Source organism: Peptoanaerobacter stomatis, from assembly GCF_000238115.1.
In the GTDB taxonomy this organism is placed as follows: Bacteria; Bacillota; Clostridia; order Peptostreptococcales; family Filifactoraceae; genus Peptoanaerobacter; species Peptoanaerobacter stomatis.
In genome coordinates this window covers 57,672-114,773 of sequence record NZ_JH414552.1, presented here as the reverse complement: position 1 = coordinate 114,773, position 57,102 = coordinate 57,672, and the positions used below count along the sequence as shown (strand labels likewise).

Annotated in this window: 43 protein-coding genes, 1 tRNA gene and 2 pseudogenes (1 of these 46 cut by a window edge); 34 read left to right on the top strand and 12 right to left on the bottom strand. The window is 31.6% G+C overall.

Features of this window, described 5'->3' with window-relative positions; all coding sequences use genetic code 11:
• Together HMPREF9629_RS06290 and HMPREF9629_RS06285 are read left to right on the top strand one after the other, a co-directional pair.
• Positions 1-4,420: helicase-related protein (locus tag HMPREF9629_RS06290; protein WP_009525536.1), on the top strand; the 4,420-nt coding region annotated here is incomplete at its 5' end.
• A 42-nt stretch (positions 4,421-4,462) separates the two neighbouring features.
• Positions 4,463-5,017, top strand: a pseudogene (locus HMPREF9629_RS06285) (single-stranded DNA-binding protein); the annotation flags it as partial.
• A 331-nt stretch (positions 5,018-5,348) separates the two neighbouring features.
• On the opposite strand, the gene HMPREF9629_RS06280 reads toward HMPREF9629_RS06285, so the two are convergent.
• Both HMPREF9629_RS06280 and HMPREF9629_RS06275 read right to left on the bottom strand, forming a co-directional pair.
• Entirely contained in the window at positions 5,349-6,680 is a 1,332-nt protein-coding gene (locus HMPREF9629_RS06280; protein ID WP_040012690.1) for a relaxase/mobilization nuclease domain-containing protein, read from the bottom strand.
• 2 nt (positions 6,681-6,682) lie between these two features.
• On the bottom strand, positions 6,683-7,039 hold the full coding sequence (locus tag HMPREF9629_RS06275; protein WP_009525533.1) for a plasmid mobilization protein: 357 nt from the start codon (positions 7,037-7,039) through the stop codon (positions 6,683-6,685).
• Positions 7,040-7,394: 355 nt separating this feature from the next.
• On the opposite strand from HMPREF9629_RS06275, the gene HMPREF9629_RS06270 reads away from it, so the two are divergent.
• The 20 genes from HMPREF9629_RS06270 to HMPREF9629_RS06170 all read left to right on the top strand — a co-directional run bounded on the left by HMPREF9629_RS06270 (position 7,395) and on the right by HMPREF9629_RS06170 (position 31,760).
• Entirely contained in the window at positions 7,395-7,991 is a 597-nt protein-coding gene (locus HMPREF9629_RS06270) for an MptD family putative ECF transporter S component (RefSeq protein ID WP_009082840.1), read from the top strand.
• Positions 7,991-8,710: an energy-coupling factor transporter transmembrane component T gene (locus tag HMPREF9629_RS06265; protein ID WP_009525532.1), complete on the top strand. Its 720-nt coding sequence runs from the start codon at positions 7,991-7,993 to the stop codon at positions 8,708-8,710. Before HMPREF9629_RS06270 ends, HMPREF9629_RS06265 begins: the two co-directional genes overlap by 1 nt.
• A gap of 18 nt (positions 8,711-8,728) precedes the next feature.
• Complete coding sequence (locus tag HMPREF9629_RS06260) at positions 8,729-10,177, top strand: ABC transporter ATP-binding protein (RefSeq protein WP_009525531.1); 1,449 nt, start codon at positions 8,729-8,731, stop codon at positions 10,175-10,177.
• Between the two features lie 10 nt (positions 10,178-10,187).
• Entirely contained in the window at positions 10,188-11,153 is a 966-nt protein-coding gene (locus tag HMPREF9629_RS06255) for a helix-turn-helix domain-containing protein (RefSeq protein ID WP_009525530.1), read from the top strand.
• A 100-nt stretch (positions 11,154-11,253) separates the two neighbouring features.
• Positions 11,254-13,023 carry an ABC transporter ATP-binding protein gene (locus tag HMPREF9629_RS06250; RefSeq protein WP_009525529.1) on the top strand — a complete coding sequence of 590 codons (1,770 nt, stop codon included), beginning with the start codon at positions 11,254-11,256 and terminating at the stop codon, positions 13,021-13,023.
• The gene (locus HMPREF9629_RS06245) at positions 13,023-14,771 is read left to right on the top strand and encodes an ABC transporter ATP-binding protein (protein WP_009525528.1); all 1,749 of its coding nucleotides are present in this window, start codon (positions 13,023-13,025) and stop codon (positions 14,769-14,771) included. Before HMPREF9629_RS06250 ends, HMPREF9629_RS06245 begins: the two co-directional genes overlap by 1 nt.
• Before the next feature lie 256 nt (positions 14,772-15,027).
• Positions 15,028-15,438: a sigma-70 RNA polymerase sigma factor region 4 domain-containing protein gene (locus HMPREF9629_RS06240; protein ID WP_009525527.1), complete on the top strand. Its 411-nt coding sequence runs from the start codon at positions 15,028-15,030 to the stop codon at positions 15,436-15,438.
• Positions 15,439-15,830: 392 nt separating this feature from the next.
• Positions 15,831-16,133 carry a hypothetical protein gene (locus HMPREF9629_RS06235; protein ID WP_009525526.1) on the top strand — a complete coding sequence of 101 codons (303 nt, stop codon included), beginning with the start codon at positions 15,831-15,833 and terminating at the stop codon, positions 16,131-16,133.
• Positions 16,134-16,274: 141 nt separating this feature from the next.
• Positions 16,275-17,945: a recombinase family protein gene (locus HMPREF9629_RS06230; RefSeq protein ID WP_009525525.1), complete on the top strand. Its 1,671-nt coding sequence runs from the start codon at positions 16,275-16,277 to the stop codon at positions 17,943-17,945.
• The gene (locus HMPREF9629_RS06225; RefSeq protein ID WP_009525524.1) at positions 17,946-19,628 is read left to right on the top strand and encodes a recombinase family protein; all 1,683 of its coding nucleotides are present in this window, start codon (positions 17,946-17,948) and stop codon (positions 19,626-19,628) included.
• 1 nt (position 19,629) lies between these two features.
• Positions 19,630-21,174 carry a recombinase family protein gene (locus tag HMPREF9629_RS06220; protein WP_009525523.1) on the top strand — a complete coding sequence of 515 codons (1,545 nt, stop codon included), beginning with the start codon at positions 19,630-19,632 and terminating at the stop codon, positions 21,172-21,174.
• The gene (locus HMPREF9629_RS06215) at positions 21,167-22,204 is read left to right on the top strand and encodes an ORF6N domain-containing protein (protein ID WP_195890999.1); all 1,038 of its coding nucleotides are present in this window, start codon (positions 21,167-21,169) and stop codon (positions 22,202-22,204) included. The genes HMPREF9629_RS06220 and HMPREF9629_RS06215 overlap by 8 nt, the downstream gene beginning before the upstream one ends.
• Positions 22,205-23,160: 956 nt before the next feature.
• Complete coding sequence (locus tag HMPREF9629_RS06210; protein ID WP_009525522.1) at positions 23,161-24,087, top strand: DUF6602 domain-containing protein; 927 nt, start codon at positions 23,161-23,163, stop codon at positions 24,085-24,087.
• Entirely contained in the window at positions 24,084-25,991 is a 1,908-nt protein-coding gene (locus HMPREF9629_RS06205; RefSeq protein ID WP_009525521.1) for a Cas10/Cmr2 second palm domain-containing protein, read from the top strand. Before HMPREF9629_RS06210 ends, HMPREF9629_RS06205 begins: the two co-directional genes overlap by 4 nt.
• Before the next feature lie 298 nt (positions 25,992-26,289).
• Positions 26,290-27,000 carry an RAMP superfamily CRISPR-associated protein gene (locus tag HMPREF9629_RS06200; RefSeq protein WP_009525520.1) on the top strand — a complete coding sequence of 237 codons (711 nt, stop codon included), beginning with the start codon at positions 26,290-26,292 and terminating at the stop codon, positions 26,998-27,000.
• Entirely contained in the window at positions 26,987-28,165 is a 1,179-nt protein-coding gene (locus HMPREF9629_RS12200) for a hypothetical protein (RefSeq protein ID WP_009525519.1), read from the top strand. The genes HMPREF9629_RS06200 and HMPREF9629_RS12200 overlap by 14 nt, the downstream gene beginning before the upstream one ends.
• Positions 28,155-29,042 carry an RAMP superfamily CRISPR-associated protein gene (locus HMPREF9629_RS06190; RefSeq protein WP_009525518.1) on the top strand — a complete coding sequence of 296 codons (888 nt, stop codon included), beginning with the start codon at positions 28,155-28,157 and terminating at the stop codon, positions 29,040-29,042. The genes HMPREF9629_RS12200 and HMPREF9629_RS06190 overlap by 11 nt, the downstream gene beginning before the upstream one ends.
• A 242-nt stretch (positions 29,043-29,284) precedes the next feature.
• Positions 29,285-29,361 (top strand) — tRNA-Arg (locus HMPREF9629_RS06185).
• Positions 29,362-30,065: 704 nt separating this feature from the next.
• Positions 30,066-30,464: a hypothetical protein gene (locus HMPREF9629_RS06175; protein WP_242822018.1), complete on the top strand. Its 399-nt coding sequence runs from the start codon at positions 30,066-30,068 to the stop codon at positions 30,462-30,464.
• A gap of 387 nt (positions 30,465-30,851) precedes the next feature.
• Positions 30,852-31,760 carry a LysR family transcriptional regulator gene (locus HMPREF9629_RS06170; RefSeq protein WP_009525515.1) on the top strand — a complete coding sequence of 303 codons (909 nt, stop codon included), beginning with the start codon at positions 30,852-30,854 and terminating at the stop codon, positions 31,758-31,760.
• Positions 31,761-31,828: 68 nt separating this feature from the next.
• On the opposite strand, the gene serS is transcribed toward HMPREF9629_RS06170, so the two are convergent.
• The 7 genes from serS to HMPREF9629_RS06130 form a co-directional block, all read right to left on the bottom strand.
• Positions 31,829-33,100, bottom strand: a complete 1,272-nt coding sequence (gene serS / locus HMPREF9629_RS06165) for a serine--tRNA ligase (RefSeq protein WP_009525514.1) — start codon at positions 33,098-33,100, stop codon at positions 31,829-31,831.
• A gap of 396 nt (positions 33,101-33,496) precedes the next feature.
• Entirely contained in the window at positions 33,497-35,533 is a 2,037-nt protein-coding gene (locus tag HMPREF9629_RS06160; protein WP_009525513.1) for a sodium-translocating pyrophosphatase, read from the bottom strand.
• 153 nt (positions 35,534-35,686) lie between these two features.
• Complete coding sequence (secG, locus tag HMPREF9629_RS06155; protein WP_009525512.1) at positions 35,687-35,914, bottom strand: preprotein translocase subunit SecG; 228 nt, start codon at positions 35,912-35,914, stop codon at positions 35,687-35,689.
• 232 nt (positions 35,915-36,146) lie between these two features.
• Positions 36,147-36,917 (bottom strand): hypothetical protein, encoded by a 771-nt coding sequence (locus HMPREF9629_RS06150; protein ID WP_009525511.1) that lies wholly within the window; start codon positions 36,915-36,917, stop codon positions 36,147-36,149.
• Positions 36,898-38,229, bottom strand: a complete 1,332-nt coding sequence (locus HMPREF9629_RS06145) for a hypothetical protein (protein WP_009525510.1) — start codon at positions 38,227-38,229, stop codon at positions 36,898-36,900. Before HMPREF9629_RS06145 ends, HMPREF9629_RS06150 begins: the two co-directional genes overlap by 20 nt.
• Before the next feature lie 10 nt (positions 38,230-38,239).
• Positions 38,240-38,713 (bottom strand): hypothetical protein, encoded by a 474-nt coding sequence (locus HMPREF9629_RS06140; RefSeq protein WP_009525509.1) that lies wholly within the window; start codon positions 38,711-38,713, stop codon positions 38,240-38,242.
• Positions 38,714-38,903: 190 nt separating this feature from the next.
• Complete coding sequence (locus tag HMPREF9629_RS06130) at positions 38,904-40,712, bottom strand: ATP-binding protein (protein ID WP_040012688.1); 1,809 nt, start codon at positions 40,710-40,712, stop codon at positions 38,904-38,906.
• 364 nt (positions 40,713-41,076) lie between these two features.
• Between HMPREF9629_RS06130 and HMPREF9629_RS06125 the strand changes: the two genes are divergently transcribed.
• From HMPREF9629_RS06125 to HMPREF9629_RS12665, 5 genes and pseudogenes are all read left to right on the top strand, one after another.
• Entirely contained in the window at positions 41,077-42,405 is a 1,329-nt protein-coding gene (locus HMPREF9629_RS06125) for a sensor domain-containing diguanylate cyclase (protein WP_081466041.1), read from the top strand.
• A 449-nt stretch (positions 42,406-42,854) separates the two neighbouring features.
• Positions 42,855-43,634 carry an enhanced serine sensitivity protein SseB C-terminal domain-containing protein gene (locus HMPREF9629_RS06120; RefSeq protein ID WP_040012687.1) on the top strand — a complete coding sequence of 260 codons (780 nt, stop codon included), beginning with the start codon at positions 42,855-42,857 and terminating at the stop codon, positions 43,632-43,634.
• Positions 43,634-44,347: a 16S rRNA (guanine(527)-N(7))-methyltransferase RsmG gene (rsmG, locus tag HMPREF9629_RS06115; protein ID WP_009525505.1), complete on the top strand. Its 714-nt coding sequence runs from the start codon at positions 43,634-43,636 to the stop codon at positions 44,345-44,347. The genes HMPREF9629_RS06120 and rsmG overlap by 1 nt, the downstream gene beginning before the upstream one ends.
• Positions 44,348-44,698: 351 nt before the next feature.
• Entirely contained in the window at positions 44,699-45,214 is a 516-nt protein-coding gene (locus tag HMPREF9629_RS06110) for a GNAT family N-acetyltransferase (protein ID WP_009525504.1), read from the top strand.
• Positions 45,215-45,412: 198 nt separating this feature from the next.
• A pseudogene (locus HMPREF9629_RS12665) lies at positions 45,413-46,967 on the top strand (ABC-F family ATP-binding cassette domain-containing protein).
• 319 nt (positions 46,968-47,286) lie between these two features.
• Here the strand turns inward: HMPREF9629_RS12665 and HMPREF9629_RS06100 are convergent.
• The 3 genes from HMPREF9629_RS06100 to HMPREF9629_RS06090 are packed head-to-tail and all read right to left on the bottom strand — an operon-like array spanning position 47,287 to position 48,913.
• On the bottom strand, positions 47,287-47,751 hold the full coding sequence (locus tag HMPREF9629_RS06100; RefSeq protein WP_009525501.1) for a hypothetical protein: 465 nt from the start codon (positions 47,749-47,751) through the stop codon (positions 47,287-47,289).
• Positions 47,735-48,385 carry a HEAT repeat domain-containing protein gene (locus tag HMPREF9629_RS06095; protein WP_009525500.1) on the bottom strand — a complete coding sequence of 217 codons (651 nt, stop codon included), beginning with the start codon at positions 48,383-48,385 and terminating at the stop codon, positions 47,735-47,737. Before HMPREF9629_RS06095 ends, HMPREF9629_RS06100 begins: the two co-directional genes overlap by 17 nt.
• A 3-nt stretch (positions 48,386-48,388) precedes the next feature.
• Complete coding sequence (locus tag HMPREF9629_RS06090; RefSeq protein WP_009525499.1) at positions 48,389-48,913, bottom strand: PadR family transcriptional regulator; 525 nt, start codon at positions 48,911-48,913, stop codon at positions 48,389-48,391.
• A gap of 828 nt (positions 48,914-49,741) precedes the next feature.
• Here HMPREF9629_RS06090 and HMPREF9629_RS06085 point away from each other — a divergent pair.
• The 7 genes from HMPREF9629_RS06085 to HMPREF9629_RS06055 all read left to right on the top strand — a co-directional run.
• Complete coding sequence (locus HMPREF9629_RS06085) at positions 49,742-50,476, top strand: SDR family oxidoreductase (RefSeq protein WP_009525498.1); 735 nt, start codon at positions 49,742-49,744, stop codon at positions 50,474-50,476.
• Positions 50,477-50,905: 429 nt separating this feature from the next.
• On the top strand, positions 50,906-52,306 hold the full coding sequence (cysS, locus tag HMPREF9629_RS06080) for a cysteine--tRNA ligase (protein WP_009525497.1): 1,401 nt from the start codon (positions 50,906-50,908) through the stop codon (positions 52,304-52,306).
• Positions 52,291-52,698, top strand: coding sequence for a Mini-ribonuclease 3 (locus HMPREF9629_RS06075; RefSeq protein WP_009525496.1), 408 nt, complete (start codon positions 52,291-52,293; stop codon positions 52,696-52,698). The genes cysS and HMPREF9629_RS06075 overlap by 16 nt, the downstream gene beginning before the upstream one ends.
• 29 nt (positions 52,699-52,727) lie before the next feature.
• On the top strand, positions 52,728-53,987 hold the full coding sequence (gene yfmF / locus HMPREF9629_RS06070) for an EF-P 5-aminopentanol modification-associated protein YfmF (protein ID WP_009525495.1): 1,260 nt from the start codon (positions 52,728-52,730) through the stop codon (positions 53,985-53,987).
• 147 nt (positions 53,988-54,134) lie between these two features.
• A complete protein-coding gene (yfmH, locus tag HMPREF9629_RS06065; RefSeq protein ID WP_009525494.1) occupies positions 54,135-55,424 on the top strand; it encodes an EF-P 5-aminopentanol modification-associated protein YfmH in 1,290 nt (429 codons plus the stop codon).
• A gap of 52 nt (positions 55,425-55,476) precedes the next feature.
• The gene (locus HMPREF9629_RS06060) at positions 55,477-56,382 is read left to right on the top strand and encodes a chemotaxis protein (protein WP_009525493.1); all 906 of its coding nucleotides are present in this window, start codon (positions 55,477-55,479) and stop codon (positions 56,380-56,382) included.
• A 319-nt stretch (positions 56,383-56,701) separates the two neighbouring features.
• Positions 56,702-57,102, top strand: partial view of a D-2-hydroxyacid dehydrogenase gene (locus HMPREF9629_RS06055; protein ID WP_009525492.1) — the beginning only. 517 nt of this gene lie beyond the right edge of the window; only the first 401 of its 918 coding nucleotides appear in the window; its start codon is at positions 56,702-56,704; its stop codon lies beyond the right edge, outside the window.

The following is a 57,102-nucleotide window of genomic DNA, read 5'->3' as shown; positions in this document are numbered from 1 at the left end:
TGAAGAAATAGAGCTGCTTGATGATGAAATAACATCTATCCCTGCCACAGACGATGTCAAGAACTTCTCCTACACCCTTATTGACGATGAGGTGTATTACAGAGAAAACTCTCTATTTGTAAAGAAAGAAGTAACAGATAAAAACAAGGAAAAGATTAAGGATTATCTTGAACTGAACGAAGCCTTAAAAGATGTAATATACAAGCAAAAAGAGGATTTTTCAGATGATGAAGTAAAGAAAGCTCAGGAGAAGTTAAATGAAGTCTATGACAGTTTTTCTAAAAAACATGGGTATGTCAATAATCTTTCTAATACCAGAGCCTTAAAAGAAGATAGCAACTTTCCGCTTGTTTCCTCAATAGAAATTCTTGATGAAGAAGAAAACTTTAAGGCTAAGGGAGATATTTTTTCAAAAAGAACAATAACAAAGGCAAAGACAATCGACCATGTAGATACTTCCCTTGAAGCTCTTGTGTTATCTATGTCTGAAAAAGGTTATGTGGACTTTGACTATATGGAAAGCCTGACAGGAAAAGAGCGACCTACTTTGATTGAGGAGCTTAGAGGAGAGATTTATCTAAGTATCAGAGAAGAACAAAACTTTTACAAACCTCTATCCTTTAACTTGGAAGATGGAGATTTACCTTTCGCCTGTGCAAACGGCAGCAATTCATATAAATATGGCTATGTAACAAAGGACGAATACCTATCAGGAAATATCAGGGATAAAATCGCCATTGTTGACAGCTATCTTTCAAAGCTAAGACAGACTGAAAGAGAGTTACCTCATCTTGGCTATGCGGAAGATGGCAAAGAAAAAGAGCTGATAAGCTATGAGATGAACCGTTTGGAATATCAAAAAGCTGAACTTACCAAAGTATTACCAAAAGAGCTTGAAGCAAGTGAGATTAGTGTTCGTCTTGGTGCAACTTGGATACCGATTAAGGATATAGAGAAATTCATCTTTGAAACACTTAAAACTCCGGGTTATGCCAAATGGGATATTAAGGTTAAATTTTCAAATCTTACAAGTGAATGGAATATTGAAGGAAAGAGCAGAGATAAGGGTAACGATCTTGCAGAAATGACCTATGGAACATCAAGGGTAAACGGATATAAGCTGATTGAAGATGCCTTAAACCTTAAAGAAACGAAAGTATTTGACCAGATTGAAAATCCGGATGGCTCGAAAAGTTCTGTACTAAATAAAAAGGAAACTCTCCTTGCGGGACAAAAGCAGGAGCTTCTAAAAGAAGAATTTAAGAACTGGATATTTAGCGATCAGGAAAGAAGAAACAGGCTTGTAAAACTGTATAATGAGCGTTTTAACTCTATCAGGAATCGTGAATATGACGGAAGTAACCTCTCTTTTGAGGGAATGAATACGGAAATAGAGCTTAGACCTCACCAAAGAAATGCCATTGCACGAAGTTTGTATGGAGGAAATACCTTGCTTGCCCATGTGGTGGGAAGCGGAAAGACCTTTGAGATGGTCGCTTCCGCAATGGAAAGTAAAAGGCTTGGAATGTGCAGTAAATCTCTCTTTGTTGTGCCGAATCACTTAACAGGACAGATAGGCAGAGAATTTATGCAGCTTTATCCGTCAGCTAACATTATGGTGGCTGATAAAAAAGACTTTGAGCCAAGAAACAGAAAGAGGTTTATCGGTAAGATTGCTACCGGAGAATATGATGCGGTTGTAATCGGTCATACGCAGTTTGAAAAAATCCCAATGAGTAAGGAATATCAGGAGAAACATATTCAGGATCAGATTGATGAAATCTTGAATTATATTGAGGAATACAAGCACGACAGAAACCAAAATTTTACGGTTAAGCAACTTGAAAAGACCAAGAAAAAACTGGAAGCAAGGCTTGAGAAACTAAACGATGATTTTAAGAAAGACGATGTCATTACTTTCGAGGAACTGGGTGTAGATAAGCTTTTTGTGGACGAAGCACATGGATTTAAGAATTTGTATCTTCATACAAAAATGCGTAATGTTGCAGGGATTGGGCAGTCGGAAGCCTTTAAGTCCTCCGATATGTTTATGAAATGCAGATATATGGATGAGATGACAAACGGGAAAGGAATAGTCTTTGCAACAGGAACACCTGTAAGTAACTCTATGACCGAGCTTTATACCATGCAGCGTTATCTTCAGTATGAAAACCTAAAGAAGAATCACTTGGAGCATTTTGATGCTTGGGCAAGCACCTTTGGAGAAACACAATCCGCCTTTGAACTTGCTCCTGAAGGAACAGGATACAGAGTGAAAACAAGATTTTCAAAGTTTTACAATCTGCCTGAGCTTATGAGTATGTTTAAGGAAGTCGCTGACATTCAGACCGCAGATATGCTTAATCTTCCAACACCTGAAGCACACTATGAAGTGATTAAAACCTTGCCGAGTGAGGAACAAAAAGAAATCCTAAAAGGATTATCTGAAAGAGCGGATAAGGTTAGAAATAAAGCGGTTGAGCCTGATGAGGATAATATGTTAAAAATCACCAATGACGGCAAGAAACTTGCTCTTGACCAAAGGCTTATCAATCCTCTGCTCCCTGACAATCCTGACAGCAAGGTTAATATATGTGTGAAAAATGTATTTGCCATTTGGGATAAAACCAAAGAAAACAAATCTACACAACTCCTTTTCTCCGATATGTCCACACCGAAAGGTGATGGAGAGTTTAATATCTATGATGATATTCGGGAAAAACTTGTAAATTTAGGTGTTCCAAAAGAAGAAATTGCATTTATCCACGAAGCGAACTCCGATAAACAAAAGGACGAACTCTTTGCAAAGGTGCGTAAGGGAGAGGTGAGGATATTACTTGGTTCAACTCAGAAAATGGGAGCAGGCACGAATGTGCAGAATAAACTGATTGCACTGCATGATTTGGATGTGCCTTGGCGTCCTGCGGATTTAGAGCAGCGTGCGGGTAGAATTGTTCGTCAGGGAAATGAAAATAAAGAGGTAAATATCTATCGCTATGTTACGGAGAACACCTTTGATGCATATTTGTGGCAGACGATTGAAAATAAGCAGAAGTTCATTTCTCAGATAATGACCAGTAAAACACCTGTCAGAGTGGCGGAAGATGTGGACGAAAGTTCCCTTAATTATGCAGAAATTAAAGCGTTGGCTACTGGCGATCCGAAGATTAAAGAGAAGATGGACTTGGACAATGAGGTTACAAAACTTAAAATGCTGGAAGCAAACTACAAGTCCAACCGTTATAGATTAGAGGATAAGGTTGCTAAAAATTATCCGGAAGAAATCACAAGAACGGAAAAGCTGATTGAAGCTGTAAAGAAAGATATAGCTGATGTAGAGCCGCAAGGAGAAGGCGAAAATAAATTTACTTCCATTACCATTTTGGGAGAAAAGATTACTGATAAGAAATTAGCAGGAGAAAAACTTCTTGAAGCTATCAAGACTATAAAAATCAACGAAAGTAAGATAATAGGAAAGTATAGAAATATGGATTTAGAGGTCAGCTATAACTTCTTTACCAACGATCATAACTTCAGCTTAAACGGTGCTGCAAAGCATTCCGGAGAGCTTGGAACAAGTGCGGACGGAAATATCATAAGACTGGATAACGCTCTTGAGAAAATGCCCGAAAAACTGAAAAGATTAGAGGAAAAGCTCATCAGCACCAAAGATCAGCTTGAAAATGCCAAAGAAGAACTTAAAAAGCCGTTTGAAAAGGCAGATGAACTGAAAACTAAAGTATTAAGGCTTGCCGAACTGAATAAGCTGCTCGATATGGGAGAGGTAGAAGAAAAGAGAAATGACAATCCCCTTGTGGAAGATGTAAAACGAGCGATTATTGACTTCTGTAACAGAGAGTATGAAGAAAACCACAGCTATGATGAGTTTGACACACTATACCCTGACTTAAAGCACATAGGAATTGCTTATACTGATACACCGGATGAAAGGCATGGGATTCAGTACGAACTGAATTTAGAAGCCAAAACATGGACACAGTATATTGATGATACTCCTATCAAAACGGAGAGCTTTGATTACGAGAATAAAGGAGAAAATGAAGCTCTAAGGAATATGAAAAATGAGATAGAGCTATCCTCTTTTGAAGATTTGGTCTATGTTGATTCCGAAGATTTAAGAACAGCAACGGGACTTGAGATTGATGATGAAGGGAACTTCTATGATCCGCTTGCAAAGGACTTAGATAATGACGGTATCATCGACAGATATGACAATGATTTCAGGGACAGTGATTACTTTGAATCAACCTATGATGTGGAAGATAATCTTCATACAAAAGAGGAAGCTTCTCAAAGAACGGAAGATAAACCGTCTATTTTAGGACAGATCAGAGCTTATCAAAGTGAAAGCAAAACGGAAGAGAAACAAACTACAAAAGAACAGGAATATGCAAGATAAGGGAGCGAACAGCTCCCTTTTACCATGAAAGGAGATAAAAACATGGATTACAAAACAATAAGGGATAGAATTGAAGATATGGCAAAGGATAACCACAAAGATTTTGTGAAGGCGGTTATCAGCATGGAAAAAGGCATTAACGATGAAAGTGCATTAGATAAGCTATATGATGCCTATATGGCAAATGACACCATCAATCTGCTTCATGAAGATTTCGATTACATGATTGAAGATTTAAGAGAACAGGGACAGATAAAAGACCTGCCCTATGTTCAGCAGGAGAAAGATAATCTTATAAATATTGTCGGAAATGTTGTAAGCAAGGTCGAACTTATTGAAAGGGAAAACAAGAACGGAGAAGCCTTTAAGGTGGTAAATTTCTCCGTAGTTTCCAAAGATGATGAGGGTAATAAGGTATATCATAATTGCTCCGCATATGGAGAAAAGAGTGATATTCCAAAGGACTTTAAACAGGGAGATTTCGTAAAGTTATTCGGACAGCTTAGAACCTCTATTGATGATAATGGCAAGGAACACAGCGATGTAAGAATATTATCCTCAAAGCTCTTAAAGGCAAAAGAACAGATGAAAGGACAGGATAAGAGTCAAGAGATTGCTAAACTAAAAAGCGAGATAGAAGAAAGAGAAAAAGACTTATTTTATGCAGATTCTTGGGAGCAATCAGAACAGATTAGAGCAGATATTGAAAAAATGAAAGCTAAGTTAAATACCTTAACCGGCTCTGAAAAAGGGAAAGAAAACGATAAAAAATCCATACTTGGTGCTATCAAAGAATATCAGGCAGAAGATAAGCAAAAGCCGAAAGAGAGTAAAGAAAAACCAAAAGAAACGGAGAGATAAATGTTTGTCGGTGTGGTCTTAGGGCTGCACCATCTCTTTTTTGTTGCTCAAAAAAAGGAGATAAAGATTATCTCTCCATCTCCTTACCCATGTAGATTCTGTAATTTTTTCGTATCTTGTAAAGCTCGTCCATAGCAGATTTTGAGGAAGAATACTCTTTCATCAGGGTATTCTTTTTTTCTTGCAATTTATCAAGTTCAGCTAAAATATCCTTTGAATTTGGAAGCTTGGAATAAGACTTTTTAAGTTCAGAAAGAGCATTTTCATAGAGGGTAATCTGAGTTTTGTATTCCTCAAAAAATGCCCTATCAGACGGATTCGCCTTATATTCCTTGTAATAGGCACGATATTTTTTTACAGTATGAACTTGCTCCATAGTAGCGGATAACTGTTCCATTTCCTTATCAATCGCTTTGATTTTATCCTGTAAATTTTGTCTTTCATCAGCACTTTTTTGAATAAATTCATCAAGTTGCTTAACAGATTTTATGCCATGTTCTCTGATAAAGATAACGGATTCCGCCATCGTATTAAGATTATGTTTCGTTGCCCAGTATTCATAGCCTTTACTCTCTTTGACTTTAGCATTGGTATTCATATCAATGATATTTCCGATGCGTTTTTTAACAGGAGGAGTCTTAATCATTTCCCTTTCTGCTATGCGTTCTTTTAATCGTTCTTCAGTATAATCTTCACCAATCGTCTTAGCTCTTGTAAATCTCGGTTTATCTTTCGGCTTAAAAGCGATGTGCTTGCCATGCTTTATTTCATAGCCAAGCTCAGCCATTTTCTTTAGAAATTCATCCCAATCCTGTGATTGCTTTATTATGCGGTCAATGTCAAATTGAAGCCTACTTTTCCAAGAAGTACCTTTCTTTGCCTGCTCATTTTCATACCAAGACTTACCGTTTACTTTATACTTTTTCTTAAAACTTTCGTAGTGTTCATCAATGACGGAAAGGTTGTTTTCTTTGCATAGCTTATCACTCTGGTAACGGATCTTATGATAGCTTTTCTTATTGGATTGATAGCATTTACCGGTAACCATATTTACATTATTAAAGATGATGTGATTATGGATATGCCCTTTATCTATGTGCGTCGATAACACAAACTCATACTCATCTTTGAGTATCTTTTTACATAATTCAAGACCGATCTGATGTGCCATTTCAGGCGTTGTTTCTCCCGGTAGAAAAGATTGAATCAGATGTCTTGCAAGGACAGTTCCCTTAGTTCCCGCCTCCTCTCTTGTTCGTAAAAACTGAGTATGAGCAGAAGATTCGTGGCATTTATGCGTGCTGACCAAAAGCTGTTCATCGGTCTTTTCTTCATTGACAATATAGTTTATGGCGAGATGAAGCGTTGATTTAATAGGGTGTATTTTAGTAATAGCCATTGTCATTCCCCTTCCGTTTCAGCAGTTCTTTTCAGAAGTAGAGAGTGAATTTGCCACAACTCTTTGGAAAAATGTTCAATCTCTTTTTTCATATCGCCTATGTCCTCTTTGTAGATAACACCGGTCGAATTTACTCGCTTTGCAATCTGATTGATATTATTTGTAGCACCTCTAAGTAAGCCTTGTAGCTCTCGAAACGGCTCTAAATCTACCTGATAAATTTCCTTTTCTAAAACGCATTTGCGGATAAAGTGGCTCATATTTCTGCACTTTGCAAGTTTCCTTTTCTCCTCAAAAAGAGTTTTTTCTTCCTTAGTCAACTTAATTTCAAGTCGTTCATTTCGTAATCTGTTTACCATAGATATTTCCTCCTTTGTATGATTTTCGGGGTCTTAGGGTCTCCCTAACAAGCTAAAAATTGATAAAAAAAGAAGCAAATCCCGAAGGACTGCTTCATCAATTTTTCCGTAAGTGTCCGTACACTTACTGTGCTTGCTACAAAAGAATGATTTATAGAAAGCTTTAAGCATATTTGGACTTTATTATAACATATAAAACCAGATATTGATATGATTTTATGAACAAAATAAAACCATTTGGAGTATAATATAACTATTTAGAGTAGCGACACAAAGAATATTCCTGTAAAATGAGAACAATTATAAGTTAGCAATATCTAACTTAATTATTTGTAAATTTTATGGAGGTATTATTATGAATCAAGAATCTCAAAACAACAAATTAAACGCTAAAGATTTAATAAATGTGGGAATTTTTACTGCAATTTATTTTGTTTTATATTTTGTAACTATGATGTTGGGATACATTCCTATTTTTACGATTTTGCTGGGAATCCTTACACCAATTGTATGTGGAATACCGTTTATGCTTTATGTTACTAAAATAAACAAATTTGGAATGGTTAGTTTAACAGGAATAATCATAGGAATATTATTTATGGTTATGGGTAGTGGCATTTTAGTTTTGGTTTGCTGTGTTATCTGTGGAATACTTGCTGATGTTGTTATGAGAGCAGGTAAGTATAAAGATATAAAATTTATTATATTAGGATATTCTTTTTTTTCATTATTAAGCAGTGGATTTTTTGCAAGAATATATTTTATGAGAAGTGAGTTTTTGAAAACTGTATCAGAAGGATATGGAGCGGAGTATGCAAAAACTTTAGCGGAACTTACTCCAAATTGGGTTCTTCCGGTTTTTGTACTTTCTTGTTTTGTTGGTGGAATTTTAGGCGGAATATTAGGCAGAGCTGTTTTAAACAAACATTTCAAAAAAGCAGGAATAGTATAATGAAAATGGAGATAGATTATATATTTGAAAGCAAAAAATCCATATCTCTTGATCCAAGAACCAAAATTTTTTTAATGATAATAGTTACCACAATAATGACAGCCGGTAGTTCAGTAGGAATAATGTATTATATACGCTTTGCAACGCTTATCTTACCTTTATTGTTGTTAAGCATTGATAAAAAGTGGAATATAGTTTGCAGACTTTTAATAACATATAGTATCCTTTTCATATTGGAACTAAAAATATTTCCGATATTGTCAGGATTAGGCTTTTTTATTTTGGGAGCATTAATAGGTATATATATAAGAATTCTACCGGGATTCATTATGGGGTATTATTTTATCAGTACAACAACAGTAAGTGAGTTTATAGCAGCAATGGAGAGAATGCATTTGTCTAATAAAATTATTATCCCACTTTCCGTTGTATTCAGATTTTTTCCTACAATAAAAGAAGAATACTCATATATAAAAGATGCAATGAGAATGCGAGGCATTAATTTATGTGGCGATCCTGTTAAAATGCTGGAATACAGGTTAGTGCCACTTATGATTTCGATTACAAAAATAGGAGAAGAATTATCAGCTTCAGCATTAATTAGAGGATTAGATTCATCAGGAAAGAGAACCAATATATGTAAAATTGGATTTAAACTTTTAGATGTGTTATTAATAATATATTCATCATTGCTTTTCTTAGGATTTATCTTTCTATAATGAGGATGGTGAGAATAAATGATCGAATTTAGAAATGTAAGCTTTAGTTACGGTAATGTAAGTGAGAAGAAAGACAGCATATCAGAAATTAGTTTTTTTATCAAAAAAGGAGAAACGGTATTATTTTGTGGCGATTCAGGATGTGGAAAATCTACTGTAGGAAGGCTTATCAATGGATTAATACCCAATTATTATGAAGGAAATATAGTAGGGGAAATATACATTAATGGTGTTAATTCGGATAAATGCAGTTTGGAAGATATATCTAATATTAGCGGAAGTGTTTTTCAAAATCCTAAAACGCAATTTTTCACTGTAGATACGACAAGTGAATTAGCTTTTGCAAGTGAGAACAAGGGAGTTTCTGAGACTGAAATTATTTCTAAGATAAAGAAAACGGTCAGACTTTTTAATATAGATAATTTGTTAGGGGAAAATATCTTTTCCTTATCGGGAGGAGAAAAACAAAAAATTGCTTGTGCTTCAGTTTCTGTTACAGATCCTGATATTATAATTTTGGATGAGCCGTCCTCAAATCTTGACAAACAGTCTACTAAAGATTTAAGGAATATAATAGAGCTATGGAAAAAGCAAGGAAAAACTATTATTATTGCAGAGCATAGATTATATTATCTGCAGGGTTTACTGGATCACATATTTTATATGGAATCAGGTAGAATAGTTGATTGCTATGATGATGAAAGCAAGTTTTATGAGCAACATAAATCTAAAATAAGACCGTTTACTTTAAGTAAGTATCCGATAGAGGTAAGAAAACTGACCGGAACGGAAACTTTTATTCTATCAAATTTGAAATTTGCTTATAAGAAAAACAAAATGATACTTGATATAGAAAATTTACAATTTCCATTAAATAATGTTGTGGCAATTATTGGAGACAATGGTGCAGGGAAATCTACATTTGCACGCTGTATATGTGGCTTGGAAAGTAAAGATAGAAGTAAAATTAAATATAATAATAAAGTATTAAAGAAAAAGGACAGATTGCGTAATTGCTATATGGTGATGCAAGACACAAATCATCAGCTATTTACAGAAAGTGTAGAAGATGAACTGTTATTAGGGGCAGATAAAACTATAAAGAATGATATAATAAGTATAATGGAAGAACTTAATTTACTGGAATTAAGAGAAAGACACCCGATGTCTTTATCAGGCGGTCAAAAACAGAGAGTTGCAATTGCAAGTGCTTTGACATCAAATCGTGATATTTTGATTTTTGATGAGCCTACGAGCGGTTTAGATTTAAGCCATATGATACAGGTCGCTAATGAAATCAAGAAGTTAGCGGATAAAAGGAAAACCGTTATAATAATTACTCATGACTATGAATTTATAGCTACCTGTTGTAACTATGTGATTCAAATGGATAAAGGACGAATAAAAGAACAGTATCTTTTAGACGATAAGGGATTTGTAAAATTAAAAGAATATTTTTTGAACTGAGGTGATATGTTTGCTTGAAATAAATCAATTCATGTTAAAGCAAGGTATGAATAAAATTTGCGAAGATAGAGTTTGTGCAGTATATGAAATGCAACAAGATAGAGGAAATGGGACAATAATCTGTTATCAGGTTTTTCCGGGAATTTCGGTGATGTATAATAATTTTCATGCCATCGTAAACTCAAAACGCATAGAATCAGAAAATAATTGTCTTAGCATACATCACTGTAAGGAAGGAAGAATTGAATCAGAAACTATAAATGGAGAATATTTATATTTAGAACCGGGAGATGTTCTAATTGAAAAATTGGATTCAGAATATAGTACCTGTAATTTTCCATTATCACATTTCCATGGAATAACTATTAATATTTCCTTGTCAGAGAATGTAGAGGGAAGATTGAATGAGCTTTTAGGTTATTTTAATATTAATACTATGGAGATTAAGAAGCTGTTTTTATCAGACAATACTCCATTTGTATTACACGAGGAGGCAATGATAAATCATATTTTTGGAGAGTTATATATGCTTCCGGACAAAGTAAAGAAGGAATATTTACAAATAAAAATAATAGAGCTGTTTATTTTGTTAAAATCTATTGATCTAACGCAAGTAAACAAAACACAACAGTATTTCTACAAATCACAAGTGGAAAAAATTAAAGAGATAAAAAGTTTGATTACAGATAATTTAGATAAGCACTATACAATGACAGAATTAGCAAAAATGTATGATCTATCATTATCAGCTTTGAAAAAGTGCTTTAAAGGTGTATATGGGGAGGCGATATACTCATATTTAAGTAGTTACAAGATGAATGTAGCAGCCAGCTTATTGTTAAAAACGGATGAAAGTGTAACAGCAATAGCAGGGAAAGTTGGCTATACTAATGTGAGCAAGTTCTCAGAGGTTTTTAAAAAGAACTATGGCAAAAGCCCGATGGAATATAGAAAAATAAATATCCAAACAGAGTAATATATAGCTATTCAGGGGAGCAAAATATATTAGAAATCTATAAAATAGAACTATGAACAAAATCATGGTTCTATTTTATTTTTTAGGAGGGGTAGCTGTAATGAAGAAGAAAAGTTGGATAAAAATAGCTCTTTCATTTGCAGTTCAATGCAAATGGAAAATTTTATTATCAGTAATTTGTGCTATTATTGGTGTTTTTGCGGGAATTGTACCATATTGGTGTGCATATAAAATAATTGAATTGTTTGTTAATGGGAGTATTTCTTTAAATCAGATTGCATATTATTGTTTGGCGGCGGTTTCAGGATATGCTGTCAGATACTTATTCCATGGAATTTCAACTACATTATCACACTTGTCTGCATATAACATATTGGAAAATATCAGGCTTAGTTTGGCAAGGACATTTGTTAAAGCACCACTTGGCTATGTAATGGGAGAATCTGTTGGAAAGCTTAAAAGTGTAATAGTTGATAGAGTAGAAACAATCGAACTTCCTTTAGCACATGTAATACCGGAATGTATATCTAATATTACTCTTTCAATAAGTGTATTTGCATATTTAACATTTATTGATTGGAGAATGGCGTTAGCAATGCTGATTACAGTACCGATTGCCGGAACTTCTTATATGATAATGATGAAGAACTTTAACTCGGAGTATGCCAAATATATGGAAACGAGTAATTATGTAAATAGTGTAATTGTTGAGTATGTAGAAGGAATTGAAGTGATTAAGGCATTTAACCAATCAACAACTTCATATAATAAATTTGTTAATGCAATAAAAACTTTTAGAAATTCGACTTTGGCATGGTACAAAAGTGTTTGGAAATACATGAATTTTGGTAATTCTGTTCTTCCATCCACTTTTTTAGGAGTGTTACCAATAGGATTAATCCTTTATGTAAATGGGCAAATTTCTCCACAAAATCTGGTCATATGTTTGATCTTATCATTAGGTGTTGTCGGACCTATGATGAACTTTACAAATTACATTAATGAAGCTAAAGCAATAGAGTATGCTTTGCATGATGTAAGCAGTGAACTTGAAACACCGGTATTAAGCGACTCAGAAAAAGATATTGAGATAAAAGACAATACAATTGAACTGAAAAATATTTCATTTTCATATGATGGAAATTTAGACAATAAAGTTCTATCAGATATAAATTGTATTTTTAAAAAGAATGAGTTTACAGCTTTAGTTGGTCCTTCCGGAAGCGGAAAAAGTACAATAGCAAGATTAATAGCAAGATTTTGGGACACAAATGAGGGGAGTATATTAATAGGTGGAGTGGATATAAGAGATATATCCATTTCAAAATTGAATGAATTAATTAGTTTTGTTACACAAGACACCTATTTATTTAATTGCTCTGTTAAAGAAAATATTCGCCTTGGTAATCCGGATGCTTCAGATACAGAAGTTTTTAATGCTGCAAAGCTAGCTTGCTGCGATGAATTTATAAAAGAATTGGAAAGTGGATATGATACAGTTGTTGGAAATGCCGGGAATAAGCTATCAGGAGGGGAAAAACAGAGAATTTCTATTGCAAGAATGATATTAAAAAACTCTCCAATAGTAATACTTGATGAAGCTACTGCATTTACTGATCCGGAAAACGAGAGTAAATTACAACAATCCTTGTCGGCATTATCTAAAGGGAAGCTATTGCTGGTAATTGCTCATAGATTATCAACAATAAAAAATGCAGATAAAATAATAGTTTTGAATAATGGAAAAATTGATAATATGGGAACTCATGAAGAACTGTTGCAAAATTGTGAACTGTATCATGATATGTGGCTATCTCATATTGGAGCGAAAAACTGGTCAGCAAATTCAAAAAGGAAGGAGGTATTGTAATGTTTGGAATGATAAAGAGGCTCATAGGCTGGACTGGAAAATATAAAAAAAGAGTTTACATCGGATTTATTTATGCCTTTATAAACAGTATTTTTACTTCCCTGCCGATCATGCTTGCGACATATGGGCTGGGATTGGTTTTTGACGATTACAAAGGAATTAGAACTTTTGACAATGATCAAATTATTTATATTTTTCTATTGATGATTCTTGTAATTGGAGGAAGATTCTTATTTTCATATTTAAGAGCTGTTACTCAGGAAAGTGTTGGTTGTGAAGCCACAGCAGAACAACGAATTCGTTTGGGAAATATATTTAAAAGAGTTTCGCTTGGCTTTTTTAACAGTAACAATATGGGAGAAATATCTTCTGCTGTAACCACAGATTTATCATTTATAGAAATGTTGTCTATGAATATGATTAATACAGTTGTAAATGGATATATTACGGTTTTGGTAATGATATTGTTTTTGCTGTTTTATTGTCCATTAGCGGGAATTATCTCATTAAGCGGTATAGTTTTATCTGCTTTATTTTTATACATTGAGGCTAAAATTAGTGATAAAAATGCTTCCATTCATCAAAAGGCTCAAGACAGCATAGTAGAAAATACAATTGAATTTTTAAGAGGGATGCAGACTATAAAAGCATTTAAACAAGAAGGCGTATCTGTGCAAGGTATTAGGAAAGCATATAAAAATCATAAAGATGTAAATATTAAAATTGAATTGGAATATTGCCCATATAATTGTTTGCACCAATTTGTATTAAAAGCCGCCTCAGTTGGAATTATAGCTGTTAGTGCATATTTAACATATACCCGAAAAATGGATGTAAACATTATGCTTATGATGGATATGTTCTCGTTTGTTATGTTTAGCCAAATAGAGCCGTTAAGTAATGCAATTCATGTAATAGAGGTTGTTAATAAAACATTAGATAAATTAGAAAAAATAGAAAAGGCGGATATTATAGATAAAGGCGGGCAGAATATAGAGTTAAAAAGACATGACATAAAGTTTTCTGATGTATGTTTTTCCTATGACAAAAAGCAAATATTAAATAATATTTCTTTTTATATTCCGGAAGGCAGTACCACAGCCATTGTAGGTCCTTCAGGAAGTGGAAAAACAACAATTTGTAATTTGATTGCAAGATTTTATGATGTGAATAGTGGAGTTATAACTGTTGGGGATAAAAATATCAAAGATATAACCTGTGATAGTCTTTTGAAGAATATTTCAATGGTATTTCAAAAAGTGTACTTATTTAATGACACAATAAAAAATAATATTTTATTTGGTAATCCAAATGCTTCTGATAATGAAGTAATAAATGCAGCCATAAAAGCACATTGCCATGAATTTATTTCAAAATTACCAAATGGATATGACACTATCATAGGCGATGGCGGGGCTACCTTGTCGGGAGGAGAAAAACAACGAATTTCAATAGCAAGGGCTATCTTAAAAGATTCTCCAATAATAATACTTGATGAAGCTACAGCAAGTGTTGATCCGGAAAATGAGCATTTAATTCAAAATGCAATAAGCTCACTAACAAAAGGAAAAACAGTAATTGTTATTGCTCATAGATTAGCAACAATTCAAGATGCAGATCAGATATTGGTTATTGATAATGGTGATGTAGTTCAGAAAGGTAATCATCTTGAGCTGATTAATCAAGATGGTATTTATAAAAATTTTATAAACATAAAAGAATCAGCGGAAGGATGGTGTATTTCATAATTTAGCTGTAAGGAATGGAGGGTTGAAAATGAAAAAAAATTTATATTTAATAGATGAAAGTCAGAATATTTTGCATAATCTTTTTTTCAATAGGCTTCATAATTGTTCAGCTTTCCAAACACTATTCAGTACAATTTAATACATTTAAAGGAAGAACAAGTTCCTTTCATTTTAGAGGACTTCTTGTGCTTAAGTGCAGGAGTCCTCCTTTTTTTGCCTGAAAACAAGCAGACAGAAAAAGAATGGAGGACTTGAAATGAAAAAAGAATACTACCTTTATGTCAATGGACAAAAGGTGAAAGTCAGTGAGGAGATATATAAGGTCTACTGGCGTGAGAAAGAGCATGAAAAATATTTGGAGCAGGTGGACAGGAAAAACCACTTGCTCCTTTTTTCTTCACTGGATCATGACGGACACTTTGAGGAAAATATTGTTGATGAAGGCATTGATGTGGAAAAAATTGTGGAAACACAGATGATGATAGAAGCAGTCAGAAATGCTATATCAAGGTTAAATGCAGAAGAAAAGGACATCATAGAGCGTTTGTACTTTCATGATGAACCAGTCCGTTCGGTAGCAAAGTTAAAGAGTATCACACACCCGGCTTTGATTAAGAAAAGAAACAAAATCTTAGAGAAGCTGAAAAAATTTATCGAAGAAATTTAGAATTTCGGTAACCAAAGGGGTCAAATTTTCCTTATATAAAGTGAAGGGGAGTTTGACCTCTTTTACTTTCTTTTATAAGAGATAGGTTGCTATGGCAAATTGGAAAATAGAAAGAAAAATCCCTTTCAAATATTTTGTTCTTTGACAACTGAATAGACCAAGGTAGGACTTTATCTGCTTGTGGAGAATTATGACTTACGCCAAGACCTTTCTGCTAAAAAATATTTTGGTTCAATGAATACTGAGAAAATCAAGGAAACAAGGAAGCGAGCGACAAATAAGATTACATAAAAAACAGATGTGGCAGTCTGTTCGTTGATACAGGCAGTGATAATGATACTTCAACAGTTTATGCCGGCTCGTCTTGAATAAGGGGCGGAGGTGAGATTCCTATGTTGTCAGCCAAGACACCTACCAATGTCATAAAACTTAAAAAAGAAAACAACAGGGAAAGGAGTTTTTTTATGAATGCAGAAGAATTAGCAAGATATAAAAACATGTCAGCGGAAGAGATAGACAGGAAAATTGTCCCTGATATTGAAAATATAAAAGATAAGAAAAATGCAGAGCCGCTTTCCATGTACTTTATGAAAGTCGTAAATGTCATTGTTAAATGTAGCTATGCAGAGAATGGAAGAAGTTTGGAGGATTGCTTTTTGTCTTACCTAAAAAAGAAAGCAATGCTTCTTGATTAAAATATGATAAAAGGGGCAGACTTTTTTACAAATCTATGGTATAATACGAATCAAATAGGGATACAACTTCATAAGAGCTGAAAGACTCCAAGTTATCATATTTCTCCTTAAAAAAGAATATGAAAGTTTGGAGGTTTTGTTATGTCTAAAAACAATTTAGATACAGATGTTCTCAAAGTTGCCATGTATCTTAGATTATCACAAGATGATGAAAAATATGATAAAGGCTTTAAGGTGGAAAGCAACAGCATTTCCAACCAAAGACTTCAGATTAATGACTTCATTGATAAAAATGAGGATATGGAGCTGATAGAAGAATATGTCGATGACGGATATTCAGGGATAAACTTTGAAAGACCGGCATTTAAGAAAATGATGGAAGATGTCATCACAGGGAGAATTAACTGCATTGTTGTAAAAGACTTATCCAGATTTGGCAGAGATTATATTGATAGCGGAAGATACCTGCAAAGAGTGTTTCCCTCTCTTGATATAAGATTTATTGCCCTAAATGATAATTATGACAGCTATACAGCCAGTGAAACGGAAAAGAACTTGGTCATTCCGTTTAAAAGCTTCATCAATGACAATTATTGTAGGGATACTTCCGCAAAGGTCAGAAGTGTCTGCAAGGTAAAGAGAAAACAGGGACAGTTTATATCAAACTATGCTCCTTACGGCTATGAAAAAGATAAGGAAGATAAGCACAAAATAGTAATTGATAAAGAAGCGGAATATGTGGTGCGTAAAATCTTCTCAATGAAGCTTGAGGGGTACAGCTCCTACTCTATTGCCAAACACTTAAACGATAATGGAATCCCATCACCGATGGAGCATAAAAAGGCAAAGGGAATAAGGTATAAGACAGGCTTTAGCACAAAGGCGGTTGCCAAATGGGATACGCCGGCAGTTAATCGTATTTTAACCAATGAAATCTATATCGGAACACTGCAACAGGGAAAACGGGAAAAGATAAACTATAAGCTGGATAAGGTGGTTTCCAAGGATAGAAGCGATTGGATTGAAATCGAGGACAATCATGAAGCTATTATTGATATTTATGACTTTGAAATTGCCCAAAAACTTTTGAAATGTGATATAAAGGCAAAAAATGTTGGGGAGAAAGCGGATTTGTTTTCAGGGCTTTTATTTTGCAAGGACTGTAATGCTCAGATGACGAAGAAAGTTGATAAGAGAGGGAAAACTCCCACTGTCTACTATATCTGCTCCCAATACAACAAAGGAAAACAGTGCAGCAGGCACTCAATCAAACAGGAGGATTTAAAAGTAAGCGTACTTGAGATGATTCGCCATTACATCAACTCTCTTGGAAAGTATGAAAGCATTTCGGAAAAAGTAAGGGACATGGAAGTATCCTATGAGCTTTTTAAGAAAATAGATAAAAGACAGGAATATACCAAGAAAAGCAAGGCAAAGTTTGAACTTTTAAAATCGGCTCTGTATCAGGACTTAAAAGAAGGAATCATTTCTGAAGAAGAATTTTACGATATGAGAGAGTTTTATACAAACCGTATCGTAGAAAGCGAACTGATTTTAGAAAAGCAGAATAAAGAAATTTCAAGACTCTATCAAAAGAGTTTGGGAAACAAAAACTTCCTGTCAGATATTAAAAAGTACAGGAATATAAGCACCTTAGAAAGAGGGCTTCTTGTAAGACTTGTCGATAAAATCTATGTTTTGGAAGAAAAAAGGATAGAAATCCATTTTAACTATGATGAAACTACAGATATACTGGATATGTTAAGCGACTACACAAAGCAATCCTCCGAGCTGATGAAGGAGGTGGTGTAGATGGCAAGGACAGCGAACAGGCGGGCAAAAGCGGAAGAAGCTCTGTTAAGCAAAGAAAGCGGAAACAGTTTTCAAACAGCGATTTACACAAGAATATCAAGAGATAAAAAAGAAAAGCCGAGTGATTCCATTGAAAATCAAATTGCTCTTTGTGAAAGTTATATAAAGAAAAATGATGGTCATAATTTGGTTGGAATATATAAAGACATCGCAAAGACAGGGACAGAATTTGAAAGACCTGACTTTGAAAAACTTATGAGAGAAGTAAGGACGGGAAAAGTCAACTGCATTATTGTAAAAGACCTATCCCGCTTTGGAAGAAATTATACGGAGCTTGGAAACTTCATTGAAAAGATATTTCCGTTTCTTGGAGTAAGATTTATTGCGGTTAATGACAATCTGGATACCTTTCACATGGAAGATCCCAATAAATCTCTTGAGGTAATCTTGAAGAATATTGTAAATGAAACTTATGCAAAAGACATTTCAAAGAAAATATCAACTTCCCATCAGATTAGAATTAAGCAGGGTGGATTTATTTGTGGTGCAGCTCCTTATGGCTATACAGCAAGAAAAGATGAAGATGGAGTAAGACGGTTATATGTTGACGAAAATACAGCTTCCATCGTAAAAGAAATCTTTGATGCGTATTTGAAGGGATTTAGTACACTTGATATTTCAAAGTTACTGCTTGAAAAGAAAGTATATATAGCAACTGATTATAGGAAGTTTGGAAAAGCTAAAGCTGATGAAAATGAACTTATAAGAGCTTGGATTCCAACAACAATATTACAAGTGCTTAAAAATCGTGTATATACAGGAACACTCATTCAAGGCAGAAATCAAAAGCATTTATTTGAAGGCAAAAAGAGAGAAAGGCTTGACGAAGAACATTGGACAATAACAGAAGATGCCCATGAAGCAATTATCTCGCTTGATACATTTGAAAAGGTACAGGAGAAAATTTCCTCAAAATCTAATTCCATTAAAAATAGCAGAAAAGAAAATAAGAATGCTAAGGATGATACAGTATTTAGAGGAAAACTCTATTGTGGGATTTGTAAGAGAAAAATGAGCGTACACAGGCAAAAAAGCGGTAAGAAAACTGTATTTTATTTTAGCTGTAATCGGTTCAGAGAATTTACAACAGAAAAATGCGGAACATCTATTACAGAGGCTACTCTTGAAAAAACTGTTAAAGCAGCCTTTGAAGCTATTCTTTTTAATAACAGTAAAAGTTATAAGGCTTATCTGAATGCTTATGACAATCTTAGAATAGAGATGGATAAGAAAAAGGAAAAAGAAATAACTGAAATTGAAAGAAAAATTTTAGGCTTTAGCAGACTTCAAAGTGAGTATTATGAAAAATATGTTTTGGGCAAGTGGAGTAAAGAAGATTTTGAAAGGGAAAAAGGACTTCTGGGTAAAAAGAAAGCAGAACTCGAAAGTCTAAAAGAAAGACAAGTTGCTATCTTTGAAAAAGAAGTATTTGAACTTGAAGAAAGGCATAAGTACCTTACAGCACTTTTTAAAGGTAAAACAAAGAAATGGGATAAAGACTTTGTAGATAGCATCATTGATAAGATCTTTATAGGGAAAGATAACACAATAGAAATCAAATTTAATTTTGAAGAAACTCCTGTGATTACTGAAAAACTCGGTAGAAAGACAAGGAGGAGCTGATATGAATACAGTAGATTTTTATTTAAGACTTTCCTTAGAAGATGACGATTTAAAAGACGAAAGTAACAGCATTACTTCCCAAAGAGAAATCTTAAAGGACTATATCAGTTCAAGAGAAGAATTTACCGGAGTGAAGATAAGAGAACATATTGATGATGGCTATACCGGAACAAATTTTAATCGTCCTGCATTTCAAAAGATGATAGGTCTTGTGAAGAAAAATGAGATAAGAACTATTCTTGTAAAGGATTTATCACGATTTGCAAGAGATTATATTGAATCCGGAGCATATATTGAGCAGATATTCCCTTTTATGCAGGTTCGTTTCATCTCTGTGAATGACAATTATGACAGTAATAACAATGAGAATGGAATCAGCAGTTTAGAAATTCCTTTTAAGAATCTTGTCTACGACTACTATTCCAAGGACATTTCACAAAAAATCAGTTCATCAGTAAGAGTAAGACAGGATAGAGGGTATTATTTCGGTTCAAAAGCACCGTATGGGTATGTAAAAGATGAAAAAGACCATCATCAGCTACTTGTCGATGATAGAGTGAGAAACATCATTGAAGAAGTCTTTGAAAGATACCTTAGTGGTGAAAGTATGCTTTCCATTTCTAAAGATTTTAATCATAGAGGTGTTCTGACGCCGGCAAAACATATAGGGCTTAAAAGAGGAAGTGGAGTATGGACAGGACAGATTATCAGATATGTTTTAACACAAAGAGTTTATACAGGAGCGGTTGTTGGTGGAAAGACAAGGGTACAGGAAGTTGGTTCTGATAATAGAAAATGGGTTGATAGCAAAGACTGGATAATTAGAGAAGATATGCACGAAGCTATTATCTCTAAAGAAGATTTTGGTAAGGTTCAGGATATGCTAAACAGCAATGCAAAACTAATCAGTAGAGAGCGGAAGCATTTTCATATTCTTCAAGACAAAGTCTATTGTGGTAAGTGCTATCATAAAATGACTTATACAGTTAATTATGGAAAAACAGATGGATATTGCTGTCCCTATCGGTACAAAGCAAAAGACTGTGGCTGCATGAAAGGAAAGATAAAAGCAGAAATACTGGAAGATATTGTTTCAGAAGAGATTAAACTTTATACAGAGAGCTTTCTTGAAAAAGAACAGACAAGAAAGATTGAGCATAAAGTTATGGAAAGCATTTGTGAAAGTCTGCTTGACAGGAAGAAAAGACTGGAAGCGGAAAAGCAAAAGATTCAGGTTTCCAAAATGCAGCTTTATGAAAAGCATAAACAGGACGAAATAGATAAGGAAGCATATTTATCAAAGAAAGAAGATTTAAGCAGAAAACTTAAAAATACAGAACAGGAAATAGCCATCATTACGGACAAGATAAAAGAAAATACATCTTCAGGACATAACCTTAATGTTGATAGACTAAGAGAAGCGGTTGCAAAAGGAGAGCTTGTTTTAGACTGGATCAACGAAGTCATAGACAGGATTTATGTTTATGATAAAGACAAGATGGAGATTATTTGGAAATTTGAGAAAGGGAATGGAAAAGATGGATAAAAAAGACGAAATTATGCTTGTAAATCAGGAATCCCTTGCAGAAAAAATTTATATTATCAGGGGGCAGAAAGTCATGCTTGACTTTGAACTGGCAGAAATTTATGGGTATGAAACAAAAAGATTTAATGAACAGGTCAAAAATAACATTGAGAAATTTGACGATGATTTCAGGTTTCAACTCACAAAAGAGGAATGGGAAAATTTGAGGTCGAAAATTTCGACCTCAAAATCGGAAACAGGTTCAGGAGGCAGAAGATACTTACCTTATGTTTTTAGTGAAGCCGGAATCTATATGCTGATGACGGTTCTTAAAGGGGAGCTTGCTGTCAAGCAGAGTAAAGCCTTAATACGCACTTTCAAGCAGATGAAAGACTACATTGTAGAAAACCAAGGCTTGATTGGACAAAGAGAATTTTTACAGCTTTCCATGCAGATAACAAGCAATGTTGTGGAAATGCAGGGTTTAAGACGAGATTTAATGAATGTGGAAGATAAGGTGGCAGGGTTGGTGGACAATTTAGGTAATGTTGTGCATAAATCTGAACTGTCCGAGTTAATTCTTGATCTTAGCAATCCTCAGCTAAAATATGGATTTTTGCTTTTAAACGGAGAGCCGATAGAAGCGAATCTTGCGTATAAGGATATTTACAGCATAGCAAAAAAGAGCATTTATATCGTTGATAACTATATCGGAGTTAAGACACTTGTACTGTTAAAGGATATACCCTCATCGGTAGAAATAACTATATTCAGCGACAATGTTGGTAAAGGACTTCATACCCTTGAATACCAAGATTTTTGCAAAGAATATCCGTTTAGAAAGATAAAGTTTCAAAAATCCGGTGGAGAGTTCCATGACAGGTATATTATCATAGATTGGAATACAGATAAGCAGAGGATATACCACTGTGGAGCATCTTCCAAAGATGCAGGGCAAAGAATCACAACTATATCGGAAGTAGTTGACCAAGTAGTATATGCAGACCTGATAAACAAGCTCTTGAAAAATCCAATTTTAAAGTTAAAATAGAGTAAAAAAAGTTGATTGGAAATTTGAAAAAATATGTATCCAATACTTGACACAAGGGTGGAATGTAAATTGAATACAGATTAAAGTCAAAAGAAAGTCTGACAAGACTATAAAATAACCATATTGGAATGTAAATGGAACTCAACCAGGTACACAGCCTGGCACTTCTTCTTACTATAAAATAACCATACTGGAATGTAAATAAACTAAGATAAAACAAATAATAAGCGAGAGCCGCCAGACTATAAAATAACCATATTGGAATGTAAATAAGTTTTCTTCTTTTGTAAATTTAAGTTCTTTTCCGACTATAAAATAACCATACTGGAATGTAAATCGATTTATCTCTACTGAGCAAAGAAAAAAGATATATACTATAAAATAAGCATATTGGAATGGTCAAAGTATTTAAATTCTATAAAAAATTCAGAATATGAATTATAATAAATTCTTAAATATTCCAAAATATAATAAAATTATTTTGTATAGATTTGTAAAACTATAATAATGTACTGATACAGGCAAAAATTTTGAAGAACAGAAAATTTAAATTATTGAATTCACTTTTATATATTTATTTGTTATAATACTTTCAAAATAAAATTTGTTTAATACTAAGTTTCACTTATTATATAGAATTGATAAAGATGTTATTTTAATTAATTTTAAAAATCAGCAAATTCTTAATAAATTTAAACTATGTCTTTGAGATTATACTAACACCTAATTAAAAGAACATATATTTATATTTTGATAAGCTAATGAACTTTATTGTTAACTATTATTTTATATGTCTTTTTAAACAGATTTTGTAATTTAAAGAGAATTATAAAATATTAATTTTACCTTTTTATCACTTTTATTTTATTGATAATATACTTTAATATTTATAAAACGAATCATACTCAATATAATGTTTTGACTTTATGGTTTTATAAAAGGAGTTGTTTGATTATATGTGTAATTTTATTGATGATATTAAAGAGAACTATTTAAAAATGGAAAGAGAGTTGGTAACTCAACTAAATTATAATGTCAATAACCATGATTTAACAGCCGGCTCTTATCGCGAAGAGATTTGGGCAGGTTTTTTCAGACGTATTGTTCCGAAAAAGTTTAATATAACACGTTCTGTCTTTATAATTGATTCTAAAAGAAAGGTTTCAAAGGAAGTAGATATTGCAATATATGACGAACAATATACGCCGTATATATTTAATTATGGTTTAATAAAATTTATACCTGTTGAGGCGGTAGCGGCTGTAATACAGTGTAAGAGTAGAAAATTAGATCCAAACGTTTTAAATGAGTGGACAAAGTCAATTGATGATTTACAAACTTCAAATGATTCCATTGTTCGTTTGGCTACGTATGTTCACATAGGAAAAGAAGAAGGGAGAGCTATACAGACAGCAACCAAGCCTATTAAGATACTATGCTACATACCTAAAAAAATATCAAATAAAAGTCAAAACAAATCTAAAACAAAGCAAGAAAATGGAAAGAATGGATTTGATATACTAATTGAAGCATACCAAAATAATGACAATAAAGAATCAAAAGATAACAACAATAAATATTTATATGATGGGAATCTAAAAATTACTTTTACAGATAATAATTTACTTGAAGTACTACTAAAATACAATCAAGCTGATAAGAATTATAATAGAGAAAATAATGATAATGAAGAAAAGACCTCAGAAAGATTAAAAGAAAGAGAAATAATGAAGTATAAAATAGTTGATGAAACAAAGGAATATACATTACTTTCATTTATTTTTCAATTCAACCAAATGCTTATGATGATAAACAATCCTATGTTTTTCCCACACATGGCATATGTTAAAATGTTTAATAAAAATGGAGGGGATGGTAAATGAGCAATATAGTGGTAATTGCAGTTGAAAAGGTTCAAAGATATATTTTTCAGACAATCGATCAAAATCAAGCTGACGAAAAAACACTTAAAAATATTATTTCCGCATCAAACGATGTAGCAAGAAGTATTTTAGCAAAAATTGAGAAAACATTTAATCTTGATACTACACAAATGGGAAACGGAGATATAATCCTTTGGATTTCCGGAAAGGTAATCTTTCAAAGTGCATTGCCAAAAGATGAAGTTCAAATCAGACTAAAAAAACTTTATAAAACTATTTATGAAAAATATCAGGGAAATATCTTTTTAAGCTATACAGTTTTCCCTTCAAGAAATATGGACAATATGGATATACTAAAAGAGGCGGAACGTCAGATTAAAAGCAGTCAAACTAAGGCAAAGGTGATAAAAGATAATTATGAATTACTGTTTAACTTTAAAGAAACGGAAAGTAAAAAACAAACTATAAAAACTGAAAGCGAAGAAGATGAAGAACAAGTTTTTTTGACAAATATGGATGATTTAGTCGTATTGGATGAAAAACATGAGACAGACAGCAGTGACGGTAAGATAGCTATTGTCAAAGCGGATATTAATAATCTTGGAATGATTATGAAAGGGATAAATGATTACGATAATTATTTAAAAATAAGCAAGTTATTATCAGACAAAATTTCTGTACAACACTTTAGAGAATTGATTGGAAGAAATGATAGTTTAAAAGGTAAAATTCTACCATTTTATGTAGCCGGTGATGATATTTTCTATGCAGTGCGTATCGACTCTTTATTTGACTCAATCAGAGTTTTAAATATATTGATTAAAGAAATTAATCAAGAGATGAAAGAGGAAGGTATTGGCAATACTATGGAGTTATCCGTCGCAGTCGGTGTTGTTTTTGTCAATAATCATCAGCCTGTTCGTTACTATAGGCAAATGGTCGAAAAAGAGTTGTCAAAGGCTAAGAAAGACATGAAGACTAAAAAGTCATTCAATTCAACTGTCGGCATATGTATGGCGGATAATCGTTTTTATATCTATAAAGAAGGATTCGGCTCCGGAGAAAGTGACGGGTTTAGTCGCTTTTGCATTGAACTTAAAGAAATGCAAAAATTAATGGAAGAGAAAATATTTACAAGAACATCATTGCATAATCTGCTGATAAATTTAGAAATAGAAAAAGATAAGGATAAGCAGATATTATATGCCTTATATTTCTTAATGCCAAATCTTCGGACCAGGGATATTGGCAATATAGAAGAAAATAAAGAACTGTATTTTAAGTATTATTTCTTATCTAATTTGGTAGAAGAAAAAAGAGACAATCAAGATAAAACTGAAAGATACTTTGTACCTGAGAATATTGATAGTATCTTAATTCCAAAGTTAAAACTGATATTGTTATTGTTAAAAAAACAGTATTATAATAAATCAGAGGAATTTAACTATAGATATATTATCTCGACAGATAATAAATCTTTTACAGATCAAAAAAGAAGAATACGCTCAGTTATGTTTCATAAACCTATAAACTACTTGTTAAATAGAATGCAAAAATACGATTCTATAGAAAATTTATTCATAAAGAAAAGTTTTAAAAATAATAAACAACTATATATATCAGCTCGATTTGAACCTGCTATATTTTACAGGGCAAAGAGATTGATGGAACTTGGAAAAGAAGACCAAGTTTTAAATATGTTTATAAATTACAATAACAGTTTTAATAATATAGACACCGAGCAAAAAGAAAATGTCCATACGATGTCTTTTGATGAAGTAAAGTTCAGGAAAAAATTTTTGAAAGAAAAAGACACAATGTGGCTTGACAGACTCATTCTCCTATATAAATACAATGAACAGAGAATTATGTTAAAAACAGGAGAAAAGAAGATTAACAGTTAAGAAAATAAAAAATAATTTATGGAGTTGCTTGTATTAGAATTTCGGATAAATTTAATATTTAATTTTACTTTAGTTACATTTGCTTTAGTCCAAAGAATTAATATCGAAAAAAAGGATATTAACAATTTTAATTAAATTTTAGTATTATACTAAAAACCTTTTAAATTATCAAATAAATATTTTGATTATGAAAGTTATACAGTTTAAAAGCAAATCACAATATCAAATATTTTACGTGGCTTTTTAAACGGAGATTAGTATTAACACCAAAAATAATATTGAACAATGGAGAGATATTATGCTTATAATAAATATCAGATTTACAACCGTATCAAGTTGTTTGGTAGGAAACCAAACAGAAAGTTTTTCTGTAGGTGGAGTTGACCAGTCTACAACGATAGATGAAAACGGAAGACCTATTATACACGGCTCTACTTTTAAAGGTGCTTTGCGTAATATTTTAAGAGAAGAAAGCCTAATGAAGAACACTGAAAATTATGTAAAGTCGCTGATAGAGAAAGTATTGGAAAAATATGAAGGCATTGGAAAAACAGATAAAATTAATAAAATGATTAAAAGTCTTAAAGAAAAAGCTTATAATCCTAAAGCCGAATATATATTCGGAATGGAAGGTGTTAACAATATGCCCAGACTTTTCTGTTCTGATTTTAGAGTGTTGGAATGTGAAGATAAGAGAAATGATGATTATTTTTTGATAGAAACAAAAAATAATTTGGAAGAAAAAAATGGAGATTTAATAAGTAACCCGAGAACTTACAAGGTCATCAAACCCGGGGTGGTATTTGAAGGAGTGCTTAGATTTTATAATCCGTTTTTTGAAGATAGTGATGAAGAATTGAAAAAAGTAAAATGTGAGTTGGAAAATGCCATTAGAAAATTTGACACAGGATTATACAGGATAGGAAACTCCAAGTCAAGAGGATATGGACAGATAAGAGTAGATTTTGGCGATGGCATAGGAGCAGGTGAATGTGATGATAAGATATGAAATAAAACTCAAAAAAATAGGCGAAATGACTACTCTGCCTGATTCTCAAAGACTCTTCGGTTTTCTTATTAATAATTCCAAGAAGTATTGCTCCGAGGATGAGATTAGCGATTTTGTAAAAGGAGTAAGAGATTATAAAGAAAAATGTATGATTTCAAGCATACTTCCTACAGGATATTATCCAACACCTAAAGAGTTTATTATACAAAATTTACAAAAAAGATTGGTTAAAAATAACGAAGAAATAAAATTATTGGAAGAAAAACAAAAACAAATAAAAAAAGAAAGTGACTCCTTAATTCGAGACACAATCAACAAAAAAAAGAAAGAAAAAAGCAAAAAAAATTTGAAATCAGAAATAGAAGACTTAAAAACAGACTATAACAATATTAGTTACGCAATAAATAACTTATCTACCAAACGCATTTATGAAACTATTAAATCTATGGATTTTATTGATCAAAATCAGCTAAAGAATATGTTACAACTTGGTGAAGTGGATGAAAAACTTGAAGTCGAAGATTTTAAAGATTTCGAATATATAAATAAAAATCAAAATTTCATACAAAAGTTTCGCTTGGAAAATCAGATTAAACAACTTCCCGGAATGCCGAATGTAGCGTATTCACTCCCTATTCTTTCCTTTAAAAATAAGGCAGGTGATATTCAAAAAGATTTCAGTTTTTTTGTAAGGGTATCAAAAGATAGTTGTATTTCAAAAGCTTTGGAAGGCATAAAAAAAATTCTTAAAGAAAATAAAATAATTCCATGTTTTTTAGGCGGAAAAGGGAGCTCAGGGTATAACGAGTATAATATCTTCGCGATTGAAAACTTAGATGACAGTGAAGAAGAGAAGTCAACGATTGGTAAAAGATACTTAAACTTAGGTGTGCTATTGCCGAATCTTGATAATGTTGATATGGAAAATTCAGTTGTTGATATATATACATCTGACAGGAAACCTTTTGAAATAGAAAATGAAGTATCTAAGGTAATCAGCTTTGTAACTGCCGGCAGTGTTATTAAAGTAAATAATTGTGAAATAGAGGCATATACAGTTGGAAAAAGTATAGATAACAGTAAATACAATCCCATGTATAAGAAAAATGCCATTATTTTTGGCAATTCTTATCTTTTGAAATTGGAGGTAGATGATGAAGCTTAAATTTAAGACTATTTCTCCCATAATTTTATCTTCAAGAACAGAGAAAGCCTTGTATAAAGATGTAGACTTTAAAGAAGTTACATTAGATAAGATGAGTTTTGAAGATATAGATGTGCAAAATATTAAAATCATCTATCCTTTTTATGGTTATGAAAGTAGAGATTTATTGCCTGAGAAAAATTTTTCGACTGCAAAAGAATACTATATTCCAGCATCTTCATTAAAGGGAGCATTATTAGGAAATAAAAAAAGTGATGAAGAGAATAGTCTAAGAAGAAAAATATTATTCCAAGATGTCAAAATTAACTATTCTCATATAAAATTAAGAAATATATATAAATTTCAATATCTATATCAAGAAGACAAAGAAGAAATTCAAAATCAAGGAAATCAAGCTAAAAATGCGAATCAAGCAAATAAATATAAAACTCCAAAATATGATGTATTTTTTCCGAGTGTAGCAATAGAGATGATGAAAATCGGAAATGAATTTGAATGTGAAATATTACTAAAAGAACCGATAACATCAGAAGAATTCTTTAAAAAAAAGTTGGATGAAAATTTTAATATTACTCAAAATAAACTGAAAAATTATGTTAAAGAAATAGAAAATAGAATGCAAGAAATTAAGTCATGGATAAAGAAAAAAGAATTAGAAAAACCCGAAGATAATGATGAAAATTATATAGAAAAGCTACAGACAATTGAAAATAATATTAACGAACTGCTTAATAGTAATAAGAAAATGATTTTTTTAGGCGGATATAAGGGAATTTTGGCTAGTTTATCTAAATTTGATGAAAATACTAAAGTTCAAAACAGTTTTTATATAGATAACGAAACATTGTTGCCATATGGATTAATAGAAATAAATTAATACTAAAACTTATTTCAATAACAGTCTAAAACTAAAATATATAAAATGTATCTGAATGTATTTGATTAAAAAGTACTTATCTAATCAAATACATTCAATTCATCATTTTTATTATATACCTATTTAATTAGATAATAGTATTGGTATAAATTTTTATTAATATTTTTTGAAATTTATTGTAATTATTTTGATTTTATGGTATTGTAAAGGGTGTATTTTTATAATATTTATATCTATTATGTGCATCCATAGCTCAGTTGGATAGAGCTGCAGTTTCCTAAACTGTGAGTCGGAGGTTCGAGTCCTCTTGGGTGCACCATTTTTATTTTATACTTAAACTATTCGATGGAGTTTGCGTCCTCTTGGGTGCACCATTTTTATTTTATACTTATATCTGTCTAATTAACGGATACATTTATATAAGTTATTTATTTTAAATCTAATAAATTCATAGAGACAGAAACATCTATTATCCCTATTAACTTTTAGGATTAAAACTATTTGATGAAATTTACATCCTCATGGATGCACTAAAATAAAAAAGGGGGTGTTGCAAAAATGATAAAACTATAGCAACAGCCCTTTTTTTGTATACTTTTTCTCACTAATACTAAAAACCAATAAAAACATTGAATTATTTAGTAAATAGATTATGCGACACCATAAATTTATTAACAAAAAATATTGTAAAAAGGAGAATAAATTATCTCTACTATTAAATTGGCTATTAGTATAAGATTTTGCTTACAACATTATTACTTTTTAAATACTACATATTAAAATTTCATAGAACAAAGGTAGTACATATGTATAAAGTCTATAAACAAGTAAAAACATTTTTAGAAAACCCGGAGAGATTAGAGGAGTTTTGGTACTCTAATGAGACAATTTGGATTGATTGGAGAGAATATGACGAGGACATCATCAGCTATTTTAATGAAATGATGGAAGAAAAGTTGGAAATTCAACTAATTAACAATAATCAAACCTTATGGCAATGATATTTTTCTTATAAAAGGACAGGTGCAATCTAAAATTCAGTACGAAGAAGAAATGGATAGAGATACTACGATAAAATATCTGAACGATTTTATTAAACCCCAATATGAAATCAGGTGGTTTATAGAGAGTCTCGGCAATGATACTCTATGCTTTGTATCGCTGAAATCTGATGAATGGGAAATGCTCGAAGAAGAATTCGGAAAAGCGAAACTAAACCGCTATTTTACTCCGATTGACTTTGAAAGCAAAATGTTCGACCTAAATATAGACGAAGTATATTCTTTATTGGAGCTTAGGAGTAAAAATGAAAATCTTGACTTCTCCATACTTGCTGACTGGATTAAAATACTAACAAAAGAAAAAGAATTGAAAGTTCAAAAAAATAATGATAAGATTGATTTGAAAAATTACTTATACTAAAATCTTATATAATAATGGAAAAACATAATAATTAATTTTTAAAATAAACTGTTTATATTAATGGTATATAATTATATAAGTTATCCATAATTTTATTAGAAAATAGTATTAGAATCAATAAATATGATAAAAAAACTAAAATCTGAGTTCATAAGAGCTTAGATTTTTAATTTGATAGTTGAAAACCTATATCAGTGTTTAAATATTTTTTAAGTTTTTACTTTCAATAATATGAAAAATATCATGCTTTTGTTTATATTTTAGTATTTTGGGCAATATTTTAATAAAGTTCTAATTTTTTTAATAAATTATCTGTTTTCAATAAAGTCAAATTAATTCGAGATTATGTTTTTTCAAATCTCCAATATGATAAATCAGGAGGATTGCATGACTCTACAACAATTGAAATATGTGATTACCATAGCTAAATATAACTCTATGAATAAAGCTGCAAAGGAACTGTTCGTTTCCCAGCCTAATATGTCCGAAACTGTGAAAGCTCTTGAAGAAGAGCTTGGCATAAAGATATTCAATAGAAGCAACAGGGGTATAATCGTTACTCCTGAAGGGGAAGAGTTTTTGTCATATGCAAGACAGGTTATAGATCAGTATTCTTTGCTTGAGCTTAGATATGTTGACAAAAAATTCAAAAAAAAATTCAGTGTATCAATGCAACACTATACTTTTGCTGTGAAGGCATTTGTAGAGCTTGTAAAACACTATGATATGGAAGACTATGAATTTGCAGTGAGAGAGACAAAAACGTATGAAGTTATAGAGGATGTAAGCATAGGTAGAAGCGAGATAGGCGTTATATTTATGAATGACTTCAACAAGGATATATTAAGTAAAATACTCGTTCAAAACAAACTTGTTTTCAACAGATTATTTGATTGCAAAATATACGCTTATGTATGGAATAAACATCCATTAGCAAGTAAAAGTATTATAAAAATGGAAGATTTACAGGATTTTCCTTGCCTTGTATTCGATCAGGGAAAAAACAGCTCATTTTACTTATCAGAAGAAGTTCTCAGCACATACAATTATAAAAGAAAAGTAATGGCAAATGACAGAGCAACTCTTTTAAATTTGATGATAGGTATATACGGTTTTACTCTATGTAGCGGTATAATTTGTGAAGATTTCAATGGCAACCAATATACAGCCGTACCTATAGATGTAGATGATAATATGAGTATAGGCTATATTTCAAGAAAAGGCATGCCTTTGTCAGATTTAGGCAAGAAATATGTTCAAGAATTGGCAAAATTTAAAAAAGATGTTATAAAATAATACTAATAAAAATATACTTACTTAAAATTATTTTAAGAAGTATATTTTTTTATTTAATTCGTTAAAAACTATTGAATTTTATTGACTCCCATATATCTAACCAACATTTGTGGCACTGTTACACTACCATCAGCATTTTGATAATTTTCCAATATAGCTGCAACTGTTCTTCCTACAGCCAAGCCTGAGCCGTTTAAAGTATGAACATATTCAGGTTTTGAGCTCTTATCTCTTTTGAATTTTATATTTGCTCTTCTTGCTTGGAAATCTTCAAAGTTTGAGCAAGATGATATTTCAACATATTTGTTGTAGCTCGGCATCCACACTTCTATATCGTATTTAAACGCTGCTGTAAATCCTAAATCTCCTGAGCATATTTTCACTACTCTATATGGAATTTGAAGTAATCTTAATATTTCTTCTGCATCGCTTGTAAGCTTTTCCAACTCTTGATAGGAGTCTTCCGGTTTTGTGAATTTTACAAGCTCAACTTTGTTGAACTGATGTTGTCTTATAAGACCTCTCGTATCTCTACCTGCTGAACCAGCTTCAGCTCTGAAACAAGGAGTGTATGCACAGTATTTGATTGTAAGATCGTCTGCTGACAGTATTTCATCTCTGTGAATGTTAGTTACAGGCACTTCTGCTGTAGGTACCAAGAAATATTCTAAACCTTGTAACTTGAACATATCTTCTTCAAATTTAGGTAACTGTCCCGTTCCTGTAAAGCTGTTTCTGTTTGCCATAAATGGCGGCATAACTTCTGTATATCCATGTTTTTCTGTATGTGTATCCAAGAAAAATGCTATTAAAGCTCTCTCTAATCTTGCCCCTAAACCTTTATATAATGTAAATCTCGCTCCTGTTATCTTTCCTGCTCTTTCGAAGTCCAATATATCAAGGTTTGTACCTATATCCCAGTGAGCTTTAGGTTCAAATGCAAAGCTTGGCGGTGCCATAAATTTCCTCACTTCTACATTATCCTCATCTGTATCGCCTACAGGCACGTCTTTATTCGGAACATTAGGTATGTTGAGCATTTTTACATATAATTCATCTTCTACAGATTTAACTTGCTCATCTAATTGTTTTATCTTCTCTGATAAGGTTTTAAGCTCATTCATAAGCTCATCTACATTTTTACCTTCTTTTTTATACTGAGGTATTTGTTTTGATTTTGTGTTTTGCTCATTTTTCAATTGCTCTACTTCTTGGATAAGCTCTATTCTTCTATCGTCTAATCCTATTACTTCATCTAATGAAAAATCTCTTTCTCCTCTTTTTTCCATCAGCTTTAATATTTCTTCTTTGTCTTTTTTTATTCTTTTTATATCTAACATTTCACAGTTTGTATGATGAGCTCATACTCTCCTTTCTTTATATAAATGATTGTATTCATCAATGCTCATTATAAAAATATGTAAACTCTATCTGTATTAGAAACATATTTGCATTTAAACTTTTTGTGCATATGTTTTTATTCGGTAATTATAAGGAAAATTGCTTATGCTATAATTATTACCGCTGATTTCTATATAATACACCTTTAACCGTTAAATTGCAATAGAAAATGTATAATTATACTCTATTTTTATATTATAAAAATACCACAGCAAAGTATAACTTCACTATGGTATTTTAAAATTAATAAATAGTCTTAGAATATATTATTTTAGCCTACAGAATATAAATTCATTTTGCTAAAATATTTTTACTGTAAATATTTCAATCCAAGATTACATCATTTTCATTATCATTCCGCCATATTGTAAGAATATAGGCGCAAATACCAATGATACTATTGTCATCAATTTTATCAATATATTTATTGAAGGACCTGATGTATCTTTGAAAGGATCCCCTACTGTGTCTCCAACTACTGCCGCTTTATGTGCATCTGAGCCTTTTCCGCCATGAGCGCCTGATTCTATATATTTTTTAGCATTATCCCAAGCACCGCCTGAGTTTGACATCATTATAGCCATCAAAACACCACTTACAAGTGCGCCTGACAACATTCCTCCAAGTGCCTCAGTTCCAAGCAACAATCCTATTACTAACGGTGAAACTACTGCTATTACTCCCGGCAATACCATTTGTTTTAATGCAGCTGAAGTTGATATTTCAACGCATCTTGCATAATCAGGCTTTTGAGTACCTGCCATTATTCCGGGATTGTTTCTGAATTGTGAACGAACTTCTTCTATCATCTCAAATGCAGCTTTTCCTACTGATTCCATTGTAAGCGCTGAGAATAAGAATGGTAACATACCACCTATCAACATACCTGCGATTACTGCCGGTTGTGTAAGCGATATAACTTCCAATTTTGTAGCTGCTGTATATGAAGCAAATAATGACAATGCTGTAAGTGCTGCTGAACCTATTGCAAAGCCTTTACCCATAGCTGCTGTGGTGTTACCTACTGAATCCAACTTATCTGTTATTGCTCTTACTTCTTTAGGTAGTTCGCACATCTCTGCTATACCACCGGCATTATCTGCTATCGGTCCATATGCGTCAACTGCAACTGTCATGCCTGTAGTTGCAAGCATACCTACAGATGCAAGTGCTATTCCGTAAAGTCCTGCTACCATGTATGTTATAAGAATAGATATTGCTATTAAAAGAAGTGGCCACATTGTTGACATCATACCCACAGCAAGGCCTGATATTATTGTAGTTGCAGGTCCTGTTTCTGATTCGTGTGCAATTTTTTTAACACTTGCATATGAATCAGATGTATATACTTCTGTTAATTGTCCTATTATTGTTCCTACTACTATACCTATAACTACCGCTATAAATCCTGTATTGTTTCCTAATAATGAACTTGATAAGAAATATGCAGCTATTATAGTTACTACACCACTTACATAAGTTCCGTTTTTAAGCGCTTTACTTGGATCGTCAACTTTTGATGATTTTACTATCATTGAGCCTACTATTGACGCTACAACACCTGCTGCTGATATTAATAGAGGGAAATATACCCCGTTCATACCATATAACTCTCCTGATGGAGATGTAGCTATTACACCAAGTGCTATTGCTGATATTATTGAGCCTACATATGATTCAAAAAGGTCTGCTCCCATACCTGCAACGTCCCCAACGTTATCTCCAACGTTGTCAGCTATAACAGCCGGATTTCTCGGGTCATCTTCAGGTATTCCTGCCTCTACTTTACCCACAAGGTCTGCACCAACGTCAGCAGCTTTTGTATATATACCACCACCAACACGACCGAACAATGCCAATGAAGACGCTCCAAGTCCGAATCCTGTAAGTATTTCTGCTGTTTCAGAAGGATTTTTACCTGTTGTAACTATCGCTAAAAATAATGCACTTACTCCAAGCATTCCAAGTCCTACAACGCACATTCCCATAACAGCTCCGCCTGAGAATGCCACTGATAAAGCTCCTGACATTCCATGCTCTTTTGCAGCATTTGCAGTTCTAACATTAGCTTTTGTAGCAACTTTCATACCGAAAAATCCTGCAAGTGTAGAAAAAGACGCTCCTACTAAAAAGCATAGACCTGTTAAAATATTAATTCCGAATGATAATATTGCAAATAATACCACTATGAAAATTACAAGAGTTTTGTACTCTCTAATCAAAAATGCCATAGCGCCTTCGTGTATGAAAGACGATATTTCTTTCATTCTGTCATTTCCTACGCTTACCTTGTCAATAGAGCTTGATAGATATAAAGCAAAGACAAGAGCTATAAGTCCTGATGCTATAGCAATAACCAATAAATTGCTCATCAAAACACTCCTTAAAAATTAAATTTTGATAATCCGGCACTTAAAGCCGGAAATACATAAGTACACTCCTGCTTCAGAGCAGGACAACTCAAGCGAAGTTTAAAATCGTAAAAATAAGGCAATTTTAATTTTTCGCTTTATAAACAGCAATATTTAATGCATTGCTGTAAGTGCTAATGATATAATTATAAACAGTACAGCCATAACAGAAGTGACTTTTTTATAAAAATCATCAAGCCCTTTGGCCTTGTTGCCGGAAAGATTGTCGGACATCCCCGAAACTGCTCCTGAAAAACCTGCATCTCTACCTGATTGCAACATTATGCTGAATATTAAAACTACACTTATAATAAGCTCTATTACCATTAAAGCAGTCTTCAATAATTTCACCCCCTGCTAAAAATCATAAGACATTCATATCTTACTCAACTGAAAAACATACAGTATTTTTTGAGCTTTAAATTGTAAAATTACATTATATTCAAATATATTGATTTACAAGTTCAAAACATATCAAATATCTTAAAAATAAAAATCAGATGAATAAAATATGCCTAAAAACAGCACTCTTAATTTTATCATAAACAAATAGATTTTACAAACAAATTTTTAATTAATTTTTGACAGCTTCCGTATATAAAAAATTACCGTCTTTAAGTTCTATTCTCCAAAAAGGTATCAGTCTTATCTGTCTTGTATCTATATCCTGCCATCCCTGAGGTCTTGAATATCCTATTTCTATATTTTCTATTTCATCTCCAGGTTTCATCTGCGATATTACCTTTGAGACAGCCTCGGAGTTTGAAATTGTATCTATAGGCTTGCCGACTTTGTTTATATTTTTTGTTTTAACTATGCTTATATCTACATCGCTATCTCCTGAAAATATAAATTTTATATATCCCTGCTCAATAAACATATTATCATATAATTCTTCATAACAAAACATAGCCGTCTTATCTTCTTTATAGGTTTCTTTCAACTTATATTTTTTTTCATCAAAATTTTCTTTAATGAATTTTCTACAGTATTCAAGCATACGATCATAATCATTAGAGGATATATCGGATTTCAAATTTAACTCAATATACACATCGTCTATAATTTTGAGAATATTTATATACTTTGATGTCAACTTTTTTGTATTTTTATCTTTTATTGTGGAGTATTGCAATTCTATAGGAGACATCTTCCTTGTCTGTATATTCAAACTAACATTGTAAGTTATGTTCTTGCTTGAAAGAAGTTTAGACAAATTTATAAGGCTTTTTTTATCAAAATTATCATTTATATAATAATTGTTGAAATATATGCTTACCAGAAGAATAACATTGGTAATTACAAAAGCTATTATAAGATATGTCTTAGATTTTGACCATTCCATAATTCATTAAATCTCCTGTAAATGCGTTTATAATAAATATATATTCTCCTATGTTATATCTCCATGATGCTTCAAGATTATCATCGGTGTTCATGGCATAGATCAGTCTTATATCACGTATCCTTTCTATAATACGTTTCACATCTTGTATTCCCATAATCTCCTGTATATCTTCTATTTGCATATTAAGTGCTTTTGCAGGCTCCATAATCATCTTTTCATCACCTATGTATTCACCAGGATATCTTAAATAAAGCCTAGATGATATAACCGTATCTCCACTTACCTCTATATAGCCATCCGATACGTCATCCTGCATAAACACTTCTATATTGTCTTTTTGATGTCTTATATTAAATTTATATATTGTTCCTGTATTTCTGTCTATTTTTTCAACAGATGATATTACTATATAATTACGGTTCATACCTATCAAATTTAAAAACTCGAACATGGCATATGTTGATATCTTCAAGTCTGCCTGAATATTTTCCATTCCCTCTTTTTTATACTCGATAAAACCTTTGCTTGTTATTCTAAGTATTTCTTGACCATTATTATAACTGTAAAAATAATCTCCGTTTTTTTGTATCAAAGATGAAGTGAAATCAAACCTGTCTTTAAGTATATGTTCAGCTATATCCGTTATTTTTACTTCATCCAATATATTTCTTGTATCAGCCTCTTTCATTCGTATATCAAAAGTAAGTGGCAATAATATATTTTCGTTGTCATTGATGTTTTCAAACTTGGGATAATATCTTGTATAATTTTTTGAGAATAAATCATTTACAAGCTCAAAAGTGTTCTTATTTTCTGCTTTCAATTCATAAAAATCTTCGGTTGCCTTGATGTACACATACTGTGAATTTGGCAAAAAGCAGATTTCTTTTATATAACCTATATCGGATATTGCCGTCTTCTTTAAATTTATTATCTTTTCTATATAATCAGCGGGTATCCCGTCAAACAAGAGAGTTATATTCGGAAGTTTTTTTGCGTCTTTATACTCGCTTTCTTTTATATTTTTAAGAGAATTTTTTTGTGAGAGCGAATTTATCAGTTTTGTCTTTGCTTCGGAATAATAAAAGTTTTTATCTTTTATTATCTGTGTCATATCATATTGGTTAAGTCTTATTATGATATTTGAAGGAGTTATATTGTTGCTTTCGACTTCATATGAGACACCCATTTTTGATTCTGTATATGCCTTATGTCCTACTAAATTATATCTTATTATAACAAGTGCCATGGAACTTAAAAAAAGCATCCACAGCACCACGGTTTTTATCATTTCGACGTTCTTTTTCATAACAATTCCTTTAATTTACCGAATCTTTATATTCAAGTTGTCTTATGATTTTATTTAATTCCATATTCTTGTTGTAGTTTACAGTTTTGTTCACAGTATATTTCCTGTCTCCTCTTGTAACCGTTATAACTACTAAGTTTTCACCTTCTTTTAATTCTATTTCCTGTGCAAAAACTTTCAGAGCGTCTACATTTACAACATACGAGTTGTTCAGCTTTTTTATCACCGCTTCTTTTTCTTTATCTTTGTCTTTAGGTAGTGTTCTTTTTACAGAATATACTTCTATATCTATTTTATCTTTCTCTACTCCAATGCCTGTCAATACTATGTTCTCACCTGGCACAATAGCAGCTTCTTCTTTGGGATTCGTTATTTCAAAATCGGTTAATTTCACATTTTTTTTATCTTCGCCATTAGAAGCATCAGCAAATGTAGGAAGAACAAATGTCAATAAAAGCACTAAAAAAAGAAATTTCTTTTTCAACAGATTTCCTCCTTCTTTACAAAATATTATCTATAAAAATTCCTAATTTATTATATCATCTATTTAATATAAAATATATTTCTTTTTCTTTACAATTAAAATTTTTTCTTCTTATCTTTCATTTATTATCTAACAAAAATGGGTATGCTTTTTAGAAACACACAATTATTTAAACTTATTCACCTTTTATTCACAAGTTATCCACAGGTATTCTCACTATAAATTCGCTACCTTTTCCTTCTACTGATTTTACTTTAATTTCACCTTTATGTTCGGCAATTATACTATTGCATATAGAGAGCCCAAGTCCAGTTCCCCCAAGGCTTCTTGACCTTCCCTTGTCAACTCTGTAAAATCTGTCAAATATGAATGGGATGTCTTTTTGCGGAATCCCTATACCGTTATCTTTTACACTTATTTCACAATAGTTATCAACAAGCGATGTGGATAAGTGTATAACTCCGAATTCTTGCGTATATTTTATAGCATTCGATATCAGATTTATTATTACTTGTTCAAATTTACTCTTATCTACCGTTGCGATAACAGGTTTTAATGATGTTTTATCTATTATCTGCTGATTTTTTTTATCTGCATGAAGTTTCATTTTATTTATACAGTCTTTTACTATTGAGTTTATATCTGTTTTTGTCATATCCCAACTTTCTTTTTTATAATCTATATGGGATAATTGCAGTAAATCTTTTATTATCTTATTCATTCTGTCAGACTCATTTTTTATTACATTCAAGAAATCATAAGCGGTCTCTCTGTCATCAAGTGCTCCGTCCAACAATGTTTCCGAATAACTCTTAATTGAAGTTATCGGTGTTTTAAGTTCGTGAGAAACATTCGCAACGAATTCTCGTCTTAACTCTTCGAGCCTTCTCGCTTCCGTTATGTCCTGAAACACTACTATTATACCTGCCAAGGCTCCGTTTTCTTCTTTGAATACTGCTGATTGTGCCTTATAATACTTATCTTGAACCGTAAATATTATATCCTGTATATTGTTGTTGCTGTAATTCCTTATAAGTTTCGAAAAATTCAAATCATCTGTACATAGCTTTATAACTTCATCATAATTCTGTCCTATAAGTGACTTATATGTCCGGCTTAAACCTATCATATCTTCAAAATTGGCATTGCAATGTATTATTTTGCCGAAATTATCTATGGCTACAAGTCCGTTTTGCATATGATATATTATTGCATTGAGCTTGCTCTTTTCTGAAGAAAGTGCCTTTATTTTGTCCTCCAAATTATGCGAAAGATAATTAAATGTGTTGCCGAGCTGACCTATTTCATCATCTGACGTGACTTTAACTTTCCTTGAAAAATCTCCTCTTGATAATATCAAAGCCGACTGTGTCAATTTTTTTATAGGTGTAGTTATCGAGTTTGAAACAAAATATCCAAGTATTATTGTAATTAACAATGCTATCAATGTAGCTCTTATTATTATATTTGTTACATTCGAGAGCATATTATCAACATCGTCAAGACTTCTTCTTTCATAAAGAATATACCTTGCATTGCCGTCTTTATCTTTGTTTACAAACGCCATATGCTTTATGCTGTAAATATTGTTTGTATGTTTTACCTGTATATCTTTTTCCACAACATTTTCCGATATTGTGCTTAATATGACATTTCTGTCTAAGACATCCAAGGCATTTTTTGAATCATAAGTTGAATTTGTAGACGCCGATATTTCAAAAAAATTAGGCTCTATTATTGATATTTCATATACCTTTGATATGGGCATATCCGTGATGCTTCTTTGCAGTTCTTCTTTATGTTCCATAAAATCATCTTGTGTAAGTATAGTCATATTTTCTATGATATTTTTGTTTATATTTATCATGTCTCGCCTTACATTATCCATATTATAACGTTCAAACTCTCTGTTTATAAACACTCCCACTATCACCATAGCTATGAACACGAGCATGAAATATATCATTATCATCCTATATTTTAGGCTGTTTCTCAACATATCACCTCTTTTTAATTTATTTTATCATAACTTTTCACTTTAAATATTGATTATACCACTATACTATAATTTCAGATAAAAATCGACATAAATTTTTATTACAGTTTTCATTCGGTAAATTTTTCTTTTCCGTTGCTACAAAATATTTTTCAACATATTAAATAAAATATATTGAAAAAAATAGTATTTCGTTCTATAATTTTAAAGTATCAAATATTTTTTACATATTGAAAATTTGGATTTAATACTCTCAAAAACTGCTTAATGACCGATATTTATAAAAGGTATTATTCCATACGGTTTATTTAACATTTTTATATTTACTTTCAGACATACTTTATAATAAACTGTAAAGAAAGGAGAGATTGTCATAGATACTTATCTTAATTTTGATAATGAACTTGAGATATATAAAGACACATTTAATCTGACCGACCAGTTTATAGCGATATTGGATAACCAAATGTCAATAAAAGTAGCTAACAAAGCTATGCTTGATCTTATACATAATGAAGCCGTAAATATCTATGATACTCCTTATTGGGAACTTCCGTTATGGTCACATAGTACAGAACTTCAAAACAGAATAATGTTTTCCATTGAATCTATATATTTGGGTGAAGAAGTAAAATTTGAAGCCACTTACCCTGATATAAATGACAATATAAAAAATGTTGAAGTTACAATAAAACCGGTATATTCCCATAACGGTGATATAACAGCACTCGTTGCTATGGGATATGACACTACAAGTGCAAAAGAAGCCGAAAAAAAATTTTATAAGACACAACAACAACTGGCCACATTTTTTGAAATGGGTGTTGACGGTTTTTTAATAGGTACTCTAAAAAAACCAGTAAATATTTCTACTTTAGGTCTTGATGAGTCTTTCAACATTGCATATAACGAAGAAACTGTTGCAAATTATAATTCCGCTATCAATGATATACTTGAATTGAATGTGGAAAATTTACGCTTATCCTATTTATTTGAAAAAGATGATATTGATTTTGAAACTATAAAAAAATATTGGTTTTCTATGATTGCAAACGGATATGCCCGTTTTATGATAAAATTCCAATCAAAAAGATATCGTACGAAAAAATATGCGGAATTTACAATGGTTCCGGTAATAGAACAAAATATGTATTCAGGTTCTTATTCCACCGTAAAAGACATAACTCTTGATAAACAAAATGAAGAACGCCTATTTTTAATGGCAAATTTCGATTATTTGACAGGAGTCTGTAACAGACGTTATTTCATAGATTCTGTTAATGATATATTAAAGGATACTACAAATCCTATGTGTATGGTTATGTTCGACATAGATCACTTTAAATCTGTAAATGACAGATATGGGCACGATACAGGAGATACTGTTCTTCGCACTGTATCAAATACTATAAATACATTATTATCTGCTGACGGTTTATTTGCAAGAATGGGCGGGGAAGAGTTTGCCGCAATAATATATAAAGATTTGGACGAAAGTAAAAAAATCGTTGAAAAGATATTGTCAGCAATTAGAAAATTTGAAATAAAAATTGATGATGTAATCTTAAAAACAAGTATAAGTGCAGGTATAACAAAAATAAAACACGGCGAATCATTCGACAGCTTTTTAAAAAGAGCGGATTCGGCACTATATGACGCAAAAAGGAACGGTAGAGATAGATATTCTATACAATAGAGAAATATCTATCTCTTTTTGTCATACTATTCATATATCAGCACCAATATCTATTGCCTCTCTACATTATACTAAAACTTGTTTTACTAGTGAATATTATAAAACATAATAATTGTTTTTTTGATGATTATAAACTAAAAATATCTATATATTTTATCAGGTATTAATATTGATTTAACACTAATATTCGTTTAATTAGCGGATAAAAACATATACGCTTTTTTAATTTAAGTATATATTTTTTGATTAGCAATAAATTCTTAAAAACAGAAATATCCATTATTCTATTAACTTTTAGTATAATAAACGGATTTTTGTATCTGCATAAACACAAATGACTTATACAAAATAAAATTTGATTTTTTTTGATATTTTGTGTAAAATATAATGTATAGAAGTTTTGTATTCATACAATGTCTATACTTTACGAAAGGATAATCTTAACAACTATGATAAGAAAAAAAGATCTAAGCGAAAATTTTTCTAATGAGGCTTTAGAATATGCTATAAAAAATGTAGTTTCCGAAAACTCGCAAGACAATCAAAATACATTGATAAGCGAGTTATTAAACACATATCTGTATACACTTGTAGATATACCCGAGCAAGCTGAAGATAAAGTGCAAGGTTTCACACTTTTAAAAAAAATAGAAAACAAAGAAACATTTCTACCCGTTTTTACAAATATGCAGGAGATGAAATCCGCAAAGGGAAAATATGATTTTGAAGAAATATTGCTTGACTTTGATGAAATTAGCGGAGTAATATTGGATAAAACCACTGTATTCAAAGGTTTCATAATAAATGGAGACTCAGACAATATAATAATAACAGACGAATTAATAAACTATATCCTTGAAAATCGCTCAAAAGCTCAAAGCGATGGTACTGTAAATATAGAAGAAGGAGAAACTGTTGAAATATCATCATTAGAGGGAGATTTATATCCGAAAGATATGATAGACGCACTCGTAAATCACTTCAAATCACAAAAAAACATAAATAGTGCATATATAAGATTTTTAAGCCATAACGGAGATAACAGCTATCTGTTAATCACAGATTTTACAGGTGACAAAGATACAACATTTGCCAAAATCTCAGAAATTGCAAGACCATTTCTGACAAATATGTATTTGGATCAACTTGAATACAGTACAAAATTCGGCAAAGAAGCTACAAAAGATATTGCACCTTTTTATAAAAAGAAAATATTAGGTATATTTTAATGAAAAAAGAAAATTTCTTTGGCGCACTTGATATTATGAATATATCTCACAGCGATGACATTTATGAAAAATTCGAGATATACACCGATTATATGCTCGAATATAACAAAAATATAAATCTCACCGCAATAACTGACAAACAAGATATTTATATCAAGCACTACTTAGACAGTATAAGTATACTCGGATATTTTGATATACCACCCAATTCCAAGTCAATAGATATAGGAACAGGAGCCGGTTTTCCATCAATACCTGTAAAGCTGTTGAGAGAAGATATAGATATGACATTGGTCGACTCTCTTAACAAAAGAATCATATTTTTGCAAAATTTAATCGAAAAATTGAATTTAAAAAATATTATTCCAATACATTCAAGAGCGGAAGAACTTGCACACAAAAAAGAATTCAGACAGAGTTACGATATATGTATGTCGAGAGCTGTTGCAAATATGTCCACCCTTGCAGAATACTGTACTCCATTTCTAAAAAAAGGCGGTCATCTGCTATGTCTTAAAGGGCAAAATGTAGACGATGAGCTAAAAAACTGCCAAAATGCTATGAAAAAACTGAAATGTAAGATAGTCGATAAAAAAGAAGTACAGCTACCTTTCAGTGATTTGCATCACAATATTGTAGTAGTTGAAAAATTAGATGATACACCTGATATATATCCGAGAAAATCAGGAACTCCTTCAAAAAATCCATTATAACAACAGGTCTTGATATAATAAGCTCATATAATTAATTTTAAGTATAAATAAATACTGATAACAATGGCTATTGCAAACACATAATTTTGTTAATAATAGCCATTTTTTATATTTACCCTTAAAAGCCTGTTAAACTATAAGTATTGCTATTGTTTATAAACATTTTACCTTCATATAAAAATCCATTGAATCAAAGTTTATGGTGATTATACTAAACACCTGCTAAATAACCACTTAAAAACGGTTAATTATAGAATTTCATTATTCTTATAAAAAATCATCAATTATTTTTTAAATGATGAGTATTGCTAAACTATAAATATAAGATAACTATATAAAGGACGAATATATATGCATATACAATTAATAAAACCCAATGAACAATATAAGAACAAAATTTTAGACTATAAAGCCGAATTTGTAGCAAATAACGAAGTCTTACATGGCAGTGCAGGTCTTGATAAAATTGACAATTTTGAAGAATGGTATAGATTAATACTTCAAAACTCAAGCGAAGATACTGTTAAAAAAGGTTTGGTGCCTGCAAGCACATTTATCGCAGTAGATGAAAATGATGAAATAGTCGGTATGATAGACATAAGGCACAGATTAAATGATTTTCTGTTCAAGCAAGGCGGTCATATAGGGTACAGCGTCAGAAAATCTCAAAGACGAAAAGGCTACGCAACAAAAATGCTGTCTATGGCGCTTGATGTTTGTAAAAGCTTAGGAATAGAAAAATGCCTTATAACTTGCGACAAAAGTAATATCGCCTCTGCAAGAACTATAATGAAAAGCGGAGGTTTATTGGAAAATGAAATAATTGACGGCGAAGAAATAATTAGCCGCTATTGGATAAGTTTATAAACTTTAATATTTGATTCTATACTAAATTTAAACAGATGAATAGAAAAATAGCTTTGTGCAAATTCAATAATATATAACTCTATTTATAAATTGTTTAGTCATAAATCATATATTGTTATCTTTGAAATTATTAGCACCTTTCAAAAAATAATCAGTCATATTAAACATTAATAAATTATAAAATTAAGGAGAGAAGATTTGAGCATTTTAAATGTAGAACATCTTAGTCATGGATTTGGCGACAGAGCCATTTTTGATGATGTTTCATTCAGATTGTTAAAAGGCGAACACATAGGACTTATCGGAGCAAATGGCGAAGGAAAGTCCACATTTATGAATATAATAACAGGCAAATTGGAGCCTGATGCAGGAAAAGTGGAATGGTCAAAAAGGGTAAGAGTAGGATATTTAGACCAGCACAGCGTTTTAGAACCTACCGACACGATTAGAGATGCCCTAAAAAAAGCATTTTCATACTTATTCGATTTAGAGCAAGAGATGAACGAATACTATATGAAAATGGGAGATGCAAGCGAAGATGAAGTAACAGCCATGCTTGAAGAAGTAGGCACAATACAGGATATACTCGAGCACAACGATTTTTATATAATAGACAGCAAAGTTGAAGAAGCTGCAAGAGGACTTGGTTTGGCTGATATAGGTCTCGACAGAAAAGTAGATGAATTAAGCGGAGGGCAAAGAACAAAAGTTCTGCTCACAAAACTTCTTTTAGAAAAACCGGACATCCTGCTTTTAGACGAGCCTACAAACTATCTTGACGCTGAGCATATAGCATGGCTCAAAAGATATCTGACTGAATATGAAAATGCGTTTATACTCATTTCACATGACATCCCGTTTTTAACTGAAGTAATCAATCTGATATATAATATGGAAAACTTAAAATTGGACAGATACTCTTGTAGTTATGATGAATTTTTAAAGATAAGAGAGGCAAGAAAACAACAAATAGAAGCCGCTTATAAAAGACAACAACAGGAAATTGCCGATTTAAAAGATTTTGTCGCAAGAAATAAGGCAAGAATTTCCACGAGAAATATGGCTATGTCAAGGCAAAAAAAAATTGGATAAAATGGAAATCATAGAGCTTGAACAAGAAAAGCCGAAACCGGAATTTAACTTCAAAACTGCAAGAACATCCGGCAGGATGATTTTTGAAACAAATAATCTTGTAATAGGCTATACCTCACCTCTTTCAAAACCAATAGAATTCAGATTGGAAAGAAATCAAAAAATAGCCATAACCGGTGCAAACGGACTTGGAAAAACCACTCTAATAAAAAGCTTGCTCGGAATTATAAAACCTATAAGCGGTTTTGTGACTAAAGGCGAATTTTTAGAAGTAGGATATTTTGAACAGGAAATAAAAGATGCAAATCACAACACTTGCATCGAAGAAGTATGGCAAGATTTTCCATCACTTGATCAAAGAGATATAAGAACTATGCTTGCAAAATGCGGTCTTACCACAAAGCATATAGAAAGCAAAGTCATGGTGCTAAGTGGTGGAGAGCAAGCAAAAGTAAGATTGTGCAAGCTTATGAACAAACCTACAAATGTGTTGATACTCGATGAGCCTACAAACCACTTGGATATATATGCAAAAGATGAATTAAAGCGTGCATTAAAAGAATACAAAGGCACTGTACTTCTTATATGCCACGAGCCTGAATTTTATGAAGATTTCGTGGACCATATCATAGATTGTAAGCAGTGGTCAAATAAAATATAATACCAAAACCGTTAAACCATAATGTGAGTTTAACGGTTTTTTATTTTTCAATAAACTTGCACTTGTAAATGCCTGTCCCAAACTATTTTTATAATTAGCTTCTAAAAGCACTTTCTTGCCATTTAATAGAGGATAATCTTGTCTTTTAGGCTTACCTATAGCATGTTTACTGTTTAAAACTTTTATATAGATGGATATATAATAATTACTTTAGCGTAAATAGTCCTCTCGTATAAAAAAGTTTTCTATTAAAATTAACCTATTATTTTTCATCATTTAAAAATATCATTTTATTTCAATATACTTGTAAATTTCTTCCTCAAAATTCTTCAATAATTCCTCGATAGCCGTTCGCTTTCTCTATCAAGCTTCCCTTTACACCCATTGTAAAAGCAATATCACTGCTACGAATAGCTAAGAGTTTATCCCCAACTTTTATTTCTAACATCTTCATCAAATCATCTGAAAGGTATACCGTATTTTCTTTTAGTGCAAGCCAGCCGTATTTTCTTCCTTTGTAAGCAATCAACTCTCCCTCGCTCAAACTTCGGTCTGCTAAACTTGGATTTTCTTCCAAAACATTTTTGAGTTTTGAATGAGAAAGTAAGGGTTCTGCCATTACACTAAACCCTCCTGTTTGCTTACTTCCTGAAACAATATAAATGTGATTTTCTTCTTTCAGTTTATATTCATCTACCGCCATTCTCGGAAAGATCAATTCTCCATTTACTCTTATCCTCGACCAGCCAAAAATATATTTTCCTCCCTTAGTCATCTGTGGCATTCTTGAGTTCCTCCAATGCTTTTTTTGTTATACGGACAGCGCCGGCACTATGAATACGAACAACAGGGTGTGTGTCATTATCTGCAAACCATTGTAATTTTTCTAAATAAGGTTTTATATACTGCGGTTTTCTTTTTCCCATTACTCGAAACATTTCCGGTGCTTCTATCCGCGCTCGCACGCATTTATCTTGTATCATTTTATAAAACAGATCCATTCTTTCGCAAAATAATTCAGGAGCGTTGGTTGCAATATTTTCACAAGCCCAAACAAAAGCAAGCCTAACATCGTCTGCTTGATCTTTTCTCATTTTCATTATTTTATCTAAATAAGGGATAATCAAATTTTTATCTGCTCTGCCTATTCTTCCTAAAGCATTAACCGTACGCTCCCTGATTTTTGGATGCTCGTCCTCTAAACAAAAGGCAATATCTATAATATATGCTTCTACTTGCTTCGGATAATTTAATCCCATTTCTCCAAGAAGCCACAAGATTTTTGCTTTTACAATAACAGAATGATTTTCATTTAGTTTATTTGCAACATCATCAATCACTTCTCCCCAGTTTTCTTTGTTTTTTGTTATTTCTCTTAATTCCTTCAGGGTTTCTTTATCCTCATCTTTATTTGCCATTTTTTATTCCTCTAAATACAATTCTCTAAAGTTCTCAATCCACTTATTCAATGCTTCTGATAATAATACTTGTTGTTTTAAAATAGTCTTGCCAGTAAACGGAATATCCGTCCTCTCTTCCTCCAACCCTGATACCGCTTTTTGAAATTCCCTGATTTGACACTCGATATTTTCTGTCAGTTCCTTTCGTTCAAACGGAGATACCATTTCCAAATTGATGATGACAGCATTAAAATCCAAAAATATATTTATCATTTGAGCGGAAATTTTCTTCATCAACTCAAGAAAGTATTTATTTCCTTTCTCTGTGATATGATAGATGGACTTTTCGGGCATATTTCCCTCTTTTGACATATTTCCCTTGATATAGCCTTTTTCTTCCAACTGAACAACTTTCTTATAAATGGACGGTGTACTTACTTTGATCCATTTAGAAATATTTCGATACTCCACATTTTTTTGTAAATCATAAGCGCTTTGTTCTTTTTCTTTTATCATTCCTAAAACAATCAAATCTATTGCTGACATATTTTCTCCTCCATAAAAAACTACTATAAATTATATCACTGTATTTTATAGTAGTCAATGAGAGGCAACATATATGCAGGATAATTTTTTTCTATCCTCCTATATTCACTTAATGGTATTTCGTTTTTTTCAGCGTTTTCAGTTTCTCATTTTTAAATTTTTTTCTTTTCTCCTTGTATCTGTCTTTATATTCTTTTTGCTTACCGTTTGCTTTACGCTTCAGATTAGTTTTGATGAAACCTGTCTTTTCTCGCTCTTTCTTTTTCTTCCTCCTCCCTTAATTTCTGCATTTCTTCTTAGGATAATTCTTCTTTTGGCGGTTCATAGTTCCCGATAAAGTTGATGTACAAAGTACCTCACAAGGCACTTTAGTATAGACACTGTAATTATTATATAAAATAAACAAGACGTTTAAAATTAACTCATCTGTTCAAATCGTTATTTTAATGGTATTATATTATTTAATACTAAAATCCAAATTAAATATAAGAAAATAGAGAAAATTTTAATAAAATAAAAATTTAAACTTTTCATAATATATTTTTCTATAATTTTCATAGAATATCATTATAAAAATATATAAGTTAAGGCTATGAAATATGTTAAGCTTTTAACTTATACAATCAAGCGCTTTTTAGGTGTTTGCTTTAAATTTTTTCTCTAATATTTTCTTTACTTACATATATAAAGGTTTAATCAGTTATATATTTATTTTACGATTTCACTACTTCTTGGAATACAACATTTATTATAGCGTTATCAACTTATGTTTTTATTTTGTAGTTTTCATTGTAATTTTATAAAATAATTAAATTTTTAGGAGATACTATGGCAAAATCAGTATTAATTACAGGCGGCTCTCGAGGTATAGGCTACGAAACCGCACTGCTATTCGCACAAAAAGGCTATGATGTCGGTTTCACATACTTAAAAAGTGATGATAGTGCAAACAAGCTTAAAAATAAAATAGAAAATATGGGACAACAATGCTTTCCATACAAATCGGACGTATCAGACTTCAATAAAATGCAAGAAGTATTTGAAGACTTTATAAGATGTAACAAACATATAGACGCTTTAATCTGCAATGCCGCAATATCTCCTTACGGTACGATAACGGATATGAGTTTTGACGAAATAAAAACTGCTTTTGACATAAATGTTTTAGGTGTCATAAATACTTGCAAATTAGCAGCTCCTTATATGGTTTCTCAAAAATACGGTAGCATAGTAACACTGTCATCTATATGGGGGATTACAGGTTCATCTTGCGAAACTATATATTCTGCAACAAAAGGTGCTATAATATCATTTTCAAAAGCTCTTGCAAAGGAGCTCGGACCAAGCAATATAAGAGTGAACGTTGTAGCTCCGGGTGTGGTTATGACAGATATGATGAGCGATTTCAGCGATGACGATATAAGCGCTCTTAAAGAAATGTCCGCTTTGAATAAAGTATCTTATCCTCAGGAAATTGCAAAAACCATTTTATTTTTATGCAGTGAAGATACCTCTTCATACACAGGACAAGTTTTAAGCCCGAACTGCGGAATACTTATATAGTTTGCAATTAATGCCAAAAACTTTTACATTGTAAACTGATTGAAACTATATAATAAACATATCTTTATTACACTTTTTTCAAAACAACAGATATGCAATACCTGAACCTGTTTAAAATAATATAACGTAAAATAATATTTAAATAATACTATTATCCTATAAAATATGAACACCTCCATGATTTATTATATTCATATTTTTATTAACAATCACTCTGTTATATTAAATTATTTTTTGTTAAAATATACGCTTTTATGGTATAATATATAAAAACTGTTACATATTTTTTAGTTTTATAAATTACATACTTAATTTTTTATATAGTTACCTGATTAAGCAATGGCTAATTATTTATATATATTTATATATATTTATAAATAACATAAATGCCTATTTTTTAGTCGGTATCAGCTATGACTTGGAGGAATTATGAAAATCTATAACACTATGAGTTCACAAAAAGAAGAATTCAAAGAACTTGAAAAAGGCAAGGTTAAGATGTACTCTTGCGGACCTACAGTCTACAACTATTTTCATATAGGAAACGCAAGACCTTTCATAGTTTTTGATACACTCAGAAATTATTTGGAATATATCGGATATGAAGTTACTTTTGTGCAAAATTTTACAGATGTCGATGATAAAATAATTATCAAGGCTAACGAAGAAGGTATAACTCCTATACAGTTAGCGGACAAATATATAGAAGAGTATTTTAAAGATGCAAAAGCAATCGGAATAAGAAAAGCAACCGTCCATCCACGAGTTACAGAAAACATAAAAGAGATAATTGATTTCATACAAGATTTGATAGATAAAGGTTTCGCATATGTACTTGGCAATGATGTTTATTTTGAAGTAAAAAAATTCAAAGAATACGGTAAGCTATCACACAAAAATATAGACGATTTGCTATCAGGCGCAAGAATAGAGATAAACGATGAAAAAAGAGCTCCTATAGATTTTGCTCTTTGGAAGGGTAAAAAAGAGGGAGAAATAGGTTGGGATTCACCTTGGGGACAAGGTCGCCCGGGTTGGCATATAGAATGCTCTGTTATGAGTAACAAATACTTGGGAGAAAGTATAGATATACACTCCGGAGGTCAAGATTTAATCTTCCCTCATCACGAAAACGAAATAGCACAAAGTGAAGCACGCTCATCACACACATTTGCAAATTACTGGATGCACAATGGTTATATAAATGTTGACAACGAAAAAATGAGTAAGTCTCTTGGAAATTTCTTTACAGTTAGAGATGTATTAAAAGAATTTGACGGAGATACACTTAGATTCTTTATGTTGTCCGCACATTACAGAAGCCCGATAAATTACAGTAAAGATATGCTTAATCAAGCCAAAAGCTCATTGGAAAGAATAAAAAATTGCAAAAATAATCTGAACTTTATTCTTACAAAAATAGATAAAACTGATATGAGCGAGCAGGAAAAAGAAAATGTAGCATATTTGCAAGAGTGCAAGACAAATTTCATAGATAAGATGAATGACGATTTAAACACAGCAGATGCTATAACTGCTATATTTGATCTCGTAAAATTTGCAAATACGAATGTAAGTATAGATTCATCAAAAGTATTCGTACAACAAACTCTTGATATGTTAAACGAGCTTACAGCTGTACTCAACATAGCTATGGACAAAGCAGATGAAGATGTCGATGTTGCAAAAATAGAAGAATTGATAGAACAAAGAAATATTGCAAAAAAATCAAAAGATTTTGCAAAAGCCGATGAAATAAGAGATGAACTTAAACAAATGGGTATAGAAATAAAAGACACAAGACAGGGGGTACAATGGTCGAGAATATAGGAGACCTTGCATTATCTCAAGATGATGTAAACTGTATCAATACGCTTGCACTTGCATATATAGGCGACTGCATATGGGAAATATATGTCAGAAATTATGTACTTGCAAAAAATAAATTTTCAAAAGTAAATAAACTGCATCTACTCTCAACAAAATACGTCAAAGCCAAAACACAAGCAGATATGGTAAAAACTCTCAAAGAAAACAATATAATTGATGAAAATATGTGGGATATTGTGCTGAGAGGTAGAAACTCAGCCACAAATCCCCCAAAAAATGCCAATGTTCAGGAATATAACTATGCCACAGGTTTTGAGGCACTTATAGGTTATCTGTATATAAAGAAAAACTATTCAAAATTGGACGAAATAGCACAATTTTGTTTAAAATAATCTGAACCTTTAATTTCAAGGAGAAAAATTTGAACAATCTATATAAATATAAAATTAATGACAATGTAAATATGATGTATATTGAAAACGACAAATTCAAAACCAATGTCGTAACAGTATACTTCAAAAGACCTTTAAAAAGAGAGGAAGTTACAAAAAATTCATTGCTTCCTTATGTCTTAAAATCATCTACAAAAACCTACAAGACACCCTTAGAGCTTGATATTAAAATGCAGGAGTTGTACTCAAGCAGTGTATCCGCTTCAGTCGAAAAAATAGGCGAGAAACATATAATATCATTCACTCTGTCTTTGGTATCAGACAGATTTTTACCGGAGAACATAACACAAGACGCTTTAGAATTATTAAAAGAAATCATATTTATGCCAAACGTAGAAAATGACAGTTTTATCAAACAGTACGTGGATATAGAAAAACAAGTCTTATCAGAAGATATAAAGGCTGAAATAAATAGCAAAGGCAAATATGCTTTTAATAAAGCTACTGAACTTATGTTTGAAAACGAGCCTTTTTCAATAAGACAAGATGGGTATTTAGAAGATCTTGACAGCATAGACGAAAAAAATCTTTACGAATATTATCAGGAATTTATAAAAACATCTCCTATAGACATAGTAGTAGCCGGTCAGTTCGAAAAAGACAAGGTAACAAACTATATAAAAGAGATATTTGATATAAAAATAAACCCTGTTGTAATAGAAAAGGAAAAAATACACGAAAAGAAAGAATTCAAACAAAAAGAAGAAAAAATGGACATCACTCAAGGTAAATTGGTACTCGGCTATACATTTGGAATATCTCCAAAAGATGAAGATTACTACAATTTTGTGACATACGTAAACATTTTAGGTGGAGGTGCTTTTTCCAAACTGTTTGCAAACGTCAGAGAAAAACACTCTTTATGTTACTCCATAGCTTCAACCTTACAAAAAGTAAAAGGCACTATGATGATAACTGCCGGAATAGAACCCGAAAATAAACAAAAGACAATAAATCTAATAAATGAACAGATAGAAGATATGAAAAACGGTAGAATTACCGATATAGAGCTTGATAGTGCAAAAAGACATTATATACACGCACTTACTACACTTACAGACTCTCTTGCCGCACTTGGAGATTTTTACTATGCACAAAGTCTATCAGACACACCTCGAACAATAGATGAAATAATAGCGATAATTGAACGTGTAGGCAAAGATGATATTCAAAAGGTAGCACAAAAATGCCAAGGCGAATTAGAATATTTCTTGACTAAAAATGAATAAATCAAATACCGACCTTATATTATAGTCTGATTAAAAAATCAGCTTAATATTATATATTATTAAATAAAACTAACATCAATTTATAATGTTTTATTGCGATACATTATATTTTAAATAGATATCGGTATTAACTATAACGGAGAAAATATGTTTTACGAAAATAAAATTTTAAACGAAAAAATATATGCTGAAAAACTTCCAAACAATCTACAAGTATTCATAATGAAAAAGGACGGTTTTAGCAAAAAATATGCCGTATTTGCAACTGATTACGGCTCAAATGACCTTGAATTTATAAGTCCTCACACAAAAAAACAAATCAGAGTAAACGAAGGAATCGCACACTTTTTAGAGCATAAAATGTTTGAAATGCCTGATAACAGCAACGCATTTGACGAGTTTTCAAAATACGGTGCAGATGCCAATGCATACACCAACTTCAATATGACAGCTTACTTATTTTCGGCAACTCAAGGTTTTAAAGAATCTTTAAAGCACCTCATACACTACGTACAAACTCCTCATTTTACAGATGAAAACGTAGAAAAAGAAAAAGGCATAATAGCGCAAGAAATCAAAATGTATGACGACAATCCCGACTGGCAATTATTTTTTAATTGTCTCAAGGCTATGTACAAAACTCACCCTAACTCAATAGACATAGCAGGCACTGTTGAAAGCATCTACAAGATAACTCCACAAGAATTGTATGATTGCTATAATTCATTTTATTCACCATCCAATATGGCCTTGTTTATCGTAGGCGATGTAGATATTCAAGAAACTATGCAAATTATCAAAGATACCGTAAAAGATACAAATATGTTTGAGGGTGAAATAACAAGAATACAAGTACAAGAAACAGATGAAACGGCACAAAAAGAGATACAAAAAGAATTGGAAGTATCAATACCTATGTTTTGCATAGGATACAAAGAAAAAAATGATACTATAAACGAAGATTATCCTCGTATAAAAAAAGATATAGAAATGGACATAATAAATCAGCTCATATTTAAAAAAGGCTCCAAATTGCACGATAAATTATATAACAGCTCACTTATATTCTCACAATTATCTGCCAATTACACATCAGCCAAAGACTATGGCTATATAACAATAGAAGGCGAAAGCAAAGATATAGAAAATACAAAAAATTTAATAATTGAAGAGATAGAAAATTTTAAAAAATATGGAGCAGAAAAAGAACAATTTGAAAGAGTAAAAAAACAAAAATTAGGCTCTTTCATAAAAACTTTCGACTCAGTAGAAAGTTTGGCAAACATATATCTGTCACTATACTTTAAAGATGAAAATCTTTTAGAATATTACGACTACTTGAACGAGCTTAAAATAGAAGACATAAATTCAAGACTTATAAAGATGTTTGACAAAAATCAAATGGTAATATCCATAATAAATCCAAAGACAGCATAATTGTAAAGCATTAGGTTGTTCAAATTTAATTTTTAATAAAGGGGATATTGTGATGAGCACAAAAAAAGAAATATTGTTGGAAACAGGTACAGGCGAAGCTGAGATACTTGAATTCAGAGTAGGTGATGGAGATTATGCAATAAACGTAATCAAGATAAAGGAAATATTGGAAGTAGACAACATATCACCTGTTCCAAAAGCGAATGCTTCAGTTATAGGTCTTACAATGGTAAGAGGAACTATAATTCCGCTTGTAGATATGAAATTTGTTTTGACAGGAGAACATACAAACAAGACAAGATTTACGACCTTGTTATGTGAATTCAATCAAAATCAGGTAGCTTTTTGCGTAGATTTTGTAAAAGGGATTCAAAGAGTACCTTGGAAAAACATACAAAAACCTGATGCAATAATTGATGATAAGAGTTCACTCGTTATAGGCAACATAACATTTGACAACAGAATCGTTATGATGCTCGACTTTGAAAAAGTTGTATCGGATATAGCACCGGCGACAGGAATAAATGAGGAACGTATAGAAAAAATAATAAAAAAAGACAGAAGCAACTTAAAAGTTGTACTTTCAGATGACTCTCCGCTTATAAGAAAAGTACTGTTTGAAGCACTTACAAAAGCAGGATTTTCTCAACTCAGATTCTTTAATGACGGACAACAGGCATGGAATTATTTTGAAGACTTGCTTGAAAGAAAAGGTGAAAATTTCAAAGATGAAGTTGACATCTTAATAACTGATATAGAAATGCCTCAAATGGACGGACATACTCTAACAAGAAAAATAAAAGAAAATCCTGTACTAAAGACTCTACCTGTTGTAATATTCTCATCACTTATAACAGAAACACTTAAACATAAAGGAGAAAGTGTAAATGCTGACGCTCAACTAAGCAAGCCGGAAATAGAAAATTTGGTAGATGTAGTGGATAAATTGGTAGGATAATCATATAAAAGTAATTATGGCAAAGATTTTATACTTGCTGTAATTACTTTTTTATTTTTGAATAAAATATTGCAAAAATATCTATTGATACAAAATTTAATATTATTTATACTTTGTTTTAAATTGCTTTTTTTATTTATATTACTTGTGTTTCATTGTTATTTTAAATAAATTTATAAGAAAGAATAATTGCAAAATATATTGACTTAATTTATAAAACTTAGTATAATATGAGAAAAGGTTTTTACAATCAACACAAAATATCATTACATAATGAGTTGTAAAATTTCTATTAAAATTTTTAAGGAGGATTTATATTATGAAATGTCTTGTTACTGAACTTTTTAACCAATCCGGTATAGATGTATTTGAAAAAAACGGTGTAGAAGTTACACTTGCATATGGAAAATCTATCCCTGAAATAACAGATATGGTAAAAGATTATGAAATACTTGTAGTAAGAGCAGAAACACCTGTTCAAAAACCTATGATAGATGCCGGTGTTAAACTTAAAGCAATCGGTATGGCCGGTATAGGATTAAATCACATAGACGTTGAATATGCAAAAAGCAAAGGCATAGCAGTATTTAATGTACCTGATGGAAGTACAACAGCAGTTTCAGAACTTGCAATAGGTACTATGCTTAACGTACTTAGAAAAATAGGAAACGCAAACAATTTTGTAAAAGCAGGAAACTGGAATAAAACAGGCTTTACAGG

Coding starts and splice junctions, on each gene's coding strand:
- HMPREF9629_RS06280 (WP_040012690.1), bottom strand. CDS start 6,680: ATGGCTATTACTAAAATACACCCTATTAAATCAACGCTTCATCTCGCC.
- HMPREF9629_RS06275 (WP_009525533.1), bottom strand. CDS start 7,039: ATGGTAAACAGATTACGAAATGAACGACTTGAAATTAAGTTGACTAAG.
- HMPREF9629_RS06270 (WP_009082840.1), top strand. CDS start 7,395: ATGAATCAAGAATCTCAAAACAACAAATTAAACGCTAAAGATTTAATA.
- HMPREF9629_RS06265 (WP_009525532.1), top strand. CDS start 7,991: ATGAAAATGGAGATAGATTATATATTTGAAAGCAAAAAATCCATATCT.
- HMPREF9629_RS06260 (WP_009525531.1), top strand. CDS start 8,729: ATGATCGAATTTAGAAATGTAAGCTTTAGTTACGGTAATGTAAGTGAG.
- HMPREF9629_RS06250 (WP_009525529.1), top strand. CDS start 11,254: ATGAAGAAGAAAAGTTGGATAAAAATAGCTCTTTCATTTGCAGTTCAA.
- HMPREF9629_RS06245 (WP_009525528.1), top strand. CDS start 13,023: ATGTTTGGAATGATAAAGAGGCTCATAGGCTGGACTGGAAAATATAAA.
- HMPREF9629_RS06240 (WP_009525527.1), top strand. CDS start 15,028: ATGAAAAAAGAATACTACCTTTATGTCAATGGACAAAAGGTGAAAGTC.
- HMPREF9629_RS06235 (WP_009525526.1), top strand. CDS start 15,831: ATGTTGTCAGCCAAGACACCTACCAATGTCATAAAACTTAAAAAAGAA.
- HMPREF9629_RS06230 (WP_009525525.1), top strand. CDS start 16,275: ATGTCTAAAAACAATTTAGATACAGATGTTCTCAAAGTTGCCATGTAT.
- HMPREF9629_RS06225 (WP_009525524.1), top strand. CDS start 17,946: ATGGCAAGGACAGCGAACAGGCGGGCAAAAGCGGAAGAAGCTCTGTTA.
- HMPREF9629_RS06220 (WP_009525523.1), top strand. CDS start 19,630: ATGAATACAGTAGATTTTTATTTAAGACTTTCCTTAGAAGATGACGAT.
- HMPREF9629_RS06215 (WP_195890999.1), top strand. CDS start 21,167: ATGGATAAAAAAGACGAAATTATGCTTGTAAATCAGGAATCCCTTGCA.
- HMPREF9629_RS06210 (WP_009525522.1), top strand. CDS start 23,161: ATGTGTAATTTTATTGATGATATTAAAGAGAACTATTTAAAAATGGAA.
- HMPREF9629_RS06205 (WP_009525521.1), top strand. CDS start 24,084: ATGAGCAATATAGTGGTAATTGCAGTTGAAAAGGTTCAAAGATATATT.
- HMPREF9629_RS06200 (WP_009525520.1), top strand. CDS start 26,290: ATGCTTATAATAAATATCAGATTTACAACCGTATCAAGTTGTTTGGTA.
- HMPREF9629_RS12200 (WP_009525519.1), top strand. CDS start 26,987: ATGATAAGATATGAAATAAAACTCAAAAAAATAGGCGAAATGACTACT.
- HMPREF9629_RS06190 (WP_009525518.1), top strand. CDS start 28,155: ATGAAGCTTAAATTTAAGACTATTTCTCCCATAATTTTATCTTCAAGA.
- HMPREF9629_RS06170 (WP_009525515.1), top strand. CDS start 30,852: ATGACTCTACAACAATTGAAATATGTGATTACCATAGCTAAATATAAC.
- serS (WP_009525514.1), bottom strand. CDS start 33,100: ATGTTAGATATAAAAAGAATAAAAAAAGACAAAGAAGAAATATTAAAG.
- HMPREF9629_RS06160 (WP_009525513.1), bottom strand. CDS start 35,533: ATGAGCAATTTATTGGTTATTGCTATAGCATCAGGACTTATAGCTCTT.
- HMPREF9629_RS06150 (WP_009525511.1), bottom strand. CDS start 36,917: ATGGAATGGTCAAAATCTAAGACATATCTTATAATAGCTTTTGTAATT.
- HMPREF9629_RS06145 (WP_009525510.1), bottom strand. CDS start 38,229: ATGAAAAAGAACGTCGAAATGATAAAAACCGTGGTGCTGTGGATGCTT.
- HMPREF9629_RS06130 (WP_040012688.1), bottom strand. CDS start 40,712: ATGTTGAGAAACAGCCTAAAATATAGGATGATAATGATATATTTCATG.
- HMPREF9629_RS06120 (WP_040012687.1), top strand. CDS start 42,855: ATGATAAGAAAAAAAGATCTAAGCGAAAATTTTTCTAATGAGGCTTTA.
- rsmG (WP_009525505.1), top strand. CDS start 43,634: ATGAAAAAAGAAAATTTCTTTGGCGCACTTGATATTATGAATATATCT.
- HMPREF9629_RS06110 (WP_009525504.1), top strand. CDS start 44,699: ATGCATATACAATTAATAAAACCCAATGAACAATATAAGAACAAAATT.
- HMPREF9629_RS06100 (WP_009525501.1), bottom strand. CDS start 47,751: ATGCCACAGATGACTAAGGGAGGAAAATATATTTTTGGCTGGTCGAGG.
- HMPREF9629_RS06095 (WP_009525500.1), bottom strand. CDS start 48,385: ATGGCAAATAAAGATGAGGATAAAGAAACCCTGAAGGAATTAAGAGAA.
- HMPREF9629_RS06090 (WP_009525499.1), bottom strand. CDS start 48,913: ATGTCAGCAATAGATTTGATTGTTTTAGGAATGATAAAAGAAAAAGAA.
- HMPREF9629_RS06085 (WP_009525498.1), top strand. CDS start 49,742: ATGGCAAAATCAGTATTAATTACAGGCGGCTCTCGAGGTATAGGCTAC.
- cysS (WP_009525497.1), top strand. CDS start 50,906: ATGAAAATCTATAACACTATGAGTTCACAAAAAGAAGAATTCAAAGAA.
- HMPREF9629_RS06075 (WP_009525496.1), top strand. CDS start 52,291: ATGGTCGAGAATATAGGAGACCTTGCATTATCTCAAGATGATGTAAAC.
- yfmH (WP_009525494.1), top strand. CDS start 54,135: ATGTTTTACGAAAATAAAATTTTAAACGAAAAAATATATGCTGAAAAA.
- HMPREF9629_RS06060 (WP_009525493.1), top strand. CDS start 55,477: ATGAGCACAAAAAAAGAAATATTGTTGGAAACAGGTACAGGCGAAGCT.